This is a genomic window from Mucilaginibacter sp. NFX135 (assembly GCF_048565145.1).
Taxonomy (GTDB): Bacteria; Bacteroidota; Bacteroidia; order Sphingobacteriales; family Sphingobacteriaceae; genus Mucilaginibacter.
Genome location: NZ_CP183412.1, coordinates 5,072,463 through 5,130,133 on the forward strand (window position 1 = coordinate 5,072,463; position 57,671 = coordinate 5,130,133).

The following is a 57,671-nucleotide window of genomic DNA, read 5'->3' on the forward strand; positions in this document are numbered from 1 at the left end:
CCAGATAGCAAGGATCGTGGAAACTGATCTTTTTACCTTTGAAGCTTTCACCGCCCTCTGCCCTCAGTTTTCCTTCATCAATCAATTGCTGGATAAGCTGTGAATGATGGATCACTTCGTAATTGCCACCTAAGCCTGGATATTCATTTTTGATGGTATTAAAACAGTGCGGGCAACCGGTTACTATTTTTTTAATATTATAGCCATCAAGTACCTGTATGTTGGTCATGGCCAGCATCTGAAACAAAAACTCATTACCGGCACGTTTGGCAGGATCACCTGTACAGCTTTCTTCCGTTCCTAAAACGGCGTATTTAATACCCACGTGTTGAAGTATTTTACAAATATCACGGGTTATCTTCTGCGCTCTTTCATCAAAACTACCGGCACAGCCAACCCAGAACAATATCTCGGGCTCTTGTCCTTGTGCAGCCATATCGGCCATGGTAGGTATTTTTTGGTTCATTATTTATGATTTTTCTCAGCTAATCAAGTGATTCACTGATCTCAGTTATAAATTCGTTTATGCTGGTATAATTTTTAAACGTGATTGCCGAGTTAATAGCATTCAATTGTTCAAGAATATCAAGTGCCAGGTTTAAAGCAGCACTTTCCTTTCCGAACATATTGGCATCCCAATTAATACCGGCTAAAACTTCATTATCAGCCATCTCTGTGCACCAGCTTTCTAAAAATTCCGCTAAAGGGATTTCAACCGGCAAATAACCTTTCCAATCATCCCTGGCACAGATCTTAGCATAAGCCCTATCTGACCAAAATGGGATCACATTAATTTCTTCACTATCATTTGAATGAGAATTAGCCCATCCGTTTTTGCTTTTTAAGACCCACACCAATTTGCTTGCAGCGACCTTTTCAATAAATAGCTTATATTTTGATTCAATTGTTGTTATATCTTGTAACATCCTTATTTATCTATTATAAATCCCTGCTTAATCACCATCTGCCCAATTAAACCTATCAGCCTGGCTATATTTCCATGGTGCACCATTATTTTCCACATTGCCAAACATATTATTAAGGCTGGCAGGGGCCTGTGATTCTTCCATTACGATATAGCGGCGCATTTCGGTAATAATTTCCAGCGGATTAATATTTACCGGGCAAGCATCCACGCAGGCATTACAGGTGGTACATGCCCAAAGCTCTTCGCGGGTAATGTAGTTATCCAATAATGCTTTACCGTCATCATGGTCTTTTCCATGCTTATCCAGGTTGTTGCCCACCTCGGTAAGCCTGTCGCGCGTATCCATCATAATTTTTCGGGGCGATAACAGTTTCCCGGTAATATTAGCTGGGCATACTGAGGTACACCTGCCACACTCTGTACAAGTATAAGCTTCCATCAAATTTTTCCAGTTCAGGTCCGTAACGTCTTTAGCGCCGAAACGTGCAGGCTCGCCCGTATTCACAGGCACAAAAGAGGGATCAAGCATAGCCTTTACCTCATTGGTAACCGATGCCATATTGGTAAACTTCCCTTTATTATTTAAATTGGAGTAGTAAGTATTTGGGAAAGCCAACAGGATATGAAAATGCTTGGAATAAGGCAAATAATTTAAAAATGCCAATATCCCTATAATGTGAAACCACCAGCATACCCGCTCAACAATAACCAAAGCAGCGGATCCATCAGGTAATAATGGAGCAATTAATGAACTCATCGGAAAACTTCCTGCTTTAACATAGTGACTAAAATGCAATAACTGTAATTTGTAATCAGCCGCATTCATGGTTAAAAAGGCACTCATTAGCAAAATTTCGGTAATGAGGATATAATTGGCATCAGACCGTGGCCATTTGGTCATCTCGGTGCCTGTGAAGCGTTTCAAATGAACAATATTACGTCTGCACAGAAAAACAATGCAAGCGGTAAGCACTAACACAGCCAATACCTCAAAGCCTCCTATTAAAAAACCATATAAGCCTCCTAATGGGTGCGAAAATATACGATGTGAGCCGAATATTCCATCGATCATGATCTCCAGTACTTCCAGATTAATGATCACAAAACCGATATAAATAAAAAAGTGCATAACGGCAGCAACCGGACGTTTTACCATTTTGGTTTGTCCAAGAGCTACCTTTGCCATGACTTTCCAGCGCTCGGCTGGCCGGTCAGATCGGTCAGTATCTTTCCCCAGCAGTATATTACGCCTTATTTTAGCTGCATTTTTGGCAAACAGGTAAATGGCAGTCCCTAATATGATAATAAATATAACTTGTGCAATCATTATGCGTGCATAGTATTTTATTCAAAGTTAATTGAATTGTTGAAAGAGAAAAATGTTTTAGGATTGAAAAATATCTTTAAAGCTAAGTAACTGATTAGCTGGCAAATTGTTTAATTTCAAAAATCGATCTGAACTTTCAAGGGAATATTTTTAAACTTTTTTCAAAAAAAACTTTTCAAACATAAAAAAAAAGCTACATTTGCACTCCCCAAACGGAGGTATCATAGCTCAGTCGGTAGAGCAAAGGACTGAAAATCCTTGTGTCGCTGGTTCGATCCCAGCTGATACCACACTTCCAAAGCCTCTTAGAAAACTAAGAGGCTTTTTTTATGCCTTAAAAGTGCCTTTACAGCTTCTGAGTGCTGTTTTTACTAATTTATTAATAACTCCTTGATTGGTTTCTATTTTTCTTAATTCTTACTTTCTGCTTCGTATTTGATGGTTTTGATGAATATTTGGCGCACTTTTGGCGCACTTTTACCTTTAATTGGGTAGCAATTTAGCGAAATCAAGCTTTGTTCATTCATATTATGAGTTTAAGTGAATAAATAATTATGGTGCCCGAACAAGTGCAAAGATAAATTAAATGCAAGGAGGAACGGAATAAATGTAGGTTAGTGTATGGGGTAGTGTTTATGCCGTAGTTCCTTGCCTTGTATTCCAGGCTAACACTTAACTTTGCTGAATAATTATTATCTCACTCTCCATTCCTTTTCATTCAGCACATTTTACATTTAAGTTCTATATCTCTATACAGGTTGATTTAAAAATGTGCAGATTCAAATCCCCAATTCAGAAATGTAAAATTGCAATTAGCTTGCTACACTTTTTTAAAAAATAGGGTTATTAACACCCTTAATATCAAGTGTAGCAAACTCATGAAATGAAAGAAATTGTTGTTTGATGAGTTAAATGACTTTTCACCTTGACTTATTAAAAGGTAAGACTTGTAAGTAACAATTTCCTATTTTTTGAGAGTTTTTGTAACTACCCTTATAAGAGTAAGAATGTTAGAAAAATAGGAAAAAGGAAAGTGATTGAGGATGGTTAAAATGCTACTTCTATCTATTGTCTTTAAAAGGTAGATTGTTGTTTGACTTGCAAGTGACCCTATCTGTTATTTGAAGCTTGTTTAAGTTTGTTTTGTTGTTGGGAGTGTATTGGTTAGATGTGATTCTAACCTGTTCGCTTTAAAAGGTAAACCGTTCAATTATTCACCTATTATCCATCTTCAGTACCTTTTAATAAGATAACTCAAAATGCTATCTACGTGTATATCGATCGCCATTGAACTAGAACTATCTGTCTGTTTTTGACAATCAAAGCTGGTGTTCACGCTAACCTTATCGGTAGATACGAAAGGGATGAGGCTATTTCCTCTGTGGAAGTTGCCAGTAAGATCGCTGATGCCCTGAGCGTATCATTAGACTACCTGGTAGGTAAGGCTGATCAGCGCATTGATCAAGCTCTCCTGGACAAAGTTCTATCTATCCAGCAACTACCTAATGAAGATAGAGAACACATCATGTATGCCATAGATGGCCTTATACAGCATGCCAAAACAAGGTTAGCTTTTAAATAGTAAAAGCCCAACCGTTGTGGTTGGGCTTACTTGTTACTTATCAGTTCTTGTTCACACGCCACAGGCGTGCGCCAGCAAAGGGCAAAAGCTCAACCATTTTGATTGAGCTTATTTACCTTATACTATCGCATTGCAAATGCTTAAAACCAATATTACGCACTCGTCACAGACGAGCGCGATACTGGCCGAAATCGGAGACATTCGGATAGCACGGAACTCTACAGATAACGGGTAGCAACAGTCAAATACTAATTACTTCGATTTATTCCTATGTTGGTAAATCTGAAGCAAATAGTATATACCGCCCAAATAAAATGTAATTAAATATCCAATTTTGGGCACAATATTTTTATTAAATAGTACGATAGGAATTGACAACATTATACATCCAATCAATACTGCTAAATAAAATCCGAATTGGCTTTCATAAATACTTTTCTTCTTGTCAATAGTTCGATTAAAATTTAAAGAATTATGTTTTTCCACCTTAGATTCAAAATATCTGATAAAATTTTTAAAAATCCCCACATTATCATCTGTGTCAATATTGAATTTAATTTGCTTTCCCGATTTCGTAGATAGATAAAATTTTATAAAATGCGCCCCCTCCTGGATTAAGTAATCATTAATATCATCCCAATAAAAAATAACTTCTTTTCTTTTCTTAAATAAAAAGGTGAAATAGGAGAATTTTAAAAATTCTCCACTTAGTTGAATTGATACTTTTGATTTACTTAATGGCCTGGTTATTAAAATTATTATTAAATAAACAGTTATAAATGAAACAATGTAAATTCCGTTGTGGCCAGTAATATTTAGCATAATTAAAATTGCCAATGGCAAAACTGCGCTAACTATTATTGCCAACAAATGAACAATGATATACAGCATTATTGAATTCCTAATTACTTCATAATTGTTTATTTTCTTCATTACATGTCTCTCTGATAAATTACAGTATCTCCCCCAAGAGCTGATTTTATTCCATCAAATGCTCCTAAAGAATCAAGAATTCCATACGCTCCAAGCGCTGCTAGCCCTACGGGATTTGTAACCGTCAATGCTGTTAGTACGCCTCCAACTACCAAATCCATTACATCCCCACGTGTAAACGCACCGCCATTTAATACTTTCAGTCCAACTTGACCTATCTGTAAAGCATACCCAGCAAATCCTAAGTATTTAGAATTTTTTCCAATGGCCTTTATACTAGGATTAATTACCTTGTTGATTTGCTTAATGGCTGCGTTAGTGCCAATTTTAAGTAGGTTGCTCCTCTCAATTCTTAGACCAATCTCTATTCCAGTGTTAATAGTTCCTATTGCTGCAAGGCCGTAATTAAGCCAATCTTTCCCAGATGCATCACTACTGAGTAACCCTGCTTGAATTACCCTCTGATTGGCCCCCCTATTACTAAGCTCTGTAAATAGCCCAGTGCTACTGCTTAGTGTAGGTGGCACATATGATGTCATACCCCCAAAACCGCCACCAAATCCACCGAATCCGGAATTGCCAAACCAATTATTCCATCCCCCAAAGTCTCCAAAGCCTCCATTGGGCCCTTGAATTGGCTCTCCGGTAATTATAACTTCCGGGAGGGAATTTCCATCATGTTCTGGATTAGCTTGCCAATTATCTCCATCATTTACGGTGGTATCTAACCCCATACGATCCATATATCGTACGGGATTATTTAATGCATAGTTGTACGGATTGGTATCATAATGGTTTTCTGCCAGCGGGTCTGTCGTATTCCACCGGGCAACTACCGGGTCATAAAATCTAAATCCGTAATCAAGCAGTCCTAAGTTTTCCTGTAACTCCTTGTTATTATAAAGGTAGTTATTTACAGGAGAAACTCTCGTGCCTGAGGGAATATCCATACCAAAAGGATAGTAGTCGTCGGTTTGTACCAGGCGGGCAGTGCCGGTACTTGTATCAAAATTTACACGCCTGTTGCCCAAGTGGTCGGTCAGGCTGTATTCGTAATTGTAAGTGGTTGGGCTATTGGGCAGGGCACGGCCTTCTTGTGTCTGGATAAAACTCAATACCGGCGCAGAGGTTGTTGTTCCATCGTACTGGATACCCCCTATGTAATCAGTCGTAGCTGACCCAACCACTCTTCTGAGCTTTTGTCCGGTGGCATCGTAGAAGTAACTTGTGTTCTTACCCGTAATCGTTTGCGGCAAATTGAACAGATTGTAGTTGATACTGGTAATACCTTTACTGTCGTCGCTAAGCAAATTTCCGTTGCCGTCATAGGTATAGTTCGCTGCCCCTCCCTTTTGCCCCACAGTGCCGGAGACAGCATCACTTACACTTTGCAACTTATTGGTTCCTGCCGTATAAGTGTATGTCAGCTGATCGGTTAAAGTATTTACCGTATAGCGTTTCAGCGCGGCGATATTGCCCATCAAATCATAGCTGATAGTGTTTTCATTATTACCCGTAGTCGAATTGCCTGCCGTCAACCTATTTAATTGGTCGTAAACAAAACTGGTGGTTTTATTTAAAGCGACTGCCGTTCCCCAGCTTTGCATAGCAATATTACCATTATACTGCGGTGTAGGAGTTACCCCATTTTGAGTTATCGTAGTATTATATTGCAAAGCCTCGGCAAACAGCGGTGCGCTGCTGCTCATCAACCAGCCTCGTTCGTTATAGGTATAATTAATGGTTTGCATGGGGGCTGATGATATTTGCGCAATAAAAGTAGAACCTGCTGCGGCCCCAAAGCCTGGATTCAGGATAATACTACGCGATGCTATCACTGTTTTCTGCTGCCCCGAGGTTAAAGCATCTGCAGAGCCGAGGGTAATATCAGTTCCCTGGGCCGCCGGACCACTATTGAGGCCACCATGTAACCCTTTTTGTGCTACCTGGCCAAGTTCGTTATAACCTATTTTTGATAGCAATATTTTGGCATTGGGGTCGGGGGCATTTGTACCATTGGTGATCTGTTCCCAGGTATTTGTTTTACGGCCCATTTGGTCATAATCATACTGATTATTGATCGTCAGCTGCGGCGTGCCGGTTGATGCTGTAGTAAAATGTCTCCGATTAATGGTAGTTACCTGGTCGTTGAAATTATAGGTATTCAGTATTACATCAAAGTTAGCAGCGTTAACCGTTCCGCCCAGGTAATGCTGTTTATAGATTCGGATGACCCTGCCCAGGTCATCATAATAGTTCGCACTCCATAGCATATCCGGGCTTTGATTGGTGATCGTATTTAATACAGCTGTTTTACTCACTGTAAACATACCTTTAGTCATCGTACTGTAGCTACCTGCTCCGGGCAAATAACCTGGCGGCAATCCCGGTATATTATTATAGTCATCATAGTAATTAATCGTCAACGTTTTGGTGATAATCGGATAGCTGCCCAGAATATAACCGGAGGGATAGCTGGTGGTATTATTGGTTTGATCACGGCTGTCCCATTGCGTTACCGCATAGATATTGCTTTGCAGGGTGGATAGCGCGTATACTGCCCCCGCATTCCACAGGCCGGTCATGATCACCCTACCAAAAGCGTCATATTTGATCACTGACCACTGGTTGCTCACTCGTTGGTTAGCATCCTGGGTAAGTACAGGCTGGTCAAACTGATTGTACACTGCATACACCCAGTCTTTGCCAGGAATCCTTTTCTGCGTCAGGCGGTTCTGCTCGTCATAGCGGTACTGGTAACATAAATTATCCAGTGTTGTTTGCGCGGGTAAAGCATTATCGGCGCCTGAGCCCGGCGGCAGTACAAAAGCCAGGTTGCCCAGGTCATCATATACGTAATAGGTAGATAGTTCTTCTATTTTATTGGTAGTTGTGTTCAGGTTATAGGTACGCTTAAGTACCACATGCCCTATATTATCCGTATACTCTTCGGTGGTATTGGTACATCCGTCTGTGGCCGCGTTCCAATTTTCGTTTTTAGAAATGGTAACATACAACTGTCCTGGGCCATAAGTTCCGTTGGCCACAAGTGTACGGCTTTGATTGGCGTTGATAGACGATACCTGGTATAGAGCGGCTATACGGCTGCCTAAATTGCTGCTACCTGGTGTAGTACTGAAAGTGCTGGTTTGGTCGTTGGTGGTATAAACCACTTTTAGGGTATGCCCTGCTGTGGGTTGCCAGTCCTGCCCCGGTGCGCCTTGCTCTATTATCCTGTTCAGGGGAGATGGTTCAAAAACAGTAACCGCATAGGGGTTGGGCGTTACGGGTATGCCACCGGGCTGCGGTGAGTTATAGAATGCAGTCTGATCCTGGGTTAAGGCATTTCCTTTATAGCTGCCATCGCTTACACCGGAGGTCAAAGCATAAGGCAGATATTTAGTGGATTCCCGGCCGAAATTATCATAAGCAATGGGCTGCACTATATCTTTGCTCAGTGGCGAGCCTTTAACCTGTACAGCTTGCATAGTACGGCCCAGATCATCAAAATATTGCACGGTTTGAATCACTCTGGTATTGGCGGGATCCGAGGGATTGGCAATACCGGCATCATTGGGAATAGAAGTCAGGATAAAGTTTTGGTTGGCGCTGCCGATACCCGGCGGATTTACATACACCGCTGCAGGGCTAGAATTTACAGACTCGCTTCCGCAGGTTATCTTTAACCGGTAATAGTTAGTTTGTGTAAGTGGTCCTGGCGTATAGGATGCTCCGGTAGCACCCGAAACCTGGGCATAATTAATACCATCGGATGAACTAAACCATTGGTAAGTATAACTGCCGTTGCAACCTCCACCCAAACCCGCGGTGGCAACGCTAAGTGCGGCAGGAGTAGCACCGGTAAGAATATACTGAGCGGCCGGGGTGGCAACACCCCCTTTTAAAAGGGGCACTGCGTTTACTACCGCCACATTGGAATATCCGACCTGATAAGAATTGGACGTTACCTTTCTGCGAAAATAAGTAGTGGCGAAGATCGGGGAATAAAAGGTCAGGTCCTGACCTGTAACTCCCGGAATATCCGTCCATACGGATTGATCGGTGCTTTGCTGCCATTGATAATTTTCTATCACCGGCGGACAACCTCCTCCAGACGCGGTGCTGCAGGTAATTGTTGCGGGAATGCTTTTGTAGGCTACCGTTTGGGAAACATTACCAGTGAGGCTTCCCGGCGACAAGGGGACTATGGTACCTATGGTGAGTGAACCGCTCAGATTGCTCCCATAAATATGCAGATTAATTGTTTTTACGCCTCCTCCATCGTTCCAGATTACCGAAATAGAGGATATGCCCGGCCTGGTCTCGATACTGCTGCCGGTGCCGGCGATAACCCCTCCGCTAAGCTCCCAATAGGTTTGAGAGTTAGCAGAAACATAAGAACTGCTTACACTGTAAGTATAGGTTTGCCCGGGAGTAACACAGTTGGTACCAAAAATACTCATTTGGGCAACAGCATGCTGGCAAAAACTGAAGATAAAAAACAAAAGCACGGCGACCCGCCATAAGGCATTATAGTTCCGCCGAGGTTCAATGTGATGTATATTTTGCATCCTGATAAGGTTATATAGCTAAATAATTGGTTATAGCCCGTTTATTGTTTATAGTGATAATTTGTTTGCTTAACGATATTGCCGTCTTTATCTTTAATATTCATTAAGCGTTGAAAGCCGTCATACTCGTAATAGGTTATTGCACCTTTAGGGTCCGTTATACTGGTCATGCCAATCATGGGAGTGTAGGTATAAGCAATAGACTGGGCGTTCTTCAATCGACTATCGGTACGCAGGGTATTAAGCAGGGTTCGCAAAGCAGAATCACCGGCGGTAGCTGCAGCGTCTATCTGGGACTGGGTTATTATGCTGCTTACAGTAGCGTAATCACTATTGATAATTTGTGCTACAGGATACTGACCATTATACCCCCAGAGATAAGATACCTTAACGCCATTGAACTGCTGCTCTTCGGTCAGGTTACCGTATGTATTATAGCTGTTAAAAAGTTGCTTAACCTTTATTGGGTTATCCCCTATTTGCTGCTCTATACTTTTTGGGAAAAATTGATTAGAATTAAATTTATCATAATTTGTACGGGAAAAGAGGACCATTTTTCCATTTTTTGCCGAGGCTGTCTCTATAACGGGGGCTATGATATTTTTATCAATCATTGCCTGGTATATACCGCTGGCATCCTTATTGGAGGATACCATATCTGAAGGGTAATTATAGGAAATCGTTAAAGTTGTTCCATCTGATTGACTTAAGGTTTGCGTGGCCAGGAGGAGAGGGTACGGAGCATTTTTATATCCGTTTAATGTATTCACAGAGTGAATCGCCTGAACACTTGCAGGTGAATACGTATAATTATCTTCCTTTATTTCAGTTAAACGCGCTGCCATTACACGCTCATAATACACCGACGAGATCCAAAACGTCTTATAATTATTTGCATAGTTCTGGCCTAAATCGGGAGTATATGAATAGATTAAACTAATTTCTGCTCCAGGTATTTGAGTCCCTGTAAAAACATCATACTTATAACTAATGGATTTAATCAGCTTATTATTAGCATCCTGAATTTTCTTATAGGTAATCAGCCCCCGTTGTGCAGCGTTTGAAGTAACAGCGTCAAATCCATCGTATTGATCCCGATTGCTGATGGACGAGAAATTTTCGACTCTGGGAGGACTAGCAAGTGTAAAGGCAGTATATGAATAGAGTTTGGTGTCATCAGGAAAATTAGCGTAATCCCGAAAACCATACGTCTCGGTTGATTGATCGGGATGTATAACTGTTACCTCTGAATAACCAACGGATATCCCGTCCAGATCAATTGCTTTGGTTAGGGGCAGCGCGTTCTCGGACCGATAAATATTATTTCCCAAAAATTTATCTTTAAACTCTACTTGGTCTGTGGTCATGTAACCCTTTCTTATATCAAAAAGGGTGTGTACTATACCGGTTGTTATTGTGGGGTTAAAAATGTCATGCTTGGAATAATCATATTTGGTCGACATAGCCGGAGCGCCGGTATTTACTTCAGTAACCTCACGCACTCTTAGCCCTCCGCCATAATAAAGGAAATTGTATGGAAGATAGTAAGAGTTTAACTCATAGAAATAGTTGGTTGATCCGCCTGTTGGCCACTGAATACCGGTTAAAATATTCGCCTGGCATTTATTCGCGTCAGCATCCCTGTATGCCCCTTCAGAAACAAAGTATTTGCCCGTTCGGTTGTCATTATAATATCCCCAATAATCAAATTTTTCAGATTTTCGGGCAGGCAGGTTTTCTTGTTCATTATAATTAAAGGTAGCAATGGGATACGTTTTGTTTAAGCTGGTGTTATATTGCTTAACTGCTTTCATTTTTAACCGCAAGGTGGGCGACAGGTCATCGCTTTTAAAATAATCTGTATCAAAACCATATTTTGTAAGGAGCTGGTTTTGTTTGTCCAACACCTTGATCTCCGAAATGGCCTTACTATTTGCAAAATCCAGTCGGTCTATATATGAAAATTCAATAGTTGCATTGCTTGTTTTAATTTTTGATAAGTGTATCTCTTCACAAGGGGAGGATAATGTTGCAATGCTATTTTGCCATGCCTCATCGTTTTTATTTGATCTGGTAAAGGAATAATAGTTAAACGAACTTAATTGACCACTTTTCTCGTATTCAAAAAAAATGGAAGCCCCATCTTTCGAGACTATTCGCGTCAGGTGCCAGGCGCTGATCTTGCTTGAAAGTGATTGTGCTCCTGTACTTGTTGTTTGAGCAAACCTTTCCTGGGCATTTACCGTTTCGCCAAAATAATACTGAGTACCACGGGAATCTGCAATGATCCAGCTGTGGTCCGTACTGAAAATACCGTCTTTTATAACTTTGAACCCCTGTTCATTCATAAAATGAGGCACTTTATCTTTGCCAAAAATAATTCTGCCGCCTGTTGTTGAGTTATAAACATCTGGTTCAAGATCATTTGCTCCTCCAACAGAAAATGCTTTTTGAAAGTCCGGAGAGTCTGGACTATTTTGCAGATAGCCCGCAACTGGGTTCGAAAAATACCCACTTGATTCTTCATCAGGAGTTCCCCTGGTTGTTCTGGTAATTACGCCTCCGGCCAGTAAAGCCCAGCCTAATCCTGCTTCACCAGGAATTTCCTGCACCTTTATACCTGAGCCTCCGGTATATTTCAGGCTTATACCCGTTGATAAAGATCCTTCTTTTACCGTATAGATGGGTATGTTGATTTCTGCCTTACCGGCATAAAGATTGACATCAGTTGCCGCGGCCTTAATCATAGACACAGATGCTGGCGCCGGAGGAACATATGTTTCGTCCTGTGCCAATGCGGTGTTAACGCTTACTAAAGCGACAAACGCAAGTAAAATGAATATGCTGTATTTTTTCACTCGTATATAATATTTAAATGTTTATGAAGAGGTTGTTTATTTATATTGGCCTGATATATGTTCCAGCTTTTTTAACCGCTTTTCTTGTTCTGCAATGCTTTTCTGTTGATGTATTATCTGCTCTTCTAATTTTTTTTCTTTTAGATCTTTTTCTATGAGATACAAAGTCAACTCTTCCACTTTTTTCATCAATAGTTGATTCATCTCGCTCACATCAAGACCTTTTTTGATCATCTCTTGTTCGGAAGGGATCTCCGGTAAATGTTTATTTTGATCTATATAGTCCTTTACCTCACTCAATGGGCGTAGTTGGTAGTCTTTTTTGAATACATAATCTGACCAACCATTTAAGTCTATTGTAACAGCTTTAGAATGAACTGTACCGTTGACATCCAGTTTGTTCTGAGGGTTGGTTTGACCGATTCCGACATTTCCCGTATGCAATACCGTGAATACCGGAGTACCTACATTGTTACTCATGAATATCCCGGTTGTTCCTGCTGCTAAATAGCCCGGTGTAGCATCACCGAATTTGATATTATTGGTAAAATTGGAGGCGCTGACTGTGATGTCCAATTTAGCTGCCGGTGCTGTTGTTCCTAAACCCAGGTTACCTTGTTTAATGGTTAAATAAGTACTGGCAGCTGTTCCCCAGGATTGTACATCTGATGTCGGGTCTCTTTCCCACCAGGTCCGGGTGTCCGTTTGAGGATTAACGTAAGATCCATCTATTGATATCCCATCATGTAATCTACTGGTTGTAAAATCGCTGCCAGCTGCGTTTCTGACCAGCCATATATTATTTTGAACACTATTAGCTGTCGATCCTCCCACAGAGCTTAGCAACAGGTTATTTTTGGCTACGCTACCTAATGCAGTGGTTTGATAAACGGCGAACTTCGCTGTGCCGCTGTTGATTCCCACACCAACGTTTCCTGTATTACTGTTATAGATATTGTTGCCAGCGGTAGTCCACTGGGCATGAGATAATTGTGCAATACTCAGTATTGCAAGAATGGTTAAACTTACTTTTTTCATGTTTAATCAATAAGGGTTTGGTTTAATTGTATTAGGGTTTTAAAAGTGTTTTCATTTGGGCTTTCAAAATATCAATCTCGTCCTGTTGCTTTCGAGCTTGTTTATCTTTCTCGATCAAATAAAGAGTCAACTCTTCCACCTTCTTCATCAGTAGCTTGTTCATCTCACCCAGATTCAAGCCCTCTTTAGCTATTTGCTGTTCAGATGGAATTTCTGGCAAATGTTGATTTTGATCGATATAGGTTTTTACCTCCTGAAGTGATGGTAACTGATAGTCCTTTTTGAAAACATAATCAGGCCAATTAGCAACCGCTTTAACTGTCATAGAAGTAGCAACGGTGCTGCCATTTACAGCGAATTTATAGCCTTTGGTGTCAACAACCCCGATGCCTACATTGCCTCCATTTGGATTTAGGAACAGATTGCCAAGGACAGATCCGGAACTTTGAATGCATTCAATCGTTGAATAGCCGTTTTGTTTTGCTGAAACTTTTAATAGCAACGAGGTAAATCCCCCTGCCGCTGTATTTGAATTGCCTATTACCATTCCTCCGGGACCTTGAGGGTCTACTGTCAACAGAGCAGATGGAGTAGAAGTGCCTATGCCCACATTGCCTGTTGGGTCAATGTATAATCTGTCGGTATTATTGGTGCCTAAAATTAATCCGGGCTGACTGCCATCCTTATAGCGGAGATAATACCCCATAGCTGTACCATCCCGGCCAAGATCCAAGGTGGCTGTACTGTTTTGATTACCGGCTATTAATATACTCGGCGTAGTTCCTGCAAAAAGCGCCAGCTTATTGTTGCTGCCACTTGTAACAGTTAATAAAGATGATGGTGTAGTAGTGCCGATGCCCACGGAATTGGTGGTTGAAGTAACCGTTCCGCTGGTTGTCCATTGGGCATGTACTAATGTTGAAAAGCTTAAAAACAGAGATAGTGAAAAGATGAGTTTCTTCATGATATAAGAGGGCTAAAAGTTTAATTAAAAATGTATGGGCAAGATCAATCTGTATTAGATTGACGCTAAACTGTTATGGAATGAATAAAATGTGTTTGATTGATGCCTTTCTGAAGGCTAAGGGCTGGGGTATTCTTACTGTGATAATGCGATCATATTGCAGGGTTAAGGTGCTTCAAATATAATTATTTATCATTTCAAACAAATAGGCTTTAATAATATTTAACAACTTATTTAAAACAATTGTTAATACTCTCTGCGAGCCGCCTGCGAATAGAGGAGAGGATCTTTGTAGAGGTAGCACGAAGTGCGGCTACAAAGAATGCTTCACACAAAAAACTGGCGTTGCGTTTGACTACTTGGAGCTGTGTGTCTGCTTATCAAACGCCATGACAGTTGTGAAGTCCTCGACGAGTAGCAGGTGAGCAAAAATTGTAGAAAGCGCCTGACTTAGCAATGAATGAGTATAGCGAATGGATTGATAAGGCCAGAGAAAGCTTTCATGGAGCAATGACTTTGCTTAAGTCAAACCAGATGACAGATCGCAACGGATTGGGTTTTACCTGCACATTTTCTTGGTGGGGTGTATAATAGATAAGATATTGAATAAAAAATGTGCGGTAATGGTATGGCCTTGCGGTGAAGTTTAATGTGTGCATCGCACTTATTAAACGTAGCGAAATCTGGCGACTGATTTGATAAGCTTAAGAAATGCGCAATTCCGATCTTCCTGGTGTGTGGATGGCCTATGCGCCTAGCCATAAGCATAGCTTACCATATCCTGTTGTAAGCAACAGAAAGCGGGGATGGTAAGTGTAGGCTTATGCATATAACTTCAAGTAAATAGTTAACATTCTTGAGTTTTATTAACACCGCCTCAACTATCTACATATCAACACATTAAATCCGGCTCCTGACAAAGTTTCAACGAAGGATGTGGAATTTGTCCCCAATCATGTTAGTCAATAGCTATAAATCCTCAAAACAGTGTTAGCGGTTTACATTTTATAAGGCCTTATCTGTGTTGTATCTTTACTGAAACGGAAAAGGAGCCCTTAGGCCCCTTCACTGTAAAACTGTAGATCAGTCGGCAAAACTGATTGAAGTACAGACTAAACATAGCACAGCAAATGTTATGGTCAATCTGGGAAACCTCGGAGTTCAGAGCTTCGAGGTTTCTTTATACCTCAAACTTAAGCTATCCTTTGCGATAATGCAAAGTAAGTTTTTAGGGACTTGTCAACACTTAGTCTAACCCACTCTCTTTGACTTATTCTCAGGTTGTGGTGGGCTCTTCATTGCGCGATACTTAGAATTGATATTGGAGGCATACCATGTCAATGGTTTTCGAATAAGGGTACTATTACTGTAGATTAAACTCTATGATTCTGTAAGGTAAGGTAATAAAGAGAGCCTACCCGAAAGTAAGCTCTCTTATTATTTAGATTCTGTACCTTTTAATAAGTCAACTCAATTGATAGTAACCTTTTGAATGACAAAGCCATTAGGTTTAATCGCATAATAAATATTTCCTGACTGATCTGCTGTGGCAGCCCATATAACAGGATTACTAGTAATAATGCCTCCATTTGTCATTGTACCATCTGACTTCACTTTATAAAAGCCTGACCCCTTAAGCTCTTTTGAAGAACTATATAAATCTCCATAACTGTAAATGGTCCCATTCTGGTTGCCTGATAGCGTAGCCGGAAGTGCAGCAATAGGCTTTTGAAATGTATAAAGTGTAATTGTTGACTGTGAGTTCGAAATCTTAACAATACCTGTCGTGGTAATTGCATAAACTTCACCATTACCCTGGGCATATAGTGAGCCCGGAAAACCACCATCTACACTTGACATTAATGTTCCTGATCCTGAACTAATTTTATATACGTTCATCTTGCCTGGCGTAGAATTTCCTGTAATGAACGCTCCGTAAACATTTCCAGATGCATCCACTGTTATATTGTTTAATACGGTAGCTGGTGCAGCCCATACATTTGTGGCATCGCCCGATGTAGTGGATGAGATCAATACTTTGACAAAGCCACCTGTCGAAGTGTCAAATTTATAAACACCTATTTCCTGATAATACCATCCACCATTAGATGGAGTAGTTGAATAATCGGTTAAGTTGGCCAAGACATATAAGGCACCATTTGGATCAGAGGCGATGTCCAGTATACGATATATCTTTGACTTGTGGACTGGTTTGTTGTTTACGAATTCTTCATATCCAGAGTTGAATAGCGTAGAGGTTACCCCACTTGGCGTGACTTTCCTTATCTTAAAATAAAGGTGGTTGTCCGTTGTAGATACCGGCTCAAGGACATAAACGTTCCCGGCTTTATCAGATGTGAGTTTTGAAATCGTATAGAACTGTGCATTTGTACCTGTCCCATCAGTCGATTCTTGTTTACCACCTCCGGCAAAGCTTTGAACAGCCAAGGTTGGTATAGTTTCAATAGGCGGCTTTGGTGTTACAGGCTCCGTGTTGTTATCTGTTTTCTTGCTGCATGATGTAAATAGTAAAGCTGTGGCAGTCAATGCCATCAATAGAGTTGTTTTCATTGTTGATCTTGTGATTGATTTGTGAGTTAAGGTTATGAATTTTAAAAGCGTTTGGCTGTGAGTTTCCAATAAGCAGACCTGTATGCTCCTTTGTTTTCTTGAACATTCCAGGTGAACTCGGCAGAAGTAAGTACTGCAAGCGAAGTATACAGTTTCAGCGTGTACGTATAGGTTTCCGTTCTGCTTTCGTTATTAGATATAACTGTATAGGTATTATCAGATGATTTCTTTAAGAAAATGGGTTTATCTGTACCAATCGTCATTGATGCGCTGTTATCAAATACCTCAATGGTCAGTATCTTTCCCAAAGTATATGGAGCTCGCTCATCGTAAAGCCTTTGGATAGATGCATCCAGCGCCGTGATCTTTAGTTTTTGGGCATGTAGTGATAAAGTAGATAGGGTAAGGAGGATTATGATCCTAATCGTTTTCATTGTGATTGATTAAGGCACCGATAGCCTTTCCTCGGTAAGTTAATGAATTAGTACAGTAGGCCTTCTGTAAAGCGAAATTAGTAAAATACTTAGTTATTGCTAAGTAAAACGTAAGCTTTGTTTCTATTCTTTCGTATCTGATGGCAGCTAACCTTAAATCAGATATTGAAGCTTATGTAATCAATAAGGTGAGGGAGAAAAGAGAACAACAAAATCTTTCTCAATCTGAGCTTGCCGTGAGGTTAAATGTGTCTAATGGATTTATTGGGCAGGCTGAAAGTTCTAAATCTCCAACCAAGTACAATCTTAACCATTTGAACCAATTAGCGATCATCTTTGATTGCTCAATAAAGGATTTCATACCGGAAAAGCCTCTTAAATAGGAGCATTGGTAGCTCCTATCTATATTATGCGACTGCCTGCATTTGTTTTCTTCTAACGGTTGCAGGTTTGTATTTGATCTGTTTGAATGTATGGTGCTTATTGCGCTCTTCGATGTACTCATACATTTCTGAACATGTCTTAATGCACCAATCAGTTCTAACTGCTTTCTCGATATTGATAGTCGTAGTGTCTTTTGAGGTCAGTTTATAAATACTTCTGACAAAGGCTGAAGTAACATTACTGTATTGGTTCATAACTAAGACCTGTTCAAAACCATAGTGAATAGCAAACACGTTGGTTGCGTGACATTCCAGCCTCAGATAGATCAACGGATTGATAAACTCATGAATGATGGTGCCGACTTTGGTTGTGGTTTTGTCCTCGCGTTCAAGGCTGTAGCGTAATTCATCTCTTTCAAGTGTAGATAATAGTTGTTTGGCATTTCTGTAGATAGCGTAATACACCTCTTTGACTATCTTATTATAAGGTGACTGAATTGGGTTGACTTGTTGTTGCTGTTTCATATTGATTTGGTTGTTGTGTTTACAATAGCTATTAAATAAGAAATGCCTGGTCGACAGACCAAGCATTTTAAATGTGTGTTGAGAAGTTTGACCTTTTAAAGCAAGTAGCTGGATGTGGGCTTTTGAAATAGCTTAGCTTTCATCCTTGACTTCATAAAGGCGTTTTAAAGGAACAAAGTAGGCTGAATCTAAATGCTCCTGCTCTTCAAATGCTTGATATAGCAGACATTCCGATTTGAACCATTCATAATTCATCAGGTCTTGAACAAAAGGCCATTTGATTGGAGATTCTGATGAACCAGACCACCTGATTCCGGGGCAAGCTGACCACCAATTCCGGGGCAAACTGACCAGGGGATTCCGGGACAAACTGACCACCCTCAACGTGTAGCAAATGCTGTAGAAGCAACCATCTTTTGGAGGCAACATATACCTCCAAACATGGCCAATTCGACGATCAGCATGAGTAAGATTAGAAAGATTTTAAGGATGTACAGCCAGCAGCGGCCCATAATGACCATCGCTGCCCAGACTGATGCATCCCGGAATACCGTAAAGAAGTACCTGGCCGCCTTTAAAGCCAGCAGCTTTACCTTTGAAGAGATCGATGCCCTTAACGATAAGGAACTCGAAGATCTCTTCGGTAAAAGCAAAGAACACCCGCCCACCAGCCGTATGCAGTCCATGCAGCGCTGTTTTCCCCAAGTAGATAAAGAACTCAAACGCACCGGTGTCAACCGGTATATGTTATGGGAATCCTACCGCAAAGAGTTCCCTGACGGCTACCAGTACAGCCAATTCTGCTTTTATTACAACCAATGGAAGGCCAGGGTCAACCCGACCATGCACATGGATCACAAAGCCGGTGATAAGCTTTATGTGGACTTTGCAGGCGAAAAGCTAAGCTATACCGATAAGGATACCGGTGAAGTTATTGCAGTAGAGGTCTTTGTGGCTATCCTCGGAGCCAGTCAGCTTACCTATGTAGAGGCGGTTCCGAGCCAGCAAAAGGAAGACTTTATTGCAGCTTGCGAGAATACGCTGCACTTTATCGGCGGCGTTCCTGCCGCCATTGTACCCGATAACCTGAAGGCAGCCGTGACCAAAAGCAGTCGCTATGAACCCACTTTGAACGAAACGTTTGAGGACTTTGCAGACCATTACGGTACCACCATACTACCGGCGCGGGCGTACCGCCCGCGTGATAAAGCACTGGTAGAAGGTGCTGTTAAGATCATTTATACCAAGATCTACGCGCCTATCAACCGGGTTACCTATCACTCTTTAAAAGAGCTGAATACAGGTATATGGGAAGCGTTGGAAACCCATAACAGCCAGTTGCTCAAAGGACGTAACTATAGCCGCAGGCTACAGTTTGAAGAGATCGAACGGCATACCCTGATGCCGCTGCCTGTCCTGCTTTACCAGTTCAAAAAGCACTTCTACGCTAAGGTGATCAAGAACGGCCATGTCAATCTTGGCCCTGATAAACACTATTACAGTGTGCCTTACCGCTTCATCGGCAAGCGGGTAAAGCTATTGTATTCCCGCACTATCGTGGAGATCTACTCCAACTATGAACGTATCGCTTTGCATAAGCGGGCAAAGAACCCTTACGGCTATACAACCGATAAAGACCACATGGCCACTACACACCGCTTTGTAACTGACTGGACACCTGATAAGTTCCTGGATTGGGCCGCATCCATCCATGAGGATGTGAGGCTGTATATCCTGAAGATCCTTGACCGGAAGCAACACCCGGAGCAGGCCTACAAGTCCTGCCTGGGTGTACTTGGCTTCGCCAAGAAAGCAGGTAACGAACGGTTAACGATGGCCTGCCAGCGTGCGCTCAGCTATGGTATTCATAACTATAAAACGATACAAACCATCCTGGAGAACAAGATGGATGGCTACGAGGAAAGCCTGTTTGCAGATGAGTTGCCTATGCCTAACCATGATAATATCCGGGGAAAAGACTATTACAAATAACCATTAAACAACAAATAACATGAACACAAGTACACTAGACAAACTGCGGAAGATGAAGTTCTTCGGCATGTTCCATGCCTTCAAAAGCAGCATGGAAACGGGTAAAACGAATGATTATACAGCGGATGAACTGCTGGCCCACCTGGTAGATGCAGAATGGGACGACCGGCAAAACAGGCGTATCGAACGGCAGATACAGTATGCCAAGTTCCGCTATAAAGCCTCTGTGGAGGACGTTCATTACCATGCCGACCGAAGTATCGACCGCAACCAGATCATGCGCCTGGCAGACTGTACCTTCATTGACCGCAATGAAAACATACTGGTTACCGGCAGCACCGGTATCGGTAAAAGCTATGTGGCTTCTGCTATCGGCTATCAGGCCTGTATGCTGGGCTACAGGGTATTTTATGCCAGCACCCCTAAGCTATTCGCTAAACTGAAAATGGCTAAGGCAGACGGCTCTTATATCAAGGAACTCGCTAAACTGGAAAGGACACAGCTGCTCATACTGGATGACTTCGGTATCCAGCCTTTTGATGCACAAAGCAGGGCTGCGCTAATGGAACTGATCGAGGACCGGCACGGCAAGACCTCGCTGATCATAACCTCACAGCTACCGGTAAGCAAATGGTTTGAAGTGATCGGTGAAAAAACGGTTGCTGATGCGATCCTGGACCGGATCGTTCATGATGCGCACCGCATCGAACTAAAGGGAGAATCTATGAGAAGAAAACGTAACGTTGAACCGGAAACCAGCTACTAATGAAAATACCTTTTAAATAACTATTTTTGTACACGCTTTTATAGCGTTTGCTGCACGCCCCACGTCAGCTAATTGCCTGGTCAGTTTGGCCCGGAATCAGGTGGTCAACATCTCCATAACATACATGTCTAAGGCCTCCTATCAGTTTCGTAATTCGATCAAACAATGGATGTCGGAGGTTCTGCAGGTATGTTATGAAGCGGCTTCTTTATGCATCAATACCATCCGCACCTTTTATCTGATCGTACTGGCTATTCTTGGCCCGATCGTTTTGGGCTTATCTGTTTTTGATGGTTTTCAGCATAGTCTCACCTCCTGGCTGGCCAAGTATATTAATGTTTTCCTATGGTTACCTGTCTCCAATATTTTTGGTGCGATCATCGGTAAGGTACAAGAGAATATGCTGAAGCTGGATATTACACAGGTTCAAAATGCCGGAGATACCTTCTTCAGTTCGACGGACACCGCCTACCTCATTTTCCTGATCATCGGGATCATCGGTTATTTCACCGTGCCCAGCGTCGCTGGCTATATTGTTCATGCCGGTGGCGGTAACGGGCTGCTTCAAAAGGTCAATTCGATGGTCAGCCATGCTTCCAGTACAGCCATGCAGACAGGATCCGCAACAAGCGGCCGTATGCAACAGGGCGCAGCGAACCTGCTTAAGGCACCCGGTCATTTCATGGAAGGCTATAACGGGGCAGGCAGCAACAGTCAATCGGATAGATACCAGGAACAAAAGCTATCCGGTAAATAAATCATTCACCATTAAACTTCTCCATTATGTTTACACATCTCAAAAATATCGACACTGCCTTTAAGCATATCCGGCAATTCAGCTTTTTCCTGATCCTCGGGAATGTGGTCACCATGTGTTTCTGCATTTATAAAAGCAGTCAATTAATTCACCAAGCGGAAAGCCGAGTACATATCCTGTATAATGGTAAAGTACTGGAGGCGATCGCCACAGACCGGAAAAATAACCTACCAGTGGAACTCCGCGACCATATCAAAACATTTCATCAATATTTCTTCGATCTGAGCCCGGATGACAAAGCCATACAGGCCAATGTGTCCAAGGCATTGTACCTGGCGGACGAATCGGCTAAAAGGCAATATGATAATCTCCAGGAGTCAGGATATTATAATAACCTGATCTCCGCCAATATTTCGCAGGATATCAATATCGACAGCACGGAACTGCGGGGAAAACAATTCCCTTATACCTTCATCTGCTATGCTACGGAAAAGTTGGTTCGTTCCAGCGGAACCGTCTATCGCAAACTGGTCACCCAGGGTGAGGTCCGTGACCTGCAAAACCAGACTGATAACAACCCGCATGGCTTTCTCATCCAGCGCTGGCAAATTTTAGCGAACCGGGATACTACCATTCAAAATCAATAAACATGATCTTTTTCAAAAAGAAACCTGCATTGCCCATTGATCAACGGGATCACCTGGCTAAGATCATTGCCGATCGAATTATCGGGTGGCAAATTCTGCTGGCTACTACATTGAATGCCCGGGTCAACAAGTGCTCTAAAAAACGGCAGAAACGATTTTTCTGGGTCTGCTTCAGCGTCATCACAGGCGGACTGATCCTTAGTCTTGGATTGTCCTCCCGAAAAATTGGCACGATCACGCATGCCCCAAATGATCAGCCTGTACATATCGGTATGCCGTCAGACCCGCCGGTCAACAGACAAGTTCTACCAACAGATTCATTAACACTCAAAAAATAAATATGATGGAAAATCAACAGCAAGGCAGCGTAATGCCCAAACACTCTGAAGAATTTCTTAAAAAACGCAAATTCTACACAGCTATTCCGGTGCTTGCCCTGCCCTTTTTGACTATGGCCTTCGTGGCATTAGGTGGCGGGGAAGACGGTGGAAAAGCTAAAGCCGCCATTCCCGATCACGGGATCGATATGGTGCTGCCGTCGGCGCAGTTCAGGGATACCCGGGAAAAAGACAAAATGGATATCTACCGGTCTGCCGGGAAAGATGCGACCAAAACCAAAGATGGCGTGAACAAGAGTTTTATCGAAGCGATGGGATTTAATCATTCCGCTGAAGTCAGTCCGGATGCCGAAAAACCGGGTAAATCATTCACGACCATTCCTGCAAATACCACCGACCAGCAATCGGCCCGGATCGAAGCCCGGTTAACACAGATCAATCGCCAGATCAATCAACCCGAGCCAGCCTCCTATTCCCAACAGTCATCAGACCGCGAGATCCGCCGCCTGCACAAGCTCATGAAAACAATGAATTCCACCAATGCCAGTGATCCGGAAATGGAGCAGCTCGACCATATGCTGACCAAGATCCAGGCGATCCAGAATCCGGAATCGGTGAAAGTGCCGGTGGCACCAAAAAGAGAAAACGACAGTGCATTCCGGGCGATACCGGCAATTATTGACGGTAAACAAAAAGTAATGAACGGCGGTACCGTCAAATTGAAGCTAACCGATTCCGTAAACTTAAAAGGCATAACACTTCCCAAAGGTCAGCTGCTGTTTGGCGCATGCCAGGTAACCAACCAGCGTTTGTTGTTGAATATACAGAATATCAGGATCGGGAAAGATATCCTTCCCACGGCTCTTACCGTTTTCAGCCTGGACGGCATGCCCGGGATTCCTGCGCCCGAGGCGGAGTTGAGCGGGGCGGCTTCAGATGGTGCCGACAATGCCTTGCAAAGCATGCAATTTCTCAGTATGGACCAAACCATTTCCGCACAGGCAGCAGCAGGCGGGATCAACGCGGCTAAAGATCTGTTCAGCAAAAAGGTGAGAAAGATCAAAGTCAAGCTTCAGGACAAGTTCCCGGTATTGCTCAAAATCAATAAATAGAACGTTATGGCAGTTTTCGTTAACCGAGTCCTCCTGGCTTTCAGAACCTGGGAAGAACGCAAAAAGGAAATAGAACCCTTGCTCAAAGCAGGCGTGGCAGATACGAATACACTGTCGCGGCTGCAGCTTGACCACCTACGACAGGCCAGACATCGCCTGCGCCAAACCGCGCGTCCTGATGAAAAGCCTTTCGTGATCCTGCTGAATAAGCAAATCAGCAGGCTCGAAAAACAATTGTACCCGAACCGTTTCCTTAGGTTCTTCGCGCAAATGAAAGACCTGCTTTTTGAAGGCCCTGCCTACCTCAAGGAGCAACAACGGTTAAGGAACAATAATATCGAAAGCCTAAAAGTACAACTGAAGGAAGCCGGGCTTGGTTCTTTCGGTGGCCGATTGGAGCATCATCTGGATCCCGATCAAAAGCAAATCCGCCTGCCCCTGGATTGTAAGCTCGGTCCGGAAAAGCGGTTGAGCTTCGATCTGCATTTTGAAAAGGACGCCTATGGTAACTTTCAGCTGAACCGCATCAGTGGCTCCCTGCTTCAAAACGACCAGCTGGTCAGGACACATGAATTTGAGCTCAGGAATTGGCCGGATCTGAAGAGCAATCACATCTGGAGCCTATTGGAAGGACGGGCACTGAAGCAACGATACACAGACGCTTCTGGTCACGAAAATCATCGCTGGGTCGAACTTGGTCCCCAAACGCCCCATTATTATGCCCCGGATTACGCATTTGATATTAAAACCGCGTTGAACGCCATGCCGGCGATCACCAGGAACAAGGAAGAACTGATCCGTTACCTGGAAAACGGGCAGCAAGTATCGGCCCATTGGAGACAGGGCCGTCAATACCACCCTATTTATATACAAGCGGACCCAGCCAACCGGTGCATCAAATTGCTGGATGACAAATTGCGACTGGTTACTGCTGAAAAGCTGAACCAGAACATCGCGAAACAGGGGATCAAGATCAAAACACTCGGAGAACCTGTAAAAAAAATAAGAAAAGGGATTAAAAACGGACATCATCAATAAGCAAATACACCCTATACAGGCTTAGCGTTATCCAAACACAAAAGCGAAAAGACATGAATACCGGCATCAATTTTTATGAACTCAAAACCCAGCTGGCTGACCTTGGCTTCAACGAGCCGGTGGTAGTCGATCAACTACGCACGTTCATCCTTAGCAATGATTTGGGCTTACCGGACATTGAGCTGAGCAAACCAGCCGGTGATGATCTGGCTTTTTTCACCCTTTATTTTGGACGTGATACTGATGGGCGGTATGAGCTAATATGCACGGAATGTGCTATGGACAATTTGACCACGCCCGGTTGTCAACACTTGCAATATTTCCGGCAAGATGTCCCTGCCGAAGAAGCAATCACCCTGCTGCAACTGTACCAATGCCAGCCGAAGATGAACCGTGACGTTTTTATACCGCTAAACCGCACCGAAACACAACAGCATATTTATTTACTAAAAACAAATACAATTATGAACACGCAAAATTTAGAATTTCTAAAAAAAAGCCTTTTGAACCTCGGATTTGGGGAACAGGTGAACGAAGCATTAGAGAAAAACATCGACAAAAAAATGTTGGAATTTACGCTGCCGGCAAAGCATGAGTTTAACCAGCAAAAAGTGGATTACACCCTCCATTTCAAAAGCGGGGATAACCAGGAAATGTATTTCTTTAACAAGTTCGATGCCACGCTCGGTAAAGGGAAGGAGAAAGAACAAAACCAAACTTTTTACATCAACAAAGGCAATGGCATCACCGCCAAAGAAGCCTTTAACCTGATGGAAGGCCGCGCTGTACACAAACAACTGTTCAATAAGGAAGGTGAAAAGTATCATGCCTGGCTGCAACTGGACAATGATAACCTAGCCCAAAACGGCAGCAAAGAAATTAAACGTTTCAGTGAAAACTACGGTTTTGACGTTGAGCAGGTGATCTCGGGTAAGGGCATAAAAGAAATGGGCACCGCGGAAGGACAGGATAATCTGTTGCGCTCTTTAAAGAAAGGGAATGCCCAACAGATCACCGTGGAGCGACACGGCGAAGAAAAGAAATATTTTATCTCAGCAAGCCCACAATTCAAGACCGTTGACCTGTACGATCATCAAATGAAAAAGATCAAACGGGAAGAGCTATTACAACCGGAACAAAAGCAGACCAATAACCAAAAGCAAGATAAGCAGCAAAAGGAGGAGCTGCCCGCAAAAAAGCAAAGCAGTAAAAGGAAAATGCCTGTATAAAATAAGAGGCCGTCTCAAAAGCGAGGCGGCCCTTTTTATTTTTAAAAGGTTTGGCTATTTAAAGTTATAGGAGGGAAAGTAGTCTTTAAGCCATTTGACCCGGATAGCTGACACTGCTAGCATATAAATTGGAGAAGTTGTTACCGCTATTATCTTCAGATCAACTTCCTGAAGCGGTGGTAGCAGATGTGGGTTACTGCTCTGACGAAAACCACGTCATATTGCGGGGAAAGGGCATCGAAGCCTACATAAATACAATAAGGTTGATAAAGAACAAAAAGAAGACATCAAAGCATTCAGTAACGACAGCCTGTATTATAACGAGGCAGTGAAGTGCCTGGTCTGTCCGATGGGGCAGCGGTGGCATACAATAGGGATGGGCAAAGAATAAAAAATAATATCATCAGATTATATACAAATGATCAGCCGTTACCAGGCACAGAAAATTTTTCATTGTCGGTTTTTGACCTGCAACCTCAAAATGTAAAAAAATCCATTTAAACGACTACCAACTTTAAATTCGAATTTCTTTAACTTACGACAATAAGGGGATTAAAAGATTCCCTTATTGTCGTTGATAAGATTAACTGTCCTTAATCAATCCTGAACACAATGGAAGTCGAGTACGGCATGTTCGATGGGCAGATGACAGACAGCCCTTCGGCTTCCTGTTTCCATTCCAGTTTACCGTTATAACCCAACAGTGTCACAGATTTAATTTCCTTGGTAAGATGCTTTGAATCTGTACCCAATGATCTTATCATTAAGCGTGTTCCGGATAAAGGTACGGTCATGCAAAAAGCATACAACGCTCCATTTTTGCCTCTGGTAAAACGAAAATCCCGGAGATCGAATTTAAATTCGGCCTGCCTGCGAGTCAATGCGCCCGGAGGCAGCATTTTCAGCTTGCCATTCACTTGTTCTCCTTCGCCAGCGATGACCCAAGCGTGGCTTCCATAAACGGCCTCGCCGTTGCGGCGCATCCAGACACCCACTTCCTTTAATAGCTGCTGGCTGCCCTTATCCAGTGATCCATCGGGCAAAATCGAGATACATACTGCCGCGTTTCCGTCGCGGGCTATGGCCTCTATAATATAACGGATCACCATACCCGAGTCATATGTAAATCCAGGTTCGTAAAACCAATCGCCTACCGGCGCTTCAGCTATCCAGGGTTGATCGGTTTTTATATTCGCCGGAATTCCGAATTCCTCGGTATTTACTGTGCCATTTGTTTTATCGCGGAATTTTACGATGCTAAATGTGTTTACCGCCCCTCGCTTTTTGAGCGTACGGTTATAATAATCTGCAATAACTGTTTGCATGGCATTGGCTTTTAACCCGGTGCCTGTTCCGTTACCTGTAAATGGCCCTTGAACCGTGCCGTCGGTGTAAATAAAATCAGGATCGTAATGTTTTACCACATCCATCATCCTTAACGCCCATCGAGTGGCATACCATTTGGCATAGTCCAAATGATTGTTAAAAATGCCGGCTGGCGGTGGGTTCCATGGAGAAGCCGCTTCCTTTTCAACGCCTTTATATTCGCGCAGGTCAATTCCGTAAAGTAAACGCGGATCATACCCTTGCCACCATTTGCCTTTACCATCGGCTAAGGTGAGGTTACCATCGTAAGGGATGCCCTTTTTTTCGCCAACTTTGTCGCTCCCAAACGCTGTTTGCCACCACCACCAGGTATATTCGTGATGGAAAGTTACTCCATAACGCATATCATTTGCCCGGCAAGCTTTAGCCCATTCGCCAATTATATCGCGCCTGGGACCAATATTAACAGAATTCCATGGCTGATAACGCGAATTCCACATATCGTAATTGTCATGATGTACACCCTGAATCATCAGGAACCGGGCCCCAGCATCTTTATATATCTTAGTCAATTTAGCAGGGTCAAGTTTGATAGGGTTCCAATCACGAAGCACTTCTTTGTATCCAGCTTCGGAAGGGTGACCATATTTCTTGAGGTGATTATTATAGGCTTTTGTCCCCGGCGTATAAAGCCTGCGCGCGTACCAATCGCCGCTCTCACCTGCCGCTTGCGGTCCAAAGTGGACCCATATACCAAACTTCGCCTGACGAAGCCATGCAGGCTCACCCGGATAATTCTTTTCTATTGATTCCCAGGTCGGCTTAAACGGGCCGTCAGCAATAGGGATATCCAATTTGACTTCAGGAAATGACTTCCAATCACCCATAAGCACACTATCAATAGGTAGCCGAACAGGAGTAGCTGGAAACGGGGAAAGCTGTGGAAACTGTGTTTTTGGTGTAATTTTTACTTTTTTGTTAATGTTTTGTGCACTTAGCTTAAATGACGCTATTGCGATAAAAAAAATAACGCTTAAAATTCTGCTCATGATTAATTACAGATTATTGTTTTTTAATTGACTTTGGTTTTAAAATTGCCTAAACTCACGTATAACTATTTGCTTAAATTAATTCAATCGTATCAAGTGGGAAGTAAATTTCTTTAGCTGTCCGGTAGTATGTTTTATTAAATTTCGGGCCAGGACTATCTTTCATTTTATTATTATCAAATGTTTGGTAATCTGATCAATCCGCCCTTCGAATCACATCATCAGGCAACGATAGATTTTAAATGCTGTTTAATTTAGAAAGCAAATGCGGCCTCAGTGCGGTAGATTTAATTTGCAAACAACCGGGAAGGACAATCGGTACGAACTACGCCCTATCCTTCCCGGATAAATGTTAAGATACTTTAATCGGAGATTGCAAGACTTAATAGCCTGGATTTTGAGTTAAATTTTTATTCAGATCGCGTTCCGATTGCGGTATCGGCCACAATTCATTCTTCCCGGTCACAAAGCTTCTTTTTTTGTAAATATAATAACCATCGGCATCAACGGGATATGCGGTGTAGGATGCCGGTGTATTGGTAAGCTTCATCCCGGTAAACTGGCGGTCGTTTTCTGAAGCAATAATTCCCCAGCGAAGACAATCATAATATCTCAATCCCTCGAAAGCAAATTCAATATGACGCTCGCGCCTGATTATTGTCCTTAGCGCGGTCGGATCTGTTGTGGTTACTGCTGGCATGTTAACCGCAGCCCTTCCCCTGACTTTGTTGATGGTCTGATCAAGCAGCGATTGATTGATTGAGGCGCCGGATTCAAGTTCAGATTCAAGGTAGCCTAAAAGTACTTCCGGGTAGCGGATCAACGGAAAATTGGTTCCGGAATTAAATGCTTGACCAACCGCCGGATCATCTTCCAGGAATTTATGAATGCAGTACCCACTCCAGATCCCGGGATACTCGTTAAGCCTGTCGGACAATGTTGTTCCCGGCTTGGAAGAAAACGTTGTTCCTCTGAAAACAGTCCGGTCCGAGATCATAATGGTCGCATCCAGCCGCGGATCACGATTATTGTATGGATTATTCTTGTCATATAAAGGAGATGCTTCAATACTTTTGCCATCTGTACATTCATAATCCTTCACTAACTCATTAAAAGGCGAAAATTGGTGCCAGCCTCCCCAGGTTTCGGGTGTAAGATATATGAAAAGCACGTTAGAGTAAACATCTTTAAGATACTGCGATGTCATGATAAACTCATGACTGAACTCGTTGGCCTGTTGAAATAGCTCACGAAATTTTGGATCAACAACGTAATAGTTGTAGTCCATGATTGTTTTGTAAGTGGTAGCGGCATCTGCCCATTTCTTTTCCGCCATTTGCAACCTACCCAATATCGCCAATGCAGCGGCAGAAGTAACACGGCCATTTTCTCCATCCGGCCTGGAATGTGGTAGCACCGGATAGCTGGCTTTCAGCTCCGATTCAACAAAAGCCCATATATCGGCCTTGGGAGTTCGGGTAACACTGTTGGCTTCTGCAATCGTCAGCACATGCTGGACCAACGGAACATCTCCAAAATATAAAGCGAGGTTAAAATATTCATAGGCCCGGAGCGTACGTACTTCAGCGATCATGGTCGCTTTTTGTGTTGCATCCATAGTTACTTTACCAATATGGTCCAGGAAGTTATTATCGGTGGCGATATGCTTATAAGCATTCTTCCAATATGCCCCGGTAACCCAATACGACGGCGTTAACGTTCCATCGGTTACATGATCCGGTATAGATTCTTTTTCCGAACCATCGCCGGCCATCATGTCAAGTATCAGCAGGGATTTCGGTGTCCAGAAATCCTCATCAGTCCAATTGGCGCCTGTATTGTAGCAACCGTTCAGGGCCAGGGTAGCGTCCGCAGAGGTTTTCCAGAAAGTTGCATCAGAAACCGAATCTAACGGTTCTTTATCTAAGAAATTCTTTTTACAGCTTGTGGTTAATGCCCCCAGCAATACCAAAACAATTCTTATTTTAAATATAATTGAGTTTAAATAGCTCTTTTTCATTTTAGTGATTTTATGGTTAAATCTAAAAAGATGTGTCACGTTAAAATTTAACATTTACGCCGAAGGTGTAAACGCTGGTGATAGGGTAAAAATTTGGTCCGTCCCCTGTTGCTTGATACATCTCTGGATCCCATCCAGGATAAAAATGGTTCCACGAAAACAGATTTTGACCGCCCATAAAAACCCTTAACCGGCTGATATGAAGTTTTTGTGTCACGCTGTTGGAAAACGAATAACCGAGCTGTAAGTTCTTTACACGGAGATAGGTGGCATTCCGGTTCCAGAAAGTAGAGGTTTGTACATTTTCACTTCCCTGGCTTAAATTAGTTATGGCCGGATAGGCGGCATTCGGATTCGGATTGGCGGCGGTCCATGCATTATCTGCCTGCCATCTTTGAATATTGCCCGAATTGTAATAAGCAAAAGCCTGATAGGACCCCATCTGTTTAGAATATCCTCCCAGGCCCTGCAACAAGGCTGTAAAATCAAACCCTTTATAGTTGGCTGTCAGTGTCGCGCCATAAGCATATTTAGGGGTGGTATTGCCGATCACAGTCCGATCGTAGGAATTCACTACTCCATCCGGGACTCCGTTTGGTCCGCTGATATCCTTAAAGCGGATAACACCAGGGCTACCGGCGATCGGCTGTGTTGGATAAGCAGCAACGTCGGCAGCATCTTTGAATATACCGTCGGCTACATAACCATATACCGGGTTAAGTGATTGACCCACAAAAAAACCTGCACCTATGTCTTGCTGAATATTTCCTGCAATTTTGGTAACCCTGCTGTTAACATAGGAGAAGTTAGGGGATAAACCGATATGGAAATTACCGATCGAAGTGTTATATTTAAGCATGATCTCAAAACCGGTATTTTTCATTGCACCTGCGTTAACTTCTGATGGTGTTAAGCCCAGCACCGAAGAAACAGGTACATTGTAAAGAATATCGGAGGTCGTTTTATCGAAGTAGTCTAAAGTCATACTCAGGCTTCCTTTAAAAACATCCAGATCAAGTCCCACATCAGTGATCCGCGTTGTTTCCCATTTAATGCCGGCATTGGATAATGTGGTTAATGCGGCGCCTGGTGCAAGAGCTCCACCAAAAGTATAATTTTGCCCTAAGCTGATGGCGTTTTGATACGGGTAATTGGAGATATTCTGGTTCCCTAACTCACCCCAGGAAGCACGAAGCTTAAGGTTATAGATCCAACTGATATTGTCTTTAATAAAGGACTCCTCAGAAATCCTCCAGCCGGTAGAAAATGAGGGGAAAAATCCCCATCGGTTATTTTTTGGAAAGCGCGAAGAACCATCGTAGCGTGCATTGGCTTCAAAGAGGTATTTACCGCCGAACGCATAATTTAAACGTCCGAAATAGGACCTCAACGCCCACTCCGATGCGGAACCCGATGACTGCATATTGGTAGCGGCGCCTGCGTTCAGTTCATATAACAGGTTGCTGGGAAAATTGTCTCTGGAAGCCCGGATCCAGTTATCCCGGTTTGATTCCTGCGAATAGCCTGCCAAAATGGTAAAACTATGTTTCTGAATTGTTCTGGTATATTGTAATAAGGACTGAAGGGTTGTTAACGTGCCGTCACCTTTATATACAGTTAAGTTGTTGGGGCCGATATGCGTGTTGGCATCAAACTGAACATCGGCAACATAATTGGTATTGGTAAGATCATAGTATTTATAGCCGCCTTTACCACTTAATGTCAGTCCCTTAATAATTTCCCAGGTAAGCTCAAGGCCACCCATCAAATATTTATTGCGGGTATCATTAAACGATGGGCTGGCCAGCCAGCCCTCCGGACTGAAAGCATCCTGATGTCCGTAAGTACCGTCGGATCTCAGCCCGGCAAAAGTATTGGGTTCACGAACGGCATATCCGATAATGCTTTGCATATCTCCGCTATTTTGCCGGGGTTCTGTGGTGTTAGCGGAATAACCATTCAAATTTACTTTTAACGTCAGATTGTCCTTGATTTTACTATCTACATTTAAAAGAAAATTGTATTTCTCATAATCATTTTTTGCCACAATACCATTTTGGTTAAGGTATCCAAGGGAAAGCAAATAGGTATTCTTTTGATCACCACCGGTGAAACTCACGTTGTGGTCCGTTTGAAAGCCGGAGCCGGAGTTCAGTAAATTTTTAAGGTGAAATACGTTCGGATAATTATCAGGATCGGTACCGCTTTTGTATTTGGCGACCACATCTGCCGATGCGCCAGTGAGTTGCGCGTACTCCCAGGAATTCACAAAATCAGGCAGAGAAGTTGCCTTTTGCCATCCTAAATAATTATTATAGGCAATTTGCATTTTACCGTTTTGTCCGCGTTTGGTTTCCACCAGGATCACCCCATTTGCTGCGCGGGTTCCATAAATAGATGCCGATGCGGCGTCCTTTAGTACAGATATGCTTTTTATATTATCCGGATCAATATCATTGAGTGACCCGGCCAATCCATCAATTAACACCAGCGCATCCCGGCCGGCGCCAAAAGAGCCTATTCCTCTTATAGTGATACCTGCTCCGTCATTTCCCGGACGGCCGCTCCCCTGGGAAACCTGCACACCCGCAGCCAGGCCCGCCAAAGCCTGCGATGCTTGTGTTATCGGCCTGTTATCCAAGTCATTTGAAGATATACTGGATACCGAACCGGTAAGATTGACCTTCTTTTGCGTTCCGTAACCGACAACGACAACTTCGCCTAAATCTTTACTTTCAGGCTCTAACTTCACGTTGATGTTTTTCTGGCCGTTAATCAATACTTCGCGACTGGCATAGCCGATAAAGGTGAAAACCAATGTTCCATTATAATCTGGTATATTAATGATATAAACACCTTGTTCGTTAGTACTTACCGCGGTAGCCGTACCCTTTAATCTCACAACTACGCCGGGGAGGCCCTGGCCGCTCTCGTCAGTAACTTTTCCACTAACGGAAACCACTTGCATTTCTTCGATACCTGATTTGGCGTCGGTAGCTGTTATGGAAAGCTCCTTGGTATTCTTACTTAGTACTATCCGGTCATTTACAATATCATAGCTAATGTTATAAGGCCTCAGTAGTTCAGTTAACAAATCTTTAAGCTTTTCCTGATGTACATCGATATTTATCTTTTTCGTGCTTTCGAGTATATTTTGAAAATAAATAAATTTGACGTTGGTCTTTTTTTCCAGCTTTTTTAAAAAGCTGCTCAAATCCATATTTTTAGCAGAGATATTTACCTGTTGTGATAATATCCCCTGGGCATGGCTGGGGCTGGCCAGGGAAACCCCTGTAAACGCAATTGCTATCAATAGCTGACTACATGTTATTTTCATGATTCTACACCAGTCAATGGATCTTTGTAAATTAATATTCATACATTAGAATGTTTTATTTGGTTAAAAAATGAGACAAAAATCCCCCTGCACCTTAACTAAGGTGTTCTTTTCCGAGACATGGGGGGAATCTAAAAGAAAGGGTGTCGCAAGCACTCTTTCTTTCATTTTAGGGATTAAGGGTAGTTACGATTTCTTCATATGAGGGATTTAAGGTTAATAATAATTGGTTATCTAGAGGTTTCCTTCTGCAACGTAAATTTTTTCCCATCCGTTACATAGGTTAGTTTTAATAGTTTTTTTAACATCTCCATAATGTCGGGCAAACTCTGATCCGTAAAGTCTGCCTGCAATATATATCCGTTTAACTCTTTATCCTGTAGCACGATTTCAACATTAAATTGCTTATTGAGCGTCTGAATAACATCACGTAAAGCGGTTTTCTCAAACGAAAGATTCGCTTTAGTCCACATATTTAACGAGGAAATTTCGGCTATCCGCCCGAGCTTCAGACCATGCCGGGTTTCTTCGTAAATTACTTTTTGCCGCGGCAACAACATTACGTTATTATCCCTCTGGTTTTTGACGTCAAATATTTGCTTATTTTTATTTGCAATTTCAACAGATACCTTACCGGTAACTACAGCCACTTCTGCAGTGGTTTCCCGTTCACTATCGTGCACACGGAAAGTGGTGCCCCATACTCTGGTAGTGATATGATTACTGTAAATCACAAATGGGTGCGCTGGGTCTTTGGTTACCTCAAAAAACGACTCTCCTGATAATGTAACTTCCCTTAAATCTTTTTTAAATACTTTATGATAACTTAGGTGCGCACCCGGGCTAAGCCAAACAATGCTTTTGTCAGGTAGGGTTTGCTTGTAGATAGTACCAGTATGATTGTTGATAACAATATCTTCATTCTGAAGATGAGCAGTCGATTGCGCTGCTTTTTGATCACCTAAAAAGCCTGGTATTTTTAGAAACAATAAAAGCGCAGCGGCAGCACCTAAGGAATAACCAATGTATTTTAAGAACTTCATTCTTACAGTTTTTCCGTTTTGATCAGCATTAAGGCCCGACTCGATATTCGCCAGCATCCTCAACCGTAATTCCTGCTGCTGTTGGATGCTTAACTGATCATATGGATCTGCTTTGCTTTCAAAAGAATTATACCATTCGAGTACCATGTTCTCTTCTTCAGGCGAACAGGCACCGTTGAGGTATTTCTGTATTAATTCAGGCGAAATAGGTTCCATTTAATCGGTTTTAAATTAGCGGCTATACAGATATGACAGTTCTCAAAGCCTCACCCCCTTATTTGCCATGAAATATTTAATTAAAACATATCACACCCACACAGCGGAGGTTCATTGGTACGTATATATTGTGCGGAAAGCGATAAAACTAAACGAGCAATCTATGGATAAGAATAAGTAAGAATTTACCTTTACTTAAAAAAAACAAAGGCGGCCAGGGATAAAAGAATATAATGAAGGCCGATACGTAAATATTTTAAGGCCCTTGTAATATGATTTTCAACCGTCTTTTCTGAAATACCTAATTGCTGAGCAATTTGTTTATTACTTTTATGATGCTTACGGCTGAGCTCAAATACGGAACGGCATTTTTCGGGCAGAAAACCGAGGTTTATATTTAATTGATGGCTTAAGTCGTTAGCCATCACTATTTCTTCCGTGGAATTATCATAATCAATGCTGTCATGAACAAACGATTCATAAACCCTCCTTCTGACAGTTTCTTTCTGAATTTGGTTCAGTATCAGATTCCGAACGGCGGTAAACAGATAGCCACTTAGAGAAGAATTAATTTTGATGGTTGCCCGGTTCCTCCATAGATTGATGTAAAGATCTTGTACAATTTCTTCAGCAACTTCGGTTGAAGAGCAACGTTTACAGGCTGCATTATACAATTGAACATAATAACGATTGTATATTTCAATAAACGCTGCGGTCTCGTCCTTTGTATTTAATTGAAGCAGGATATCTTCATCAGTCATCTCCATCAGACTTTTCATTTGCTAAAAAATATTTACTCGTTTAGATATAAGCATTCTAGCAAATAATCGATAGATGAACTTTCGTCCAGATCGGTTATTGCGTAAGTAATTGGTTTGAATTAAAAAATTTAGTGATTAGCGGACTAATATATAAATAAAATTTAAAAGTGTAAAAAACACAATTAATTCCCTTTGAAATTTTCAATCGGGACTTATATAAACAAAACCACAGGTTATTCGAGTGCATTCTAAACTTAAAGTATAAAGAATTAAGTCATAAATTCAGATGTTTATTTAATTGCTACGTCCTTAAAAGGCAGAGCAATGCCATGTATAAAAAAAGAGTCATCCAGCTACAAAAAACATTATAGAAGGCGCTGACCCTAATTTTCATGGTGGTATGGCTTACTTAGATTTCTTTTCCGGAAGACCATGCAAGGTTTCCTTTAAGAGTTCTACCTTTCCAGTGTGAATATCATAAACGGCGCCTACGATCAGTATCTCGCCTTTTGAATATTTTTTATGCAAGATAGGATCTAAATTCCTGAGGATATTCACCTGATCGATTACATTTTGTCTTACTGCATTATTTACAGGATCGCCCGGCATGTGTGCTACTTTGGCTACAGCAGGTTTAATTTCATTTATTAAAGTCACTATGTGGCCAGGAACATCTTCAGGTCTTTGCACTGCCGCCGCCACGGCGCCACACTCAGTATGTCCTAAAACAACAATTAACCTGGTGTACAATTTTAACACCGCATACTCTATGCTTCCATAAGAGGCCGCCGATGAAACTTGCCCTGCGGTTCTGATAATAAATAAATCACCTACACCCTGGTCGAATACGATTTCATTTGGCACGCGTGAATCAGAACAGCTTACAATGGTTGCAAAAGGTTTTTGACCCAAGCCTAATTTTTTAATGGTTTCCGCATCCTGTCTGGGGCGAATGGATTTATTTTCGACGAATCTCTTATTGCCTCCCATAAGCTTTTTTATGGCTACTCCCGGGTCGGTAAATGCCGAATCTCTATTTACAATATAGTGGTCGGCTCGCCATTTTAAGGAGCCGGAAGCTGATTGTTCGTGCTTTTTGATCACGGTTACTGGTTGTACATTCTGTGCATCAGCAAAATAACGGAGAGTAAACAATACAATAATTACAAGTGGCATTTTTTTCATATAGGTAGGTACTAAAGAGATTTAATTGTTTTTTTGTAATAGGTAGTAAGGAGAAGAAGTTTATGTTTATACCTTTTGATATTCATAAGTTGATCATTATCTAAATCTCAAAAAAGTTTTGGCAATAACTATTATTCGAATACTCTTCAATGGGGACAACCCTGAATTTGTATCGATAATTGTCATTGCCGTTACTATTCTAATAGGGGAAGCTCCCTTATGGACTGGAAATGATGGTACTTTGTTGTAATTAAATACCTTGAAGCTCTTTTTTAATTCGGATCCTTCGTCATTGAATCCCTGAAAAGAATTATTTACCCCAAAACTTGTCTTCGAGTTCCTGATCATCGGAAAATAGCCATACTCCTGTGATCTTTCCTTCATTTACTTCAAACAGGTCTACTCCGGTCATATCGATGTTTCGGTCGTCAATTGTGCCGCTAAAGCGAACTGGCAATGCGGCCATCTTGCCGTTGACCATTAAATTTCCGTATGGCTTCAATGCAAAACTTCCCCGGGTTGCTTCCATCATACCACCGAGCATTTTTCCGATTGCCTCGATTCCTGATTTTACTCCTGAAAATTTGTGGGATCCTGGTTGATGCCATTGTGCGTTGGGACTAAAGAATGAAAAGGCAAGGCCTACATCGCCTTTTCCTAAGGCTTCCAAATAGGCTGAAATTATTTCCTTTGGCATCATAATATTTGATTTTTTTAATGTTTACTTTGCAAAGTAATGTGATATCTTACTTTTGCACAAGTACTTACTTACCGGTAAGGTACTTACCTGTAGGTTAGATATATTGATAATCAAATGGAAGAAACTCCGAAAATAATCATGCAGTCGGATATAAACTGCCCGGTTAGAAAATCTTTAGTATTGTTGGGTGGCAAATGGACGTTGTTAATACTGTTCCAAATAAATGAAAGGACTATCAGGTACGGCGAGTTAAAAAGATGTATTCCCGGAATCAGTGAGAAGGTGCTAATGCACGAATTGAACGTCTTGGTGGCAAATGAATTTGTTGCTAAGAAATCATACGCAGAAATTCCCCCCAGAGTTGAATACCGACTAACGGACAAAGGATTAAATACTTTGCCAATCGTAGATCAACTTGCAGCTTTCGGACTCCATAACCTTTTCTGATATTTATTCTTAATAGCTATATATCAATTTCATCGCTTCGCAAATCTCTTCCTATCTAATTTTACCGATGTAAATTTAGAAGGGAAAAACAACGGTTACAGTTGGTTACCCGATATAATTTTAACTAAATCACGCAAACTGAACGCGACTATTACTTTGAAGCTAAGACTCGACGCCGGTTGACTGGTTTTTAAACGGTGTAATGATATTTAGGCCCTAAAATGACGTTTGGTTTTTCTATATACAAGGGCAGGTCTGTAAGTTACGGAAGTGCCCGGATCCGGAATGAAAAAACGGTGTCAAATTCAAATTCTATATTAGGTGAATCTTGCGGAGTATGCGCCAGAATGGGTTTGTTGGCCGCGGGAGCAGACCCTATCAGGGAACTTACACTAATCCAGGAAGTCCAAAGAGGGTGCCAGTATAGTGAAACCAAAACATAATATTTTGCAAACAATTATAAATAACTATTTTCGTCGAGTCAATTATAAACGAAACCAGTAAATTTCATTTTGATGTTTAATGATTCGTTTCAGTACACTTCTGATGTATTGAACGCAATTAAGATCGTAGTAATTATTGCCAAACCGGAAATAAAAGGCGACCTCTTTTATTCACTTTATGTTTAAAACTTTATAAAACATGGCGTCGATTTACGGAGCTTTTGATGATCATCAACTTGCTGATCTTTTAACGTCAGATGATGAGGCTGCATTCGTTGAAATTTATGAACGCTATTGGAGTAAGCTTTATATATTGGCGCGAAACAGATTAAATGACTCCTGCGAAGCAGAAGAAGTCGTTCAAGATATATTTTACAGCCTTTGGCGGAATCGAAGGTCGTTCGAATTGATAAAGGGATTTGATAATTATTTTTCATCAGCAGTAAAGTTCGGCGTAATTAACAGGTTATCAAAAAAAGCCCGGCGAGTGACTTATTCTCAGGAGATTGCTGAAAGAGTATCAGAAATTGATGAAAGTACAACTCACCGGCTGGACTTACTTGACCTCCAACAACACATACAGGTATCTTTAAGCAGCTTACCGGACAAATGCAGGGAAATTTTCAACTTAAAGTACGTTCAGGGATATTCACAACGACAAATTGCCGAGGAACTGACAATTTCCGAAAAAACAGTAGAAGCTCATTTATCAAGGGCCCGTAAAAAGCTCAAGGGGACATTTTTTCATATCTCATTATTCCTTATCTCCATTTTTCTTTTGTTCTCGTAACGGTAATATTCAATACCTGCATGTAGGTCGCAATTTTTTTTTGCTGCATAGGGATTTGTGCCTTTGTTTTGTCTATATATAAAACGACATCTTTAATGGCTGCAAAGGAAAACCAGGAACGCATATGGGAACTTGCCAGGAAATGGCAGGATGATAGCATTACAGAAGACGAACGTAAGGAATTCAATGATTGGTATAAATCCTTTGATGACACCGGCATGCCCGATCTCCTGGGTGATAGCCCCGAGGCATTAAAGGAACGAATGCTTCGGTCTGTTATGAAAATGAAAAGCAATTCTGACCGGGCAGCTGCACAAACAACGTTTTTTTCTTATCGCGTTGCTGCCGCAGCAATTGTCCTTCTTTGCTTATCTGTCGGTGCATACTTATTTTTAAGGCCGTCAATAAAATACAGCGCGCACAAAATTGCTGTTATAAAAACCGATGCCAGTCCCGGTCGTAATAAAGCAATACTTACTTTATCAAACGGCGAAAAAATCGACCTTGATCAAGCCCAAAGCGGAATATTAGCCCGAGAAAAAAGCGCCATTGTCAAGAAGACAAAAGATGGGCGGCTAGCCTATAACAATACAGCTTTAGGAGCTGGCCCAAACAATGGCGAAATGCTATATAATACGGTAACTACGCCAAGGGCAGGACAATATCAAATTACTCTGCCGGACGGATCGGATGTGTGGCTTAATGCCTGTTCGTCGATTAGCTTTCCGCTCGCTTTTGGGGAAAATGAGCGGCAGGTAAAAATATCCGGAGAGGTTTATTTTGAAGTTAAAAAAAATAAACATTTACCATTCCGTGTAATCAGTAACAACCAAATAGTCGAGGTACTTGGCACACATTTCAACATTAACGCCTATGTGGACGAATCGGTAGTAACAACAACCTTACTGGAAGGATCGGTAAAGATATCTCAACTTAACCAGCCCAGTGCAAAGTTTCTTAAACCCGGGCAACAATCAATTATTCAACCCGGCAAGGCGCCTATTAACATACAACAAGTGGATACTGAAATTGCTGTTGCCTGGAAGAATGGTTATTTCCGCTTTGAACATGCTGACCTGCAATCATTGATGCGGCAGTTTTCCAGATGGTATGATGTTGATGTAAGTTATGAGGGAGCAATAAGTGATGATTTTTTTGAAGGGCAGATACCGCGAAGCTCCAAATTATCTGAAGCATTAAAAATATTGGAATTGGGAGATGTCCACTTTAAAATAAAAGACAAAAAATTAATAGTGCTGCCTTAAATGACCTTTTTAATCAAACAATTGTTAAACCAAAAAAGCTCAATGATATGAAGAAATAGCTATACAATTACCCACATGCCTAAAAAGAGCCGAAAGTGCTTCCAACACTTTCGGCTAATTACGTCGGGCCAGTCAAAAAACGAATCCATTACTAACCCAAGCTTAACAAAAGTATGAAATTTAAACTATGTGGCAAATTAGCTGCCATTGGGTGGATTTTTCCATCTAAAATCATTCTGGTGATGAAACTCACTACACTCCTTTTAATTATTGCCTGTGTGCAAGTATCCGCCAAAGGATACGCGCAAATGGTTACGCTCTCAGAAAAAAACATCCAAATAGCTGAAGTGTTTACCAAGCTGCATAAGCAAACCGGTTACAGTTTTTTTTACAAATACAAGTTTGTCAAAGATATAAGGGTATCTGTTGAATTACAGGATGTAAATATTGAACAAGCCCTAAACGCGATTTTAAAGGACCAGCCGCTCACCTATTCTATTGTCAATAAGACTGTGGTTTTAAAAAGGAAGGAAGGAACTGATGCTACAAAAGACGTCGGTATTCCGCCTGTAACAATAAAAGGTAAAGTCCTCGATGAAAACGGAAAAACCTTACCAGGCGTCACAATTAAAGTCAAAGGATCAAATACTGGGGTCGTCACCGATTCAGAGGGTTCATTTACGTTCACGGTTCCGGAACATGCTACCATTGTTGTATCCTTTATCGGGTATGAGTCGCAGGAAATTGCGTTAAACGGAGAACTAAACTTGACCGTCAAACTTACGCCTTCCCTTAAATCCCTCGATCAGGTTATCGTGATTGGCTATGGTGCTCAAAAGAAATCGGACATTACCGGCTCAGTTGCACGTGCCGATTTGGAGTCATTCAGACAATCGCCCAATACTAATTTAGTACAGTTGTTGCAAGGAACGGTGCCCGGTTTAAATATCGGACAGGTATCATCTGCGGGCCAGTCGCCTACGATTCAAATCAGAGGACAATCTACAATTTCCGGATCCCAAAATGTTTTGATTGTTCTGGACGGAATTGTTTATAGTGGCGATATATCCAGCATTAATCCAAATGACATCGCTTCCATCGATATCTTAAAGGATGCAAGCAGTAAAGCCATTTACGGTGCATCAGCAGCAAACGGCGTATTGTTGATCAGCACAAAAAAAGGGAAAGCAGGCAGCAAGCCGGTTATTAACTTTTCATCTTCCTATGCTACACAGAACCCAGCTAGCCAGTTACATCCTTTAGACAGGAATGAGTTTATACAAAAAGTAAAAGATATCAATTGGCGACAAGCTTATTTAGCGCCTGATTACCTTACACCAAATCCGGCCTTCGATCTCCGCTCAAAATTAGATGCTACACAGGTATCGGGCTATGATAATGGAACCGATTACAATTGGTACAAAGCAGCCACTAATCCGGGCCTGTTGTATGACCAGCAGCTAAGTGTGAGTAACGCTACTGAAAAAACCAATTTTTTCATTTCCGGCGGCTATACCAAACAAAAAGGCTTTGTTATTAATGATCAGTTCAACAGGAAATCGATAAGAATCAATCTGGAAACGAAAGTTTTCGATTGGCTTACTGTCGGAGCGCAGGCATTTACTTCACTGGCTGATTATTCCGGTAATCCACCCGATTTACGAAGCATCATGCTTTACAGTCCTTTGAACACTCCATACAGCCCTGCCGGAGCCATCAATCTGACGCCTAATGCATCCATTAATAACCCCTTTTTAAGTACCTATGGAAGCGATTATAACCACAGAAATACTTTGTCAGGTAATTTTTACGGGATTTTCAATATTCCTCATGTCAAAGGACTTACCTATCGTTTGAACTATGGTAACGGATATTATTGGAATCAACATTACATGGCTAACCAATACTCCGCTAATTTTACAGGGGCGGTTTCAAAAGTTAATGATGCCACTTACGATTATACTTTGGACAACATTCTAAATTATAAACGAACTTTTGGTACTGATCATTCAATTGACTTAACCATGGTTTATGGCGCAAGAGAGCGTAAGTATGAAACCACATCTGCTTCAGGCGCGGGATACAACAATATATCGTTGGGTTATAATAGTTTACAACAAGGACTTATCCAGCAAATATCATCCAATGCTTATAGCGAGACTTATAATTATCAAACTGCCAGGCTGAGTTATGGCTATAAAAGCAAATACCTGTTAACATCTACGATCAGGAGGGATGGATTTTCCGGCTTTGCCAGTAATAAGAAATTTGGTGTTTTCCCATCAGTGGCAGCTGCATGGGTAGCCAGTAATGAGTCCTTTCTTAAAATCAACTGGCTTGATAATTTAAAGTTACGGATGGGTTATGGCTCCAATGGCAATTTAACCAACCGTTATGCTTCTTTGGCTACTGTGTCGCAGGGAGCTGCTTATGTTTTCGGGGATGCCGGCGGTACCTTATTTGGCCAGCAGGTAGCTACATTAGCCAACAACAACCTATCATGGGAAACCACAACCGGTATTAATATTGGTGTAGATTTTTCTTTACTCAATGGCCGGATAAGTGGAGCTGTGGATTACTACAATACCAGTACCAATAATTTGCTTTTTAGTGTTAACATCCCTACAATTACGGGATTCTCGTCTATCAATACCAATGTCGGGGAAATAAATAATTCGGGGGCCGAATTTACATTAAATACGATAAACGTTAAAGTAAAAGATTTTCAATGGAGCACCGTACTAAATTATGCAACCAATAAAAACAAGATCAAAAAGTTATTGGGCTCCGGTGACCTTGTATCCAGCAACCTGTTTATCGGACAACCTTTGGGTGCTATCTACAACTATAAAACCGATGGTATATGGCAAATTGGCGAAACACCCCCGGGCGGTTATTACACAGGCGGCAATAAGCTGGTGGATGTCAATGGGGATGGTAAAATAACATCAGATGACCGGGTAATTTTAGGGCATACCGAACCCGCTTACAGGTTTAGTATAGGCAATACTTTTTCTTATCAACAGTTTTCTTTATTTGTATTTATCAACTCTGTACAGGGTGGAAAAAATGGCTATTTGGGCTACAATAATCCATGGAGCGATACTGGCATTCAGCAGGGAGACAATGCCATAAGGAATAACTGGTTTAAAGAAGTCAATTACTGGACACCTTCAAATCCAAATGCAGCTTACCGCATCACGGGTAGCGTGCCGGCTATCGACCCAGGCATCTATCAGGATAGAAGCTTCGTCAGGCTCCAGGAGGTTTCACTCAGCTATAATTTCAGTAGCGCACTGATCAACAAAGTGGGAATAAAAAATCTGCGTGTTTTCCTGAGCGGTAAGAACCTTGCAACTTGGACGAAGTGGAAAGGATGGGACCCTGAAACCATCCAGGGCTTTGCTTATGGAGCATCCCCGGTTATTAAAGCTTATTCCGCAGGATTAAATGTTACCTTTTAATTATTAAAAACATGAAAAATCTATATAAAATTTTGATGTGTACTGTATTACTGAGTACAATATCATGTAAGAAGACATTCCTCGATGAAAAACCACTCGATTTTGCAAGTACGGTCAATTCATTCAGCACTTTAAAGGATTTTAACGCTTCTGTTTATAACTTATATAATTTAGTTCGTACCGAATTTTATACTTACGATGAACAAAGTCCATTTGATTACATCTACGGATTGGACCTGGTATATGACGGCCAGCCAAGTGGCCCTCAAAGGTTCAGTGATTACGCAGTTTCAACCAATCCCAGTAACGGTTATTTAACAATCCATTGGACTAACCTCTATAAAATCATTTCAGAAGCGAACACTATTTTAAACAGGTTGCCATCCTCATCGGTAACTGGTGCAGATGCTAATCTTGTTCAGGCGAATGCCCGGTTTTTTCGAGGTTTTGCCTATCGGACACTAGCTTATTTATATGGTGGGGTTCCGTTAGTGTTGAACGAAGTGACTTCGCCTAAGACGGATTTCGTAAGGGCGAGTCAGGCGGATGTTTATAAGCAGGTAATTGACGACCTGATGTTTGCCGCTGCTAACCTGCCGGCAATTTCGGCGGTGCAAGATGGCCAAATATCCAAAACGGCAGCCCAGCATTTGTTAGCCGAAGTTTATTTAGCCGCAGGGCAGTTTAATAATGCGGTTACAACGGCCAATCTTGTAATCGATGACGGAAATATGGCTTTAATGAAAACCAGATTTGGGTCGCAAAGCGCAGATCCAGGAGATGTTTATTGGGATTTATTCAGGCCGAAGAACCAAAACCGTAGTTCAGGTAATAAAGAGGCTATCTGGGTAATTCAATTTGAAAACGATGTGCCGGGAGGCTCTTCTTCCGCCACCTCCATTAACGGCAGCTATCGTTTGGAAAGACAGCACGCCCCTTTAATAAGGGATCTCACATTAAGCGATGGCGCAAAACCGTTTTTATGGCCGGTATCTGATTATACCGGGGGAAGGGGTATTGGCTGGGCCATTTCCACAAGATATTTTACCAACTCCATCTGGACCAGTGATTTTAGTAATGACATGAGAAATTCAAACTATAATTTTGTCCGCACCTTCACCTACAACGATCCAGCTAAACCCGCGTATTTTGGTCAGACCGTTTCGACAGAAAATCCGCCACCGGGAGTTATCGTGCCAAGCAGGGCATTTTACGCCTATCAATCTAAATGCACAACTCCAGGAAAACACCCCGATGGATTATTCATCAATAAGTCTACGCTTCTACTGAGCTCTGCAGCAGGCGGTACATATTGTAATCAATATATGTTCCGTCTGGCCGAGACCTATTTAATACGTGCGGAAGCATACCTCGGTGCCGGATTGTTGGAAAACGCTGCAAAAGATATAAATGTTGTCAGAGCGAGGGCAAATGCCTCACCCATATTATCTTCTGCGGTCAATATTAATTACATATTAGATGAGCGGATGCGCGAATTAGGTGTTGAAGAAAAGCGACGGCTTACTCTGGCCCGGCTTAACCTGGTTTACGATAGGACCGTAAATGTAGCGCATAATCCAGTTGCTGCCAATATCAAACCAACCAACAATCTTTGGCCGATACCTCAAAGTGAAATAGAAAGAAACAAAGACGCCAAATTAATTCAAAATCCTGGCTATTAGTGTAATGCTAAAAAAACAAAGCTTATTTTAAATGGATAATTTTAAGATAAAAATTAAGTATCTGACACTAATTGCATGCCTGTCCATAATGATTGGACAGGCATTTGCACAGTCAGCGGTTCAACCACTTCCATACATTCTGGACATGGTGCATAATAACCCAGGAGAAGTACCTTATGTAACAAAGTATAATGATCCAGTTTACATGAAATCTCAGGGTTTTAATGGAATGGTAACTCATTGGTTTGTCAATTGCGCCATTACTTATGATAATTACGAAAAAGGCATTGTTCCTGAAAACAGTAAAGAGCGGGAATGGATAATGGCGAAAGCTGCGGAAATCGATAAAAAACTGAATGCCTGTAAAAAGGCTGGTATGTGTGTTTATCCATTTACCGACTTCATTGTTTTTCCAAAATCATTGTGGACAAGATATGGCAGCGAAATAACGGGGAAAGGCAAGGTAGCCGGGACTGGCGGCATGGACGAACGGTCAAGAAAGCCCGATATGCAAAGCAAAAGGACCCAGGATATGCTCCGTGCACAGATAGCCGGGATTTTTGAACGGTTTCCTCAACTGGACGGTTTGACACTTCGCTTTGGCGAAACATATTTACAGGATGCTCCTTATCATATGGGAGGTGGGCCTATACGTGATGGTAAGAGTGGTATAGAAGATCAAGTGACCTTGATAAACATTTTACGGGATGAGATTTGTGTAAAGCGCAATAAGAAGCTGTTTTATCGTACTTGGGATTTTGGATATAATTTCCATAACAACCCCGATTATTATCTGGCAGTTACCAATCGAATAAAACCGCATCCTAATTTAATTTTTGTCATTAAATATCAGCAGGACGATTTTCACCGCATGACACCGTTTAATCCTACGCTCGCCATCGGCAACCATGCACAGATAGTGGAGGCACAATCAAGGATGGAAGCTTACGGGAAAGGTGCGCATCCGTATTATACGGCCAAAGGCGTAATAGACGGCTGGCCGGAGACGAAATATGAAATCGTTTTTGGGCGACATGAATTCAATGGGAAGCTTAACGATCCAGACAATCCGCGGGGAATAAAAGATATTTTGGGTAAAGGATTATTAAAAGGAGTTATGACATGGTCAAATGGAGGCGGATGGGACGGCCCGTATATCACTAATGAGTTATGGGCAGATTTGAATACATACGTGCTTTCACAATGGGCGCAGCATCCCGAAAAGTCCGAAGAAGCCCTCTTTTATGAGTTCGCTAAAAGGCTTGGGTTAACTGGTTATGAAGCCGATCTGTTCAGACAGCTAAATCTATTGACCATAGAAGGTGTGCGGAAAGGACAATTGAACAGTTATACATCTAATGCCGTTTGGTGGAGTCGTGATCAATATTTTTCGGCGGTAGAAAACAAAAATATAGTCAATGAAATCATTAACAAAAAAAAAGAAAGAGAAATATTGGCTGAAAAAGCAGAGGCTTCAGCCATATGGAGGCAGATTGAAGCGTTGTCGAAACAAATCCATGTAAACAATGCTGCTGATCAGGAAGCTGTTGAAGTGTCATGTACCTATGGCCGGATAAAATATGAACTGGTCGAACAGATGTGGATATTGATGATAGAAAACGGCATCGCAAAACGGGGCGGCAGTTTCAATATAGGGGTAATTAAGCAGGCCATTAACCATTACGACCTTTTATGGTCGGAATGGAAGGCTCTAAAGTCATCCAGTAAATATTGCGCTACTCTTTATACCGATTTGGCTTTTAGAAATCAGCAAAACGGAAGTATAGGAGAGCTGGTTGACAGTTTAAGAAAGGTTTTATGACGATCGTTATGTTTATGCTTATTATATCAGTTTTAATAATACGGACATCGATTTCCGAAATAACGGAGCGTTCGTTTAACATGTAACAGCGACATAATTATGGGTATGGTCCTATGTTCAGTTTAAAGAGTATCACTGTTTTCCCATCGTTGGGGCTTTGGCATCAACAATAAAACGGGTTTGATTTGACCAGATAATGATTATGACAGCATCTTGATGGTAACTTTTAAAAACGGAAAGGCTTACATGGAAGTTGATAAGGAAAATGTCAACCCATCAGCATTGTGGATTTTAGCTTAAGGTGCGTGTATAATACTTAAGCTTTATCGTCTTCATAAGAATAAAGTTGCAATTTCGAGATTTACCTTTATCTGACGAGATTTACCTTTATCTGAGTTGGTCTATGAATGAATGCCCCAGATACTGTTTTAAGGGATATATAAGAGCTGATCGAGAAAAGAATATTAGAAAAAGAACCTGGAGGCCGTCAGAACATCACTTATAACTTAGTATCTCGGGAAATAACATATCAAGAGGGACCGGATACTTATAAGTTATGATTTGAGCTGTTCTTTTCTAACTTCGCGGCATGACTACGAATTTTAAGATCACGTTTGAAGGAACGGAATTTGAATTTATAACCATGAACAGGGTAAGGCTTCAGCTATTCCAGGTTTATGTGCTGTTTGAGCGGAAGAAAGTAAGGTTTCATATGCAGGTAAACGATAACGATGAACAGCGGTTCTACATTACTGACCGGTCTTCATGCCCTAAAATATATTTGCCGTTGGAGTCTCAATACAGTGAAGCGATCTTACAAAAAGGCCTTGCCTTACCAGCTATTTAACAGGCCATTTTAATTTTCCTATTGATTAAAGATCAGTGGCCCAGAGTCAGCCTAAGAAAAATTTAAGCATTGCTCAGTTTAGCCAGTTTCTCCGCAATTGTTTGAAGCAGATGAAGATTCATCGGAATCGGTGCCATGGGCTGCTCCGGATTGATCAAAGCCCGGTAGCCGCCTTCCTCATCAGGCTCAAAGGTAAAAGTCATTTCATCGATCAGCACGGCGATGCGATGGGTGTAACCCCACCGCTCAAAACGCGCTTTAAATTCGTACTCCTGTCCCTGGTAGGATACGGGTATGATAAACGGTTCATGCATAAATTAAAATTTGACCTTTGATGTATCCGTGATAATAATTTCCGGCTTTCCTTTATAGTCAATTACCTCCCCTTCCACTGTGATCATCTTATCGCTCAACTGATTTCCCAATCCTTTTGCTTTACCTTTTAGCGCGATCGTCAATAATTGATTGGGATAGGCTGCGCCTAAATTGACCAGTACCATACTGCCAATATCCTTACTGCTGTACACCTTGCCCTGCACACTCACGTTTCTCCCAATCGCATTCTTGATCTCCTCCAGCTTTACGGCACTTACACTTTGAGCACCAGCTGACGGCGAGGGCGATACGCTGTTCACCTTCACCTGCTCATTATTGAACAGTTTATTGAGTTCACCAGCCAAACGGATACCGGCCTGACCGATACGTTTATGGATAACGGTGATGTATTTCTGGTAATAAGTTTCATCTATTTCCTGACCGGGTTTGGCTTGTGCATAAAGTTCGCTGCTGACCTGATAACTTTCCCAGATCCATTCCATGGGGCTATCTGATTGCCATTGTTTGATCTGCGCGGTTGTCGCTACATCGTAAGACCTGACAATTTCCGTTTCGCTGAAACCTTCATGATCGATCAGTTTGCTATCCCAAAGACTGTGCAGGTTAGTGCCCTTATTGTCAAAACGTACTTGGATGGTGTTACCACCTTTATCTTCTTTACGACTGACGTGCATCGGCTGATGAGCGTCACCAACCAGATGGATCAGGTATTTTAGCGCCTCGTTCTTCTGATCGGGTGTTAAACCTTTGTCCCGCAGGCTTGCTTCCGTCTTCAGGATCGCACTATAAACATTATTATCGCTTTCACTTACAAATTTGACAAACTGTTCGTGCGTTAAACCCAGGGGCAGGTTTAAAAAATGCCAGGGTGCGGTAGTCGGATTGCGGTTTTCATCTGCCCAGGTGGCTACTTCTGCCATGCTTTCACCTTTTAAGTAAGCTGAAACGACATAGGCGGTATTGCTGGTCAAATGTTTTTGCGCGATTGTCGCGATAGCCCGGTGTCCTTTAAAGCCCCAGGAGATCAGTGTTGCCGGAAGGGCTATCAAACAAAAAATAAACAGTTTCTTCATGCTGCGAATATATATGGTGGATAGTTTAAAAATTAAATTCTTTGGTAAATATCAGATCACAACCCGGAAGGTCAGGTTAACACGCGCCTTCATAGGCTTAAGGGATTTGGCGATCCGGTGCTCCCAATGTTCCTGTAACCCGCTTTTCATCAGGAGGAAGGAGCCGTGTTCCAGCCGAACTGAATATTTTTCGCTGTGGTCTGTTTTGTTGCGGATATCAAAGCTACGGACCTGGCCAAAACTAACCGAAGCGATGACCGGATGTTTGCCCAAAATGCTTTCTTTGTCACTATGCCAGGCAACGGAATCATTGCCGTCGCGGTAATAATTTAATAAAACACTATTGAATTGAGTACCCGCTAAAGGTTCTACGATTTGCTTAATCGCCAGTAATTCGGGCGTCCACGGGGTTGGGTTGGCTATTCCTCCAGGATGAGAATAATCGGTACCCAGATCACCATACCAAGCCGTCAGCCGTGGGGTGATCACTTCTTTATCATACATCTTTTGTACGGTTTGTTTCCATGGCGCTTCCGCTATCAGTTTTTGCAGAAACCAATTACCTTCTTCCTCACTGAATATACCGGGAAAGTATTCCAGAAAATCAGTTGGCAGCCCCTTACTTTGTCCCGCTTCGGGGAAAAAATACAATTGTTCCATCATCCTAAATCCCTGATCAATTTATCCATTTCTTTATGATTGCCGCTAATAAACCCTGCCGCATCTTCCTGTTCTTCAACAGTCAATAATTCGCCGTCATATATCCAGTTATCATCGGTATCAAAGAGAATACGGCCGATAAAAATCTCCCGTAAGATGTCGTAAAGCAGATAGCCCTCCCCGTTATCCGGCAGGATGCCCACCCATCTTTCTCCCCTTATTTTAGCCGTTGCCGGCTTTTCCCGGAATAACTTACTTCTCATTAAAACAAAAATCGAGAAAAAAATGCAAAAAAGAACAATAAATACTAAAAATATTAGTATTTATTATCTAAAGAACTACTTAAAATTCCTTCCTTTATGAAAAACCTCCCGGCTATCAGGCCCGGGCGCTGTGGTCTCATCTGCCCTTGCCAGGGTTAACAGCGGCAGGTCATCGGCGTTGCCTATGGTCAAACCACGAAGCAGCCTGTTCAAATTAAAGCAGCGTATGGCGACCACATGGATCACTTCGCCCTCGATCTGTAATTTCCCTTCAACCATGAACAAATGGGACTGGATGATCTCCTTCCGGTATTGATCGAACAGCTTCTCCCATACTACGATATTAGCCGCACTGGTTTCATCTTCCAGGGTCATGAACAAGATACCCTTAGCGGTGCCGGGCCGCTGGCGAACGGTTATCAAACCGGCAACCTTGATGGAATCCCCGTCTTTCTTATTTTTAAGCTCAGCGATCGGTGTATTGTGCAATAAGTTCAGTTTTTCACGAACTAAGGCTACAGGATGATTTTTCAGGGATAAGCCCGTAGCTGAATAATCCTGCACAACATGCTCTCCTTCGGTCATCAGTGGCAACTGTACCTGTATCTCTTTGACGCTTTCCGAAGCCTGACCATCAAATAAGGCGACCGGTCGGTCACTCAAAGCCGATACCTCCCATAAAGCCTGGCGGCGGTCCGAACCCAAGGAGCGAAAAGCATCCGCATCCGACAGCTTTTCCAAAGCCGCTTCTGGTACACCTACCCTACGCAGTTGATCAATATGGCCATAATGTTGGGTCCGGCCTGCTATCAATAAAGTCATATCTTCCTCCCGTAATCCTTTGACCTGCCGGAAACCTAAACGCACGCTCAGGTACGCGCCATCTTTTTCTTCCAGTGTATTATCCCAACAAGAATGATTGACATCCACCGGCAAAACTTTAACCCCGTGATCTTTGGCATCCCGAACGATCTGCGCGGGCTGGTAAAACCCCATCGGCTGGCTGTTCAATAATGCCGCGCAGAATACATCGGGATAATAATACTTCAGCCAGGAGGAAATATAAACCAGCAAGGCGAAGGAGGCGGCATGGCTTTCCGGGAAACCATAACCCTCAAAACCCTGCAATTGCTTAAAGACCCTTCTCGAAAAATCTTCTTCATACCCCCTGGCCACCATCCCGTCCACCAGCTTCTTTTCATATAAGCCTAATTTGCCATTCGCTTTAAAACTGGCCATACTGCGGCGCAGTTCATCTGCTTCAGCAGGCGTAAAACCCGCCGCAACGATGGCGATCTCCATAGCTTGCTCTTGGAATAAAGGCACCCCTAATGTTCTCCCCAGGATTTCCTTTAATTCCTGCGAGGGATATTCCACGGGCTCTTCACCATTCCGGCGGCGCAGATAGGGATGTACCATGTCCCCCTGTATTGGCCCCGGTCGTACAATGGCCACCTCGATCACCAGATCATAAAAACATTGGGGTTTTAAACGCGGCAGCATGGACATCTGCGCACGGCTTTCAATCTGGAACACGCCGATGGTATCGGCATGGCAGATCATCTCGTAAACCTTCGGATCATCCTGGGGAACATCGGCCAGCGTCAGCTTTTGACCATAATGCTGCGCTACCATATCAAACGCCTTCCGGATCATGGTCAGCATGCCCAACCCCAGTACATCCACCTTCAGGATGCCCAAAGCTTCCAGGTCATCCTTATTCCATTCCAGTTGCGTACGGTTTTCCATCCGCGCATTCAGCACCGGGCATAGATCGGACAGCTTATTATCCGTAATAACAAAACCGCCGGTATGCTGTCCCAACTGCCTCGGAAAACCCATTAGAAAGGAAGTTAATTCCAGTACTTTAAAAATTAATGGATCATTCGGATTCAGTCCCTGTTCCCGCAATCTTTTTTCGTCAAAACCTTCCTCGCTGAAATCCCAGATCGTTGCGCCGATCCGTTTAATAGAATCCTCAGATAGCCCCATCGCTTTTCCCACATCCCGAATAGCGCCCCGGTGCCTTTCTTGGGTAACTGTCGCGACAATAGCAGCATGTTCACGTCCGTAGTCTTCATAGATATACTGTATGATCTCTTCCCGTCGTTCATGTTCAAAATCCACGTCGATATCCGGCCATTCCTCCCGCGCATCCGACATAAAGCGGGAGAACAACAAGCGGGATTTCATGGGATCTACTGCCGTAATGGATAAACAATAACAAACTGTCGAGTTGGCCGCAGAACCACGGCCCTGGTGCAGGATACCCAGTTCTTCTGCTTTTTGCGTATATTTATATACCCGAAGAAAATATGGAGCCAGTTTTCGTCCCTCAATAAAAGCCAGCTCAAATTTTAACTGATCCTGAACTTTTATGGGGATCTGCTCCCCATACCGCTCATGTGCACCTGCCCAGGTATATTTGATCAGGCGTTCCTGTGGCGTCAGTCCATCCAGTATTTTTTCTTCCGGTTCAATGTATTTTAGGGTATCCAGGGAGAACCGGCAGGCGTCCGCGATCTTTAACGCGTTATTCAGCGCTTCAGGGTATCCCCGGAATAAGCGATGCAATTCTTCTATGGGTTTGATAAAGCGTTCCGCGTTGGCATGCAAGCGGAAGCCGGCTGTATGAATCGTGCATTTTTCCCGGATACAGGTCAGGATATCCTGTAATTCGCGGCGCCTGGGCTCATGGTAGTGTACATCGCCAACAGCCACCAGGGGAATACCCAGTTGTGACAGGCGGGCCAGTCTCTTGGCATCATCACCGCTGTAGGAACGGGTCGCCGCCATATATAATGCCAGGCCCAGGTTAGCCCGGTATTCCGCTACATTGCTTTTAAAATCATCGTCATAATCAAACCGGGCGTTTAACTCATCCGGCGGGATGATAATAAACTGAATACCTTCCTGATGCTGATAGACATCCGTTTTATATAAATGACATTCCCCCTTTTCAGCCCGCAGGTTCCCAACGGTTAATAATGCTGAAAGCCTGCCATAGGCGTCGCGGTCAGTTGGATAAGCCAGCAGGCTTGGCCCGTCTAACAGGTCCAACCGACAGGCCGGAATAAATTTGATAGCGAGTTTTTTTGCCGCGACGTGCGCACGCACGATACCCGCCAGGCTATTACGGTCAGTAATGGCGATAGCTTCATAACCAAGTGCTTCTGCCTGTTCCACCAGTTCGTCGGGATGCGACCCTCCCCGCAGGAAACTGAAGTTGGATGTGGCTTGTAACTCGGCGTATCTCATCATCTTTATGCAAAATACCCATGCAAATACCATTGCGGAGCGGCATCATAGTGTCCTGAGCGGAACAGCCAATAACGTTGCCCGTCGGCATCTTCCACGGCGTAATAATCCCGGTGCTCACCCTGGTCCAGCCACCATTCCCGTTCAATGCGTTCTGGGCCATCAGCCTTCTCAACAATATGTCTCCGTCCTTTGTAAGTAAATACTTTGGGCGGGTAATCGGGTAAGAGCGCCATCACTTCAATGGCCTCAGGCCGGCGTAACAGGCGTACGGGCCGTGGCCTGTCCGTCCGCCATCTGGTGACCGGGGTTTCCATTAAAGAGGCTGCTTGTTTTATCGAGCGCTCCGGCCAGTTGTGTTCTGCGGGTAAATAGCGGTGGATAGCATTCGCGCCAACCTTACCCGCCAGTTTGTCCAGCAGTTCCGCCAGAGCGGTATCCTGTAATCCAGGTTTCTCATCCCATAATTTTTCCTGTATCAGGTCAATAGCCTCTACTTTCGGGGCTTCCAACAAAAACAATTCGATACCCAAAGCCGGCTCTATTTTACTGATCTGCAATTCAAACAGTTCGACCAAATGGGAAACACTATGCGAGCCCCGGTTGGTGGAAATGCCAGCTTGTACCATTTTCCCATCTATACGATAACATTTCAGGATGGCTTTTCGAATACCCTTACCTTCGTTTTGCAAACGCAAACACATGGTCTCCAGGAGTTTTTGAATAGCGATCTCAATCGCTTTTTTCGTCCGAACCGGTTCCAGGCAGGGCAAACGTTCTGTATAGGGTACGGGCGGAATCAGCGGAACCAGGATCTCCCCTTCCAGGCCCAAAGCCTGTGCTAATCTTAATAAAAAGCCCTCCCCAAAACGCCGACGCAATACCGTGCGCGGGATCTGTATAAAACTTCTGATGATACTGAAGCCCAGCTTTTGGAGTTTTTCCAATATAAGCGGTTCCAGACGGAGAGCAGCAGGTGGCAGGCTCAGCAAGGCTTGTGCCTGCATACCGGGTTCAACAAGAGGTGTCTTTTTTCCAAAGCGGGCAACCGCCCAGGCAGTACCTATGGTATCTGCTACAGCTGCCCGGGCATCATAACCCGATGAGCGCAGCTTGTTCACGATCTCTTTCAAATAGCCTCGTTCGCCGCCCCACAGGTGCGCACAGCCGGAAATATCGAGGATCAGGCCATTGGGCAGATCGACCATCACGATCGGTGTATAGCGGATACACCATAAGCCCAGTTGCCGTAATAATTTGGCTTCTTTTCCAGGGATATGGTCCAATATCCGCAGATCTGTTGTAATTGCTTTGGCATCCGCTGCCGCCATACCGCAATGAACACCCTGCGCTTCCGCTACCGGGTTGGCAGCGGTAATGACAATACGGTTACGGTCAAGTGTTGCAAAAACGAAAGGTATTTCCTTTAACTCCGGCTGTTTAAGGGTTAGCCAGTCTGTCATCAGGTGACGAAACCATATAGCCATAAAGCGCTTTTCCATAACTCATCCCGCCATTTGTTTTTGTTGTTCCGGCAGTTCTTTTTCAACCGGTCTGAATTTACCTTCCGACCATTCCATGATCCAGTTACCCGGCTGCCCATTACGTACCCGCAATAGTTCGACCTGCCAGCGTGGAAAGCCCAGGCCAGGCAAACCATCAACCGGTTCACTTGGTAAGGGTTTGATTTTCCAGCGGGCGGCGCAAGCGGTTGATCCCATTTTATCCGAACGGTTACGCAGAACAAAACCCGTCACCCGGCTTTGTTCAACAGCCAGCTGCAGACGCCGGGATTGCTTAAAATCAATTTCCCGCATTTCCCCGATAACCGCGGCCAGGCCAGCGCATTTTAATGCTTCTTCCATGACCCAAAGCACCTCTTTATCCCTGGTCAGATTGACAAAGATCACCCGGTCGGGTTCCATTCCAAACGCTTTTAAAGCTCCGGGAAATAAGTTCCCGGAAAGGCTGATCCATAAACAGGCACCTCCATTTTGCATCAGTATCGAAAGCACTCCGCTTACAAAACCACCGCAAGCCGCGGCTTGTTCTGTATTCGCACATACCAGTTCGTGCACAGTGCCCAAAGGAAAAACGCCATTGGGAAAAGCGGCTTCTACCGGGCCTAAACCTACTAATTCCCGTTGACCAGCAGGCGGCGGCCTGTAGCCTTCCCATTGCAAAATATCCTTTTGCAGCTGACTGATGATATCTTTTTTGGTGCCGGACATTTATTTCAATTTGGGATTGTAAAGTTATGCTAAAAATATTAGCAATCTATAAAAAGAATTACAAAATATTTTTTACTGAAATTTTAATGTACTGATTAATAGCTATTTAGTTAATATCGAAGAGCTTGAATAAAGTATAGATGGATTTGGTGGGATGATATGACAAAGATGGGAAACACGGTTATCGATTGCGTTTAGATTAAGAAAGCATAAATTTTGATAACTTGCAGTTTAATATGGCAGGCATCCTTGCCTGCTATTGTGATAAGGTTTAGGTAAAAGTCCCCGGCGGCGAGCGCTTAGGGGACTTTTGATTTCCATATAACGGTTGAATCCCGATTGAAGGTAGTTCCCTAATCAAGATCTTATTCGTATGATACACTTTGATGCAACATCTGAAATTATGTGTAAGTTTATGTCGTGTTGACCATGGAACAATATGATGCGCTGGGTGACCCTGAAAAAGCGGACGCGATTATCAATGGCAATTTCCTTGCCGACCGCGAGGAAAACGGTCTTATAGTGCAGTTGTACAGTCTGGGGAAAATTTATGGTGAGCTTTATTATGATCCACTTGCCAACAAAATTTTACGTTACCGGGCGTTCAATGAAATTCAGCAGCTGGCGCCTTACCTGGCGCACATTAAATTCAATCCTCGCTGATCCCTTGATATTAGAACATATATAGCCTCGCACGCAACTTTCCCATTGCAAAATAGCCTTCAACTGGCTGGCGATATTGATTTTGGTGTCTGACATTTATTTCAGTTTACATTGTAAGGCTACGCTAAAAAAGATGGCAATTTGTATGAATAATTATAAAATGTTTTTATCCTTACCTTCTGCTATAAGCTGAGTTTAATGCCAACTTAATGATACTAATCAAGGGTTAAATCATACCTAGGCGACATTGAAAGCCAATGTATCCTTAGATCGAAAACCTTTACCATTGAAATTATTTAGCACAATCAAGAAGCTTGATTTCTAGAGCAGGAATATCATTATACTCCTGTACAAGTTTTTCATAATTGTTCAAATGATTGGGAAAACCATTGCGGACTTTAAAGACTAGGTAATAAGTATATTCAGCGTTTATTCCTTCCATATATTTGATCAGTTTAGATTTATAACGTGCCCGTTCCTGATCATTTTGAATTTCCGGGTTATGCAAAAGCTTTAGTTCTACCATCACTGGACCAATGAAACCATATTTGATCAGCAGGTCTATACGCTGGCCATCATTAAGCTCAATCTCTCGGTTGATATCAGTATTGCGCAAGCCGTTGCGCAATAGGCTGTTTTCCATAGTAACTGCTAACGTCTTTTGCAGTACGTCCTCATTGAAAAGTGAAGTCTTTTTTGACTTTATCGCGCCACTGAGCTGCATGGCCGTTTGATAGAATCCTTTATTATGAATAAAACTCTCTAAATCTATAATTGAATGCTCAACCAAAGAAGCT

Annotated in this window: 43 protein-coding genes, 1 tRNA gene and 1 pseudogene (2 of these 45 cut by a window edge); 19 read left to right on the forward strand and 26 right to left on the reverse strand. The window is 42.6% G+C overall.

The genetic code is table 11. From position 1 onward, the window contains the following. The 3 genes in view from ACNURT_RS21230 to ACNURT_RS21240 are tightly spaced (at most 27 nt apart) and all read right to left on the reverse strand, a layout consistent with a single transcriptional unit that may run on beyond the window. Positions 1-466: the 5' portion of a (Fe-S)-binding protein gene (locus ACNURT_RS21230; protein WP_419699431.1), read on the reverse strand. Its footprint begins 323 nt before the window's first position; only the first 466 of its 789 coding nucleotides appear in the window; its start codon is at positions 464-466; its stop codon lies beyond the left edge, outside the window. Between the two features lie 19 nt (positions 467-485). Continuing rightward, positions 486-926 (reverse strand): DUF2750 domain-containing protein, encoded by a 441-nt coding sequence (locus tag ACNURT_RS21235; protein WP_419699432.1) that lies wholly within the window; start codon positions 924-926, stop codon positions 486-488. Positions 927-953: 27 nt separating this feature from the next. Further along, the gene (locus tag ACNURT_RS21240; protein ID WP_419699433.1) at positions 954-2,255 is read right to left on the reverse strand and encodes a 4Fe-4S dicluster domain-containing protein; all 1,302 of its coding nucleotides are present in this window, start codon (positions 2,253-2,255) and stop codon (positions 954-956) included. A gap of 217 nt (positions 2,256-2,472) precedes the next feature. On the opposite strand from ACNURT_RS21240, the gene ACNURT_RS21245 reads away from it, so the two are divergent. Continuing rightward, positions 2,473-2,545 (forward strand) — tRNA-Phe (locus ACNURT_RS21245). Between the two features lie 1,022 nt (positions 2,546-3,567). After that, complete coding sequence (locus ACNURT_RS21250; RefSeq protein WP_419699434.1) at positions 3,568-3,837, forward strand: helix-turn-helix domain-containing protein; 270 nt, start codon at positions 3,568-3,570, stop codon at positions 3,835-3,837. Positions 3,838-4,089: 252 nt separating this feature from the next. Here the strand turns inward: ACNURT_RS21250 and ACNURT_RS21255 are convergent, their stop codons facing one another. The 7 genes from ACNURT_RS21255 to ACNURT_RS21285 all read right to left on the reverse strand — a co-directional run bounded on the left by ACNURT_RS21255 (position 4,090) and on the right by ACNURT_RS21285 (position 17,206). Next, positions 4,090-4,770: a hypothetical protein gene (locus tag ACNURT_RS21255; RefSeq protein WP_419699435.1), complete on the reverse strand. Its 681-nt coding sequence runs from the start codon at positions 4,768-4,770 to the stop codon at positions 4,090-4,092. Next, positions 4,770-9,341 (reverse strand): DUF6443 domain-containing protein, encoded by a 4,572-nt coding sequence (locus tag ACNURT_RS21260; RefSeq protein ID WP_419699436.1) that lies wholly within the window; start codon positions 9,339-9,341, stop codon positions 4,770-4,772. Before ACNURT_RS21260 ends, ACNURT_RS21255 begins: the two co-directional genes overlap by 1 nt. A gap of 41 nt (positions 9,342-9,382) precedes the next feature. Next, the gene (locus tag ACNURT_RS21265; RefSeq protein ID WP_419699437.1) at positions 9,383-12,199 is read right to left on the reverse strand and encodes a SpvB/TcaC N-terminal domain-containing protein; all 2,817 of its coding nucleotides are present in this window, start codon (positions 12,197-12,199) and stop codon (positions 9,383-9,385) included. 36 nt (positions 12,200-12,235) lie between these two features. Next, the gene (locus ACNURT_RS21270; protein ID WP_419699438.1) at positions 12,236-13,237 is read right to left on the reverse strand and encodes a hypothetical protein; all 1,002 of its coding nucleotides are present in this window, start codon (positions 13,235-13,237) and stop codon (positions 12,236-12,238) included. Between the two features lie 31 nt (positions 13,238-13,268). Then, positions 13,269-14,201 (reverse strand): hypothetical protein, encoded by a 933-nt coding sequence (locus tag ACNURT_RS21275; RefSeq protein ID WP_419699439.1) that lies wholly within the window; start codon positions 14,199-14,201, stop codon positions 13,269-13,271. Between the two features lie 1,470 nt (positions 14,202-15,671). Next, positions 15,672-16,772, reverse strand: coding sequence for a hypothetical protein (locus tag ACNURT_RS21280; RefSeq protein WP_419699440.1), 1,101 nt, complete (start codon positions 16,770-16,772; stop codon positions 15,672-15,674). A gap of 41 nt (positions 16,773-16,813) precedes the next feature. Next, the gene (locus ACNURT_RS21285; RefSeq protein ID WP_419699441.1) at positions 16,814-17,206 is read right to left on the reverse strand and encodes a hypothetical protein; all 393 of its coding nucleotides are present in this window, start codon (positions 17,204-17,206) and stop codon (positions 16,814-16,816) included. Positions 17,207-17,346: 140 nt separating this feature from the next. On the opposite strand from ACNURT_RS21285, the gene ACNURT_RS21290 reads away from it, so the two are divergent. Beyond that, positions 17,347-17,589 carry a helix-turn-helix domain-containing protein gene (locus ACNURT_RS21290; RefSeq protein ID WP_419699442.1) on the forward strand — a complete coding sequence of 81 codons (243 nt, stop codon included), beginning with the start codon at positions 17,347-17,349 and terminating at the stop codon, positions 17,587-17,589. 24 nt (positions 17,590-17,613) lie between these two features. Here ACNURT_RS21290 and ACNURT_RS21295 read toward each other — a convergent pair whose 3' ends face one another. Further along, a complete protein-coding gene (locus tag ACNURT_RS21295) occupies positions 17,614-18,114 on the reverse strand; it encodes a hypothetical protein (protein ID WP_419699443.1) in 501 nt (166 codons plus the stop codon). 462 nt (positions 18,115-18,576) lie between these two features. Between ACNURT_RS21295 and istA the strand changes: the two genes are divergently transcribed. The 8 genes and pseudogenes from istA (at position 18,577) to ACNURT_RS21335 (ending at position 25,993) form a co-directional block, all read left to right on the forward strand. Continuing rightward, positions 18,577-20,106, forward strand: a complete 1,530-nt coding sequence (istA, locus tag ACNURT_RS21300) for an IS21 family transposase (RefSeq protein WP_419699087.1) — start codon at positions 18,577-18,579, stop codon at positions 20,104-20,106. A 19-nt stretch (positions 20,107-20,125) separates the two neighbouring features. After that, positions 20,126-20,872, forward strand: a complete 747-nt coding sequence (gene istB, locus ACNURT_RS21305) for an IS21-like element helper ATPase IstB (RefSeq protein ID WP_128533444.1) — start codon at positions 20,126-20,128, stop codon at positions 20,870-20,872. A 121-nt stretch (positions 20,873-20,993) separates the two neighbouring features. Continuing rightward, positions 20,994-21,629, forward strand: a pseudogene (locus ACNURT_RS21310) (conjugative transposon protein TraJ); the annotation flags it as partial. A 26-nt stretch (positions 21,630-21,655) separates the two neighbouring features. Further along, positions 21,656-22,276, forward strand: coding sequence for a conjugative transposon protein TraK (gene traK / locus ACNURT_RS21315; protein ID WP_090463666.1), 621 nt, complete (start codon positions 21,656-21,658; stop codon positions 22,274-22,276). A 2-nt stretch (positions 22,277-22,278) separates the two neighbouring features. Beyond that, a complete protein-coding gene (locus tag ACNURT_RS21320; RefSeq protein ID WP_090463663.1) occupies positions 22,279-22,614 on the forward strand; it encodes a hypothetical protein in 336 nt (111 codons plus the stop codon). A gap of 2 nt (positions 22,615-22,616) precedes the next feature. Continuing rightward, a complete protein-coding gene (gene traM, locus ACNURT_RS21325; RefSeq protein ID WP_090463660.1) occupies positions 22,617-23,726 on the forward strand; it encodes a conjugative transposon protein TraM in 1,110 nt (369 codons plus the stop codon). Between the two features lie 6 nt (positions 23,727-23,732). Next, positions 23,733-24,764, forward strand: a complete 1,032-nt coding sequence (locus ACNURT_RS21330) for a hypothetical protein (protein ID WP_090463657.1) — start codon at positions 23,733-23,735, stop codon at positions 24,762-24,764. A gap of 53 nt (positions 24,765-24,817) precedes the next feature. Further along, positions 24,818-25,993, forward strand: a complete 1,176-nt coding sequence (locus tag ACNURT_RS21335) for a hypothetical protein (RefSeq protein WP_090463654.1) — start codon at positions 24,818-24,820, stop codon at positions 25,991-25,993. Between the two features lie 593 nt (positions 25,994-26,586). Here ACNURT_RS21335 and ACNURT_RS21340 read toward each other — a convergent pair. The 7 genes from ACNURT_RS21340 to ACNURT_RS21370 all read right to left on the reverse strand — a co-directional run bounded on the left by ACNURT_RS21340 (position 26,587) and on the right by ACNURT_RS21370 (position 37,630). Further along, the gene (locus tag ACNURT_RS21340; protein WP_419699444.1) at positions 26,587-28,368 is read right to left on the reverse strand and encodes an alpha-L-fucosidase; all 1,782 of its coding nucleotides are present in this window, start codon (positions 28,366-28,368) and stop codon (positions 26,587-26,589) included. A gap of 382 nt (positions 28,369-28,750) precedes the next feature. Then, complete coding sequence (locus tag ACNURT_RS21345; protein WP_090463649.1) at positions 28,751-30,388, reverse strand: RagB/SusD family nutrient uptake outer membrane protein; 1,638 nt, start codon at positions 30,386-30,388, stop codon at positions 28,751-28,753. A gap of 40 nt (positions 30,389-30,428) precedes the next feature. Further along, entirely contained in the window at positions 30,429-33,725 is a 3,297-nt protein-coding gene (locus ACNURT_RS21350) for a SusC/RagA family TonB-linked outer membrane protein (RefSeq protein ID WP_255366841.1), read from the reverse strand. A 230-nt stretch (positions 33,726-33,955) separates the two neighbouring features. Further along, on the reverse strand, positions 33,956-34,984 hold the full coding sequence (locus tag ACNURT_RS21355; protein WP_090463642.1) for a FecR family protein: 1,029 nt from the start codon (positions 34,982-34,984) through the stop codon (positions 33,956-33,958). Between the two features lie 191 nt (positions 34,985-35,175). Then, positions 35,176-35,763 (reverse strand): RNA polymerase sigma-70 factor, encoded by a 588-nt coding sequence (locus tag ACNURT_RS21360; RefSeq protein ID WP_090463639.1) that lies wholly within the window; start codon positions 35,761-35,763, stop codon positions 35,176-35,178. 387 nt (positions 35,764-36,150) lie between these two features. Then, positions 36,151-36,930 (reverse strand): carbonic anhydrase, encoded by a 780-nt coding sequence (locus ACNURT_RS21365; protein WP_419699445.1) that lies wholly within the window; start codon positions 36,928-36,930, stop codon positions 36,151-36,153. 310 nt (positions 36,931-37,240) lie between these two features. Beyond that, positions 37,241-37,630: a nuclear transport factor 2 family protein gene (locus ACNURT_RS21370; RefSeq protein WP_090463636.1), complete on the reverse strand. Its 390-nt coding sequence runs from the start codon at positions 37,628-37,630 to the stop codon at positions 37,241-37,243. 138 nt (positions 37,631-37,768) lie between these two features. On the opposite strand from ACNURT_RS21370, the gene ACNURT_RS21375 reads away from it, so the two are divergent. The 7 genes from ACNURT_RS21375 to ACNURT_RS21405 all read left to right on the forward strand — a co-directional run bounded on the left by ACNURT_RS21375 (position 37,769) and on the right by ACNURT_RS21405 (position 48,390). Further along, the gene (locus ACNURT_RS21375; RefSeq protein WP_090465725.1) at positions 37,769-38,077 is read left to right on the forward strand and encodes a winged helix-turn-helix transcriptional regulator; all 309 of its coding nucleotides are present in this window, start codon (positions 37,769-37,771) and stop codon (positions 38,075-38,077) included. Positions 38,078-38,719: 642 nt separating this feature from the next. Beyond that, on the forward strand, positions 38,720-39,310 hold the full coding sequence (locus ACNURT_RS21380; RefSeq protein ID WP_090463630.1) for an RNA polymerase sigma factor: 591 nt from the start codon (positions 38,720-38,722) through the stop codon (positions 39,308-39,310). A 95-nt stretch (positions 39,311-39,405) separates the two neighbouring features. Next, positions 39,406-40,575, forward strand: coding sequence for a FecR family protein (locus ACNURT_RS21385; protein WP_419699446.1), 1,170 nt, complete (start codon positions 39,406-39,408; stop codon positions 40,573-40,575). A 173-nt stretch (positions 40,576-40,748) separates the two neighbouring features. Further along, positions 40,749-44,039, forward strand: a complete 3,291-nt coding sequence (locus ACNURT_RS21390) for a TonB-dependent receptor (RefSeq protein ID WP_419699447.1) — start codon at positions 40,749-40,751, stop codon at positions 44,037-44,039. A gap of 11 nt (positions 44,040-44,050) precedes the next feature. Beyond that, complete coding sequence (locus ACNURT_RS21395) at positions 44,051-45,721, forward strand: RagB/SusD family nutrient uptake outer membrane protein (protein ID WP_090463621.1); 1,671 nt, start codon at positions 44,051-44,053, stop codon at positions 45,719-45,721. Between the two features lie 31 nt (positions 45,722-45,752). Further along, positions 45,753-47,543 (forward strand): hypothetical protein, encoded by a 1,791-nt coding sequence (locus ACNURT_RS21400; RefSeq protein ID WP_419699448.1) that lies wholly within the window; start codon positions 45,753-45,755, stop codon positions 47,541-47,543. Between the two features lie 589 nt (positions 47,544-48,132). Further along, positions 48,133-48,390: a hypothetical protein gene (locus ACNURT_RS21405; protein WP_090463615.1), complete on the forward strand. Its 258-nt coding sequence runs from the start codon at positions 48,133-48,135 to the stop codon at positions 48,388-48,390. Positions 48,391-48,452: 62 nt separating this feature from the next. On the opposite strand, the gene ACNURT_RS21410 is transcribed toward ACNURT_RS21405, so the two are convergent. The 7 genes from ACNURT_RS21410 to ACNURT_RS21440 all read right to left on the reverse strand — a co-directional run bounded on the left by ACNURT_RS21410 (position 48,453) and on the right by ACNURT_RS21440 (position 56,211). Beyond that, entirely contained in the window at positions 48,453-48,704 is a 252-nt protein-coding gene (locus tag ACNURT_RS21410) for a hypothetical protein (RefSeq protein WP_419699449.1), read from the reverse strand. Positions 48,705-48,707: 3 nt separating this feature from the next. Further along, the gene (locus ACNURT_RS21415) at positions 48,708-49,799 is read right to left on the reverse strand and encodes a S1/P1 nuclease (RefSeq protein WP_419699450.1); all 1,092 of its coding nucleotides are present in this window, start codon (positions 49,797-49,799) and stop codon (positions 48,708-48,710) included. A 51-nt stretch (positions 49,800-49,850) separates the two neighbouring features. Then, the gene (locus ACNURT_RS21420; protein ID WP_419699451.1) at positions 49,851-50,462 is read right to left on the reverse strand and encodes an alpha-ketoglutarate-dependent dioxygenase AlkB family protein; all 612 of its coding nucleotides are present in this window, start codon (positions 50,460-50,462) and stop codon (positions 49,851-49,853) included. Further along, complete coding sequence (locus tag ACNURT_RS21425) at positions 50,459-50,722, reverse strand: hypothetical protein (protein WP_419699452.1); 264 nt, start codon at positions 50,720-50,722, stop codon at positions 50,459-50,461. Before ACNURT_RS21425 ends, ACNURT_RS21420 begins: the two co-directional genes overlap by 4 nt. A gap of 75 nt (positions 50,723-50,797) precedes the next feature. Next, positions 50,798-53,983: an error-prone DNA polymerase gene (locus ACNURT_RS21430; protein WP_419699453.1), complete on the reverse strand. Its 3,186-nt coding sequence runs from the start codon at positions 53,981-53,983 to the stop codon at positions 50,798-50,800. 2 nt (positions 53,984-53,985) lie between these two features. Next, positions 53,986-55,482, reverse strand: coding sequence for a Y-family DNA polymerase (locus ACNURT_RS21435; RefSeq protein ID WP_419699454.1), 1,497 nt, complete (start codon positions 55,480-55,482; stop codon positions 53,986-53,988). A 3-nt stretch (positions 55,483-55,485) separates the two neighbouring features. Next, positions 55,486-56,211, reverse strand: a complete 726-nt coding sequence (locus ACNURT_RS21440; RefSeq protein ID WP_419699455.1) for an ImuA family protein — start codon at positions 56,209-56,211, stop codon at positions 55,486-55,488. Positions 56,212-56,640: 429 nt separating this feature from the next. Between ACNURT_RS21440 and ACNURT_RS21445 the strand changes: the two genes are divergently transcribed. After that, positions 56,641-56,874, forward strand: coding sequence for a hypothetical protein (locus ACNURT_RS21445; RefSeq protein ID WP_419699456.1), 234 nt, complete (start codon positions 56,641-56,643; stop codon positions 56,872-56,874). A 292-nt stretch (positions 56,875-57,166) separates the two neighbouring features. On the opposite strand, the gene ACNURT_RS21450 is transcribed toward ACNURT_RS21445, so the two are convergent. Beyond that, a protein-coding gene (locus tag ACNURT_RS21450) for a hypothetical protein (protein ID WP_419699457.1) crosses the window boundary here: on the reverse strand, positions 57,167-57,671 show its 3' end. It continues 3,596 nt past the right edge of the window; only the last 505 of its 4,101 coding nucleotides appear in the window; its start codon lies off the right edge, out of view — the gene reads right to left on this strand; its stop codon occupies positions 57,167-57,169.

What these genes read in the sequence shown, in the direction of transcription:
- ACNURT_RS21340 (WP_419699444.1), bottom strand. Translation starts at nt 28,368, where the DNA reads ATGAGCAGAATTTTAAGCGTTATTTTTTTTATCGCAATAGCGTCATTT.
- ACNURT_RS21240 (WP_419699433.1), bottom strand. Translation starts at nt 2,255, where the DNA reads ATGATTGCACAAGTTATATTTATTATCATATTAGGGACTGCCATTTAC.
- ACNURT_RS21280 (WP_419699440.1), bottom strand. Translation starts at nt 16,772, where the DNA reads ATGAAAACAACTCTATTGATGGCATTGACTGCCACAGCTTTACTATTT.
- ACNURT_RS21330 (WP_090463657.1), top strand. Translation starts at nt 23,733, where the DNA reads ATGGCAGTTTTCGTTAACCGAGTCCTCCTGGCTTTCAGAACCTGGGAA.
- ACNURT_RS21260 (WP_419699436.1), bottom strand. Translation starts at nt 9,341, where the DNA reads ATGCAAAATATACATCACATTGAACCTCGGCGGAACTATAATGCCTTA.
- ACNURT_RS21365 (WP_419699445.1), bottom strand. Translation starts at nt 36,930, where the DNA reads ATGAAAAAAATGCCACTTGTAATTATTGTATTGTTTACTCTCCGTTAT.
- ACNURT_RS21235 (WP_419699432.1), bottom strand. Translation starts at nt 926, where the DNA reads ATGTTACAAGATATAACAACAATTGAATCAAAATATAAGCTATTTATT.
- ACNURT_RS21380 (WP_090463630.1), top strand. Translation starts at nt 38,720, where the DNA reads ATGGCGTCGATTTACGGAGCTTTTGATGATCATCAACTTGCTGATCTT.
- ACNURT_RS21345 (WP_090463649.1), bottom strand. Translation starts at nt 30,388, where the DNA reads ATGAAAAAGAGCTATTTAAACTCAATTATATTTAAAATAAGAATTGTT.
- ACNURT_RS21385 (WP_419699446.1), top strand. Translation starts at nt 39,406, where the DNA reads ATGGCTGCAAAGGAAAACCAGGAACGCATATGGGAACTTGCCAGGAAA.
- ACNURT_RS21425 (WP_419699452.1), bottom strand. Translation starts at nt 50,722, where the DNA reads ATGAGAAGTAAGTTATTCCGGGAAAAGCCGGCAACGGCTAAAATAAGG.
- ACNURT_RS21255 (WP_419699435.1), bottom strand. Translation starts at nt 4,770, where the DNA reads ATGAAGAAAATAAACAATTATGAAGTAATTAGGAATTCAATAATGCTG.
- ACNURT_RS21350 (WP_255366841.1), bottom strand. Translation starts at nt 33,725, where the DNA reads ATGAAAATAACATGTAGTCAGCTATTGATAGCAATTGCGTTTACAGGG.
- ACNURT_RS21270 (WP_419699438.1), bottom strand. Translation starts at nt 13,237, where the DNA reads ATGAAAAAAGTAAGTTTAACCATTCTTGCAATACTGAGTATTGCACAA.
- ACNURT_RS21445 (WP_419699456.1), top strand. Translation starts at nt 56,641, where the DNA reads ATGGAACAATATGATGCGCTGGGTGACCCTGAAAAAGCGGACGCGATT.
- ACNURT_RS21370 (WP_090463636.1), bottom strand. Translation starts at nt 37,630, where the DNA reads ATGATGCCAAAGGAAATAATTTCAGCCTATTTGGAAGCCTTAGGAAAA.
- ACNURT_RS21410 (WP_419699449.1), bottom strand. Translation starts at nt 48,704, where the DNA reads ATGCATGAACCGTTTATCATACCCGTATCCTACCAGGGACAGGAGTAC.
- ACNURT_RS21275 (WP_419699439.1), bottom strand. Translation starts at nt 14,201, where the DNA reads ATGAAGAAACTCATCTTTTCACTATCTCTGTTTTTAAGCTTTTCAACA.
- ACNURT_RS21360 (WP_090463639.1), bottom strand. Translation starts at nt 35,763, where the DNA reads ATGAAAAGTCTGATGGAGATGACTGATGAAGATATCCTGCTTCAATTA.
- ACNURT_RS21435 (WP_419699454.1), bottom strand. Translation starts at nt 55,482, where the DNA reads ATGGAAAAGCGCTTTATGGCTATATGGTTTCGTCACCTGATGACAGAC.
- ACNURT_RS21285 (WP_419699441.1), bottom strand. Translation starts at nt 17,206, where the DNA reads ATGAAAACGATTAGGATCATAATCCTCCTTACCCTATCTACTTTATCA.
- ACNURT_RS21355 (WP_090463642.1), bottom strand. Translation starts at nt 34,984, where the DNA reads ATGGAACCTATTTCGCCTGAATTAATACAGAAATACCTCAACGGTGCC.
- ACNURT_RS21405 (WP_090463615.1), top strand. Translation starts at nt 48,133, where the DNA reads ATGACTACGAATTTTAAGATCACGTTTGAAGGAACGGAATTTGAATTT.
- istA (WP_419699087.1), top strand. Translation starts at nt 18,577, where the DNA reads ATGAGTAAGATTAGAAAGATTTTAAGGATGTACAGCCAGCAGCGGCCC.
- ACNURT_RS21430 (WP_419699453.1), bottom strand. Translation starts at nt 53,983, where the DNA reads ATGATGAGATACGCCGAGTTACAAGCCACATCCAACTTCAGTTTCCTG.
- ACNURT_RS21390 (WP_419699447.1), top strand. Translation starts at nt 40,749, where the DNA reads ATGAAATTTAAACTATGTGGCAAATTAGCTGCCATTGGGTGGATTTTT.
- ACNURT_RS21375 (WP_090465725.1), top strand. Translation starts at nt 37,769, where the DNA reads ATGCAGTCGGATATAAACTGCCCGGTTAGAAAATCTTTAGTATTGTTG.
- ACNURT_RS21290 (WP_419699442.1), top strand. Translation starts at nt 17,347, where the DNA reads ATGGCAGCTAACCTTAAATCAGATATTGAAGCTTATGTAATCAATAAG.
- ACNURT_RS21320 (WP_090463663.1), top strand. Translation starts at nt 22,279, where the DNA reads ATGATCTTTTTCAAAAAGAAACCTGCATTGCCCATTGATCAACGGGAT.
- istB (WP_128533444.1), top strand. Translation starts at nt 20,126, where the DNA reads ATGAACACAAGTACACTAGACAAACTGCGGAAGATGAAGTTCTTCGGC.
- ACNURT_RS21395 (WP_090463621.1), top strand. Translation starts at nt 44,051, where the DNA reads ATGAAAAATCTATATAAAATTTTGATGTGTACTGTATTACTGAGTACA.
- ACNURT_RS21420 (WP_419699451.1), bottom strand. Translation starts at nt 50,462, where the DNA reads ATGATGGAACAATTGTATTTTTTCCCCGAAGCGGGACAAAGTAAGGGG.
- ACNURT_RS21415 (WP_419699450.1), bottom strand. Translation starts at nt 49,799, where the DNA reads ATGAAGAAACTGTTTATTTTTTGTTTGATAGCCCTTCCGGCAACACTG.
- traK (WP_090463666.1), top strand. Translation starts at nt 21,656, where the DNA reads ATGTTTACACATCTCAAAAATATCGACACTGCCTTTAAGCATATCCGG.
- ACNURT_RS21400 (WP_419699448.1), top strand. Translation starts at nt 45,753, where the DNA reads ATGGATAATTTTAAGATAAAAATTAAGTATCTGACACTAATTGCATGC.
- ACNURT_RS21335 (WP_090463654.1), top strand. Translation starts at nt 24,818, where the DNA reads ATGAATACCGGCATCAATTTTTATGAACTCAAAACCCAGCTGGCTGAC.
- traM (WP_090463660.1), top strand. Translation starts at nt 22,617, where the DNA reads ATGATGGAAAATCAACAGCAAGGCAGCGTAATGCCCAAACACTCTGAA.
- ACNURT_RS21440 (WP_419699455.1), bottom strand. Translation starts at nt 56,211, where the DNA reads ATGTCCGGCACCAAAAAAGATATCATCAGTCAGCTGCAAAAGGATATT.
- ACNURT_RS21295 (WP_419699443.1), bottom strand. Translation starts at nt 18,114, where the DNA reads ATGAAACAGCAACAACAAGTCAACCCAATTCAGTCACCTTATAATAAG.